Source organism: Iodidimonas gelatinilytica (assembly GCF_008579125.1).
Taxonomy (GTDB): Bacteria; Pseudomonadota; Alphaproteobacteria; order Sphingomonadales; family Rhodothalassiaceae; genus Iodidimonas; species Iodidimonas muriae.
Genome location: NZ_BKCL01000001.1, coordinates 461,372 through 519,042, shown reverse-complemented (window position 1 = coordinate 519,042; position 57,671 = coordinate 461,372). Strand labels below are relative to the sequence as shown.

At 53.6% G+C, this 57,671-nt stretch carries 50 protein-coding genes and 5 pseudogenes (2 of these 55 running past the window's edge); 27 read left to right on the top strand and 28 right to left on the bottom strand.

Features of this window, described 5'->3' with window-relative positions; translation table 11 throughout:
• Positions 1-413: the 5' portion of an SDR family NAD(P)-dependent oxidoreductase gene (locus JCM17844_RS16310; protein WP_210431198.1), read on the bottom strand. Its footprint begins 115 nt before the window's first position; 413 of the gene's 528 nt are visible here — the first part of the coding sequence; the start codon lies at positions 411-413; its stop codon lies off the left edge, out of view.
• Between the two features lie 157 nt (positions 414-570).
• Between JCM17844_RS16310 and JCM17844_RS02320 the strand changes: the two genes are divergently transcribed.
• Both JCM17844_RS02320 and gmk read left to right on the top strand, forming a co-directional pair.
• Entirely contained in the window at positions 571-1,458 is an 888-nt protein-coding gene (locus JCM17844_RS02320; RefSeq protein WP_149999457.1) for a YicC/YloC family endoribonuclease, read from the top strand.
• A 3-nt stretch (positions 1,459-1,461) separates the two neighbouring features.
• Complete coding sequence (gene gmk, locus JCM17844_RS02315) at positions 1,462-2,088, top strand: guanylate kinase (protein ID WP_149999456.1); 627 nt, start codon at positions 1,462-1,464, stop codon at positions 2,086-2,088.
• Positions 2,089-2,100: 12 nt separating this feature from the next.
• Here gmk and rsmA read toward each other — a convergent pair.
• From rsmA to JCM17844_RS02295, 4 genes and pseudogenes are all read right to left on the bottom strand, one after another.
• Positions 2,101-2,950 (bottom strand): annotated as a pseudogene (gene rsmA / locus JCM17844_RS17070) (16S rRNA (adenine(1518)-N(6)/adenine(1519)-N(6))-dimethyltransferase RsmA).
• Positions 2,947-3,935: pseudogene (gene pdxA, locus JCM17844_RS02305) on the bottom strand (4-hydroxythreonine-4-phosphate dehydrogenase PdxA). The pseudogenes rsmA and pdxA overlap by 4 nt, the downstream one beginning before the upstream one ends.
• Before the next feature lie 5 nt (positions 3,936-3,940).
• Positions 3,941-5,314 (bottom strand): peptidylprolyl isomerase, encoded by a 1,374-nt coding sequence (locus tag JCM17844_RS02300; RefSeq protein ID WP_235898889.1) that lies wholly within the window; start codon positions 5,312-5,314, stop codon positions 3,941-3,943.
• Positions 5,315-5,417: 103 nt separating this feature from the next.
• Complete coding sequence (locus JCM17844_RS02295) at positions 5,418-7,649, bottom strand: LPS-assembly protein LptD (protein ID WP_149999454.1); 2,232 nt, start codon at positions 7,647-7,649, stop codon at positions 5,418-5,420.
• Positions 7,650-7,835: 186 nt separating this feature from the next.
• On the opposite strand from JCM17844_RS02295, the gene JCM17844_RS02290 reads away from it, so the two are divergent.
• Both JCM17844_RS02290 and JCM17844_RS02285 read left to right on the top strand, forming a co-directional pair.
• Complete coding sequence (locus JCM17844_RS02290; protein WP_149999453.1) at positions 7,836-9,317, top strand: leucyl aminopeptidase; 1,482 nt, start codon at positions 7,836-7,838, stop codon at positions 9,315-9,317.
• A gap of 145 nt (positions 9,318-9,462) precedes the next feature.
• Entirely contained in the window at positions 9,463-9,642 is a 180-nt protein-coding gene (locus JCM17844_RS02285; RefSeq protein WP_149999452.1) for a hypothetical protein, read from the top strand.
• A 109-nt stretch (positions 9,643-9,751) separates the two neighbouring features.
• Here the strand turns inward: JCM17844_RS02285 and JCM17844_RS02280 are convergent, their stop codons facing one another.
• From JCM17844_RS02280 to JCM17844_RS02235, 10 genes are all read right to left on the bottom strand, one after another.
• Positions 9,752-9,997 carry a DUF4170 domain-containing protein gene (locus tag JCM17844_RS02280; protein WP_235898874.1) on the bottom strand — a complete coding sequence of 82 codons (246 nt, stop codon included), beginning with the start codon at positions 9,995-9,997 and terminating at the stop codon, positions 9,752-9,754.
• An 82-nt stretch (positions 9,998-10,079) separates the two neighbouring features.
• A complete protein-coding gene (locus tag JCM17844_RS02275; RefSeq protein ID WP_210431193.1) occupies positions 10,080-10,934 on the bottom strand; it encodes a dipeptide epimerase in 855 nt (284 codons plus the stop codon).
• 176 nt (positions 10,935-11,110) lie between these two features.
• Positions 11,111-11,758: an MlaC/ttg2D family ABC transporter substrate-binding protein gene (locus tag JCM17844_RS02270; protein WP_210431192.1), complete on the bottom strand. Its 648-nt coding sequence runs from the start codon at positions 11,756-11,758 to the stop codon at positions 11,111-11,113.
• 146 nt (positions 11,759-11,904) lie between these two features.
• A complete protein-coding gene (locus JCM17844_RS02265) occupies positions 11,905-12,339 on the bottom strand; it encodes a c-type cytochrome (RefSeq protein WP_149999450.1) in 435 nt (144 codons plus the stop codon).
• A gap of 109 nt (positions 12,340-12,448) precedes the next feature.
• Positions 12,449-14,371 (bottom strand): alanine/glycine:cation symporter family protein, encoded by a 1,923-nt coding sequence (locus JCM17844_RS02260; protein WP_210431191.1) that lies wholly within the window; start codon positions 14,369-14,371, stop codon positions 12,449-12,451.
• Positions 14,372-14,750: 379 nt separating this feature from the next.
• Positions 14,751-16,499 carry a peptidoglycan DD-metalloendopeptidase family protein gene (locus JCM17844_RS02255; RefSeq protein WP_268885028.1) on the bottom strand — a complete coding sequence of 583 codons (1,749 nt, stop codon included), beginning with the start codon at positions 16,497-16,499 and terminating at the stop codon, positions 14,751-14,753.
• A 153-nt stretch (positions 16,500-16,652) separates the two neighbouring features.
• Complete coding sequence (locus JCM17844_RS02250) at positions 16,653-17,492, bottom strand: ferritin-like domain-containing protein (RefSeq protein ID WP_149999448.1); 840 nt, start codon at positions 17,490-17,492, stop codon at positions 16,653-16,655.
• Positions 17,489-17,959, bottom strand: coding sequence for a thioredoxin-dependent thiol peroxidase (gene bcp / locus JCM17844_RS02245; protein WP_210431190.1), 471 nt, complete (start codon positions 17,957-17,959; stop codon positions 17,489-17,491). Before bcp ends, JCM17844_RS02250 begins: the two co-directional genes overlap by 4 nt.
• A gap of 58 nt (positions 17,960-18,017) precedes the next feature.
• On the bottom strand, positions 18,018-19,991 hold the full coding sequence (locus JCM17844_RS02240) for a [protein-PII] uridylyltransferase family protein (protein WP_149999447.1): 1,974 nt from the start codon (positions 19,989-19,991) through the stop codon (positions 18,018-18,020).
• Positions 19,918-20,901 (bottom strand): GlnE family protein, encoded by a 984-nt coding sequence (locus tag JCM17844_RS02235; RefSeq protein WP_210431189.1) that lies wholly within the window; start codon positions 20,899-20,901, stop codon positions 19,918-19,920. The genes JCM17844_RS02240 and JCM17844_RS02235 overlap by 74 nt, the downstream gene beginning before the upstream one ends.
• Before the next feature lie 164 nt (positions 20,902-21,065).
• Between JCM17844_RS02235 and JCM17844_RS02230 the strand changes: the two genes are divergently transcribed.
• Positions 21,066-24,320, top strand: coding sequence for a YhdP family protein (locus JCM17844_RS02230; RefSeq protein WP_210431188.1), 3,255 nt, complete (start codon positions 21,066-21,068; stop codon positions 24,318-24,320).
• Between the two features lie 26 nt (positions 24,321-24,346).
• On the opposite strand, the gene tyrS is transcribed toward JCM17844_RS02230, so the two are convergent.
• The gene (tyrS, locus tag JCM17844_RS02225) at positions 24,347-25,597 is read right to left on the bottom strand and encodes a tyrosine--tRNA ligase (RefSeq protein WP_149999444.1); all 1,251 of its coding nucleotides are present in this window, start codon (positions 25,595-25,597) and stop codon (positions 24,347-24,349) included.
• Between the two features lie 90 nt (positions 25,598-25,687).
• Here tyrS and JCM17844_RS02220 point away from each other — a divergent pair, with 90 nt between their 5' ends.
• The gene (locus tag JCM17844_RS02220; RefSeq protein WP_149999443.1) at positions 25,688-26,818 is read left to right on the top strand and encodes an anhydro-N-acetylmuramic acid kinase; all 1,131 of its coding nucleotides are present in this window, start codon (positions 25,688-25,690) and stop codon (positions 26,816-26,818) included.
• A gap of 29 nt (positions 26,819-26,847) precedes the next feature.
• On the opposite strand, the gene JCM17844_RS02215 is transcribed toward JCM17844_RS02220, so the two are convergent.
• Positions 26,848-27,510 (bottom strand): alpha/beta hydrolase, encoded by a 663-nt coding sequence (locus JCM17844_RS02215; protein ID WP_149999442.1) that lies wholly within the window; start codon positions 27,508-27,510, stop codon positions 26,848-26,850.
• 192 nt (positions 27,511-27,702) lie between these two features.
• On the opposite strand from JCM17844_RS02215, the gene JCM17844_RS02210 reads away from it, so the two are divergent.
• From JCM17844_RS02210 to JCM17844_RS02185, 6 genes are all read left to right on the top strand, one after another.
• Positions 27,703-28,854, top strand: coding sequence for a cysteine desulfurase family protein (locus JCM17844_RS02210; RefSeq protein ID WP_210431186.1), 1,152 nt, complete (start codon positions 27,703-27,705; stop codon positions 28,852-28,854).
• Between the two features lie 24 nt (positions 28,855-28,878).
• Positions 28,879-30,063 (top strand): cysteine desulfurase family protein, encoded by a 1,185-nt coding sequence (locus JCM17844_RS02205; RefSeq protein ID WP_149999441.1) that lies wholly within the window; start codon positions 28,879-28,881, stop codon positions 30,061-30,063.
• On the top strand, positions 30,057-30,374 hold the full coding sequence (locus tag JCM17844_RS02200; protein WP_149999440.1) for a 2Fe-2S iron-sulfur cluster-binding protein: 318 nt from the start codon (positions 30,057-30,059) through the stop codon (positions 30,372-30,374). Before JCM17844_RS02205 ends, JCM17844_RS02200 begins: the two co-directional genes overlap by 7 nt.
• Positions 30,375-30,389: 15 nt before the next feature.
• Positions 30,390-30,725, top strand: coding sequence for a TfoX/Sxy family protein (locus JCM17844_RS02195; protein ID WP_149999439.1), 336 nt, complete (start codon positions 30,390-30,392; stop codon positions 30,723-30,725).
• A 92-nt stretch (positions 30,726-30,817) separates the two neighbouring features.
• A complete protein-coding gene (locus tag JCM17844_RS02190; protein ID WP_149999438.1) occupies positions 30,818-31,438 on the top strand; it encodes a DUF6445 family protein in 621 nt (206 codons plus the stop codon).
• Positions 31,435-32,076 carry a glutathione S-transferase family protein gene (locus tag JCM17844_RS02185; protein ID WP_149999437.1) on the top strand — a complete coding sequence of 214 codons (642 nt, stop codon included), beginning with the start codon at positions 31,435-31,437 and terminating at the stop codon, positions 32,074-32,076. The genes JCM17844_RS02190 and JCM17844_RS02185 overlap by 4 nt, the downstream gene beginning before the upstream one ends.
• Here JCM17844_RS02185 and JCM17844_RS02180 read toward each other — a convergent pair.
• The 7 genes and pseudogenes from JCM17844_RS02180 to JCM17844_RS02150 all read right to left on the bottom strand — a co-directional run bounded on the left by JCM17844_RS02180 (position 32,073) and on the right by JCM17844_RS02150 (position 39,934).
• Complete coding sequence (locus tag JCM17844_RS02180; protein WP_210431185.1) at positions 32,073-32,801, bottom strand: SDR family NAD(P)-dependent oxidoreductase; 729 nt, start codon at positions 32,799-32,801, stop codon at positions 32,073-32,075. The two genes, JCM17844_RS02185 and JCM17844_RS02180, sit on opposite strands and share 4 nt — an antisense overlap.
• Positions 32,802-32,814: 13 nt before the next feature.
• Positions 32,815-34,305: pseudogene (purF, locus tag JCM17844_RS17065) on the bottom strand (amidophosphoribosyltransferase).
• Between the two features lie 97 nt (positions 34,306-34,402).
• The gene (locus JCM17844_RS02170; protein WP_210431182.1) at positions 34,403-35,080 is read right to left on the bottom strand and encodes a CvpA family protein; all 678 of its coding nucleotides are present in this window, start codon (positions 35,078-35,080) and stop codon (positions 34,403-34,405) included.
• Between the two features lie 111 nt (positions 35,081-35,191).
• Positions 35,192-36,565, bottom strand: coding sequence for a DNA repair protein RadA (gene radA, locus JCM17844_RS02165; protein WP_149999434.1), 1,374 nt, complete (start codon positions 36,563-36,565; stop codon positions 35,192-35,194).
• A 98-nt stretch (positions 36,566-36,663) separates the two neighbouring features.
• Positions 36,664-37,440 carry an ABC transporter ATP-binding protein gene (locus tag JCM17844_RS02160; protein ID WP_149999433.1) on the bottom strand — a complete coding sequence of 259 codons (777 nt, stop codon included), beginning with the start codon at positions 37,438-37,440 and terminating at the stop codon, positions 36,664-36,666.
• On the bottom strand, positions 37,437-38,210 hold the full coding sequence (locus JCM17844_RS02155; protein WP_149999432.1) for an MlaE family ABC transporter permease: 774 nt from the start codon (positions 38,208-38,210) through the stop codon (positions 37,437-37,439). Before JCM17844_RS02155 ends, JCM17844_RS02160 begins: the two co-directional genes overlap by 4 nt.
• Before the next feature lie 206 nt (positions 38,211-38,416).
• The gene (locus tag JCM17844_RS02150) at positions 38,417-39,934 is read right to left on the bottom strand and encodes a replicative DNA helicase (protein ID WP_210431181.1); all 1,518 of its coding nucleotides are present in this window, start codon (positions 39,932-39,934) and stop codon (positions 38,417-38,419) included.
• A 303-nt stretch (positions 39,935-40,237) separates the two neighbouring features.
• On the opposite strand from JCM17844_RS02150, the gene rpsB reads away from it, so the two are divergent.
• The 13 genes and pseudogenes from rpsB (at position 40,238) to fabZ (ending at position 50,903) form a co-directional block, all read left to right on the top strand.
• On the top strand, positions 40,238-41,038 hold the full coding sequence (gene rpsB, locus JCM17844_RS02145) for a 30S ribosomal protein S2 (protein WP_149999431.1): 801 nt from the start codon (positions 40,238-40,240) through the stop codon (positions 41,036-41,038).
• Between the two features lie 74 nt (positions 41,039-41,112).
• A complete protein-coding gene (tsf, locus tag JCM17844_RS02140) occupies positions 41,113-42,039 on the top strand; it encodes a translation elongation factor Ts (RefSeq protein WP_149999430.1) in 927 nt (308 codons plus the stop codon).
• Positions 42,040-42,219: 180 nt separating this feature from the next.
• Positions 42,220-42,954, top strand: a complete 735-nt coding sequence (pyrH, locus tag JCM17844_RS02135) for a UMP kinase (protein ID WP_149999429.1) — start codon at positions 42,220-42,222, stop codon at positions 42,952-42,954.
• On the top strand, positions 42,947-43,504 hold the full coding sequence (frr, locus tag JCM17844_RS02130; protein ID WP_149999428.1) for a ribosome recycling factor: 558 nt from the start codon (positions 42,947-42,949) through the stop codon (positions 43,502-43,504). Before pyrH ends, frr begins: the two co-directional genes overlap by 8 nt.
• Positions 43,504-44,238: an isoprenyl transferase gene (locus JCM17844_RS02125; RefSeq protein WP_149999427.1), complete on the top strand. Its 735-nt coding sequence runs from the start codon at positions 43,504-43,506 to the stop codon at positions 44,236-44,238. The genes frr and JCM17844_RS02125 overlap by 1 nt, the downstream gene beginning before the upstream one ends.
• Positions 44,228-45,076: a phosphatidate cytidylyltransferase gene (locus JCM17844_RS02120; RefSeq protein ID WP_210431180.1), complete on the top strand. Its 849-nt coding sequence runs from the start codon at positions 44,228-44,230 to the stop codon at positions 45,074-45,076. Before JCM17844_RS02125 ends, JCM17844_RS02120 begins: the two co-directional genes overlap by 11 nt.
• Positions 45,077-45,091: 15 nt before the next feature.
• Positions 45,092-46,254 (top strand): annotated as a pseudogene (locus JCM17844_RS02115) (1-deoxy-D-xylulose-5-phosphate reductoisomerase).
• An 11-nt stretch (positions 46,255-46,265) separates the two neighbouring features.
• Positions 46,266-47,375, top strand: coding sequence for an RIP metalloprotease RseP (rseP, locus tag JCM17844_RS02110; RefSeq protein WP_149999425.1), 1,110 nt, complete (start codon positions 46,266-46,268; stop codon positions 47,373-47,375).
• A 61-nt stretch (positions 47,376-47,436) separates the two neighbouring features.
• Entirely contained in the window at positions 47,437-47,928 is a 492-nt protein-coding gene (locus JCM17844_RS17060; protein ID WP_149999583.1) for a POTRA domain-containing protein, read from the top strand.
• Complete coding sequence (bamA, locus tag JCM17844_RS02100; protein ID WP_149999424.1) at positions 47,826-49,616, top strand: outer membrane protein assembly factor BamA; 1,791 nt, start codon at positions 47,826-47,828, stop codon at positions 49,614-49,616. Before JCM17844_RS17060 ends, bamA begins: the two co-directional genes overlap by 103 nt.
• Complete coding sequence (locus JCM17844_RS16290; RefSeq protein ID WP_149999423.1) at positions 49,532-49,804, top strand: BamA/TamA family outer membrane protein; 273 nt, start codon at positions 49,532-49,534, stop codon at positions 49,802-49,804. The genes bamA and JCM17844_RS16290 overlap by 85 nt, the downstream gene beginning before the upstream one ends.
• Positions 49,805-49,824: 20 nt before the next feature.
• Entirely contained in the window at positions 49,825-50,385 is a 561-nt protein-coding gene (locus JCM17844_RS02090) for an OmpH/Skp family outer membrane protein (protein ID WP_210431176.1), read from the top strand.
• Between the two features lie 56 nt (positions 50,386-50,441).
• On the top strand, positions 50,442-50,903 hold the full coding sequence (gene fabZ, locus JCM17844_RS02085; protein ID WP_149999421.1) for a 3-hydroxyacyl-ACP dehydratase FabZ: 462 nt from the start codon (positions 50,442-50,444) through the stop codon (positions 50,901-50,903).
• A gap of 131 nt (positions 50,904-51,034) precedes the next feature.
• On the opposite strand, the pseudogene JCM17844_RS15685 reads toward fabZ, so the two are convergent.
• The 3 genes and pseudogenes from JCM17844_RS15685 to gltX form a co-directional block, all read right to left on the bottom strand.
• Positions 51,035-51,495, bottom strand: a pseudogene (locus tag JCM17844_RS15685) (RDD family protein).
• 147 nt (positions 51,496-51,642) lie between these two features.
• Complete coding sequence (locus JCM17844_RS02075; RefSeq protein ID WP_149999420.1) at positions 51,643-52,953, bottom strand: citrate synthase; 1,311 nt, start codon at positions 52,951-52,953, stop codon at positions 51,643-51,645.
• Positions 52,954-53,038: 85 nt separating this feature from the next.
• Positions 53,039-54,457, bottom strand: a complete 1,419-nt coding sequence (gene gltX / locus JCM17844_RS02070) for a glutamate--tRNA ligase (protein ID WP_149999419.1) — start codon at positions 54,455-54,457, stop codon at positions 53,039-53,041.
• A gap of 129 nt (positions 54,458-54,586) precedes the next feature.
• Between gltX and JCM17844_RS02065 the strand changes: the two genes are divergently transcribed.
• On the top strand, positions 54,587-56,086 hold the full coding sequence (locus JCM17844_RS02065) for a ComEC/Rec2 family competence protein (RefSeq protein ID WP_149999418.1): 1,500 nt from the start codon (positions 54,587-54,589) through the stop codon (positions 56,084-56,086).
• Positions 56,083-56,718, top strand: coding sequence for a hypothetical protein (locus JCM17844_RS02060; RefSeq protein ID WP_149999417.1), 636 nt, complete (start codon positions 56,083-56,085; stop codon positions 56,716-56,718). The genes JCM17844_RS02065 and JCM17844_RS02060 overlap by 4 nt, the downstream gene beginning before the upstream one ends.
• A gap of 60 nt (positions 56,719-56,778) precedes the next feature.
• Here the strand turns inward: JCM17844_RS02060 and JCM17844_RS02055 are convergent, their stop codons facing one another.
• Positions 56,779-57,671, bottom strand: partial view of a DUF2971 domain-containing protein gene (locus JCM17844_RS02055; RefSeq protein WP_149999416.1) — the 3' portion only. The gene runs 94 nt beyond the window's last position; 893 of the gene's 987 nt are visible here — the last part of the coding sequence; its start codon lies off the right edge, out of view; it ends in the stop codon at positions 56,779-56,781.

Below are 57,671 nucleotides of genomic sequence, written 5' to 3'. Positions count from 1 at the left end.
ATGGCAATCTGGCCCTGTTTGCGCTCTTTCATCCGCTCTAATGCCGGGTGAATGGTGTTGAACACGCCGGTTACATTGACATCGAAGGTCTGTTTTGTGGTTTCGTGCAAAGAGCGCTCTTTGCTGGTGCTTAAGCCAACGCCTGCATTGGCAATGACCAGATCCAGCGCTTTGCGGTCGTCTAGGTCTTGAACCCATTGCATCATGGCAGCTTCATTGGCCACATTGATGACCTGCTCTTCAACCTCGGCCCCTTGGCTTCGGCAGGCTTCGGCTACGCTATGCAGCCTTTCCGCATTGCGGCCGGAAAGCGCCAAGAAGACACCCTTTGCCGCATAATGAAGGGCCAATGCCTCTCCTATACCGCTGGAAGCGCCAGTAATCAGGAGGGAGTTTGGCATTTTATCGGTCATGGGCTGGCTTTCGATTCATTGTTTCCACGCGCGGCGTTGATCGCGCCGTCTCTTGTCTTTATAGTCCGCGCCATCTTGAAAGCTTTGACCTTTCTTTGCCAGAGCATGAAAAAATAAGCAAAAAACAGGCATCGAACGGGAGGGGAGACGGGCGGCAATGACAGTTCTGAGTATGACCGGGTTTTCCCGTCTCGAAGAAGAAATCGGCAAGTTTCGCTGTGCTGTAGAGCTGAAAAGCGTCAATGGGCGCGGTCTTGATATCCGCGTGCGGGCACCGTCTTTTTTGGATGGCTTTGATCTTGTCTTGAAAAAGCAAATTTCGGCGGTGATCGATCGGGGATCGGTCGGGTTGTCCCTTATGGTCACGCCCATTGCCGACAAGTCCCAATTGGCCATCAATGAAGAAAAGCTGAACCAGCTTGTTGCCTTGGGCCGCCAATTCGTTGGGAATAATGGTGTTTCGGCCCCTCGGCTGGATGGGCTGTTGGCGCTGCCCGGTGTGATGGAAAGCCAAAGCCTTCGTCTTGAAGAGCAAGACCGCATACAATTGGAAGCGGGGCTTAGGCTGTTGGTGGAAAAAGCCCTTGCGGCCTTGAATACGGCCCGCAAAGCCGAAGGTGCGGCGCTGGCGACTTTATTGCATGTACAGATCGATCAAATCGAAGCGCTGGTCAAGGTGGCGCAAGACCATGACAGCACTCGCCTTTCTGCCATCAAAGATCGTTTATCCCAGCAGATCGACGCGTTATTGGGCGATAAAACCCATCTTTCGCCTGAGCGTTTGGAGCAAGAAATTGCCCTGTTGGCGGTGAAGCAGGATGTGCGCGAAGAAATTGACCGTTTGCACGCCCATGTGGCCCAAGCCCGCAGCCTATTGGCTGGCGGCAGCCCTGTGGGGCGGAAGCTGGATTTTCTGGCGCAGGAATTTAACCGGGAAGCCAATACCCTGTGTTCAAAATCCGCAAAAACAGATTTGACCCGGTTGGGGCTGGACATGAAGGCCGTGATCGATCAGTTCCGTGAACAATGTCAAAATGTGGAATAAACCGTGAAAAGACAAGGCCTTCTGCTCATCATCTCATCTCCTTCAGGTGCTGGAAAGTCCACACTTTGCAGCTATTTGCGCCGTGAAGAAGGGGATAAGATCTGGACATCCGTGTCCACGACAACGCGGGCCCGACGCAAGAATGAAGTGGAAGGGCAGGATTATAATTTTGTTTCCACAGAGAAATTCCAGCGCATGGTGAAGGGGGGAGACTTTCTGGAACATGCCGAAGTGTTCGGGAATTTTTATGGCACGCCGGGGGAGCCGGTAAAAACCCGTCTGCAGCAGGGCACCGATGTTCTGTTCGATATTGATTGGCAAGGGGCGCGGCAAATCAAAGCCAATGTACCGCCCGAGCAGGTGATTTCGATCTTTATTCTGCCGCCCACACTTGCGGCGCTGGAAGAACGGCTTTTGCACCGCGCACAAGATACCACCGAGACGGTAAAATACCGGATGTCCCGTGCCCGCGAGGAAATATCGCATTGGTCGGATTATGATTATGTGTTGGTCAATGATGATCTTGATGCGTGTTTCCAACGCTTGCGCGCGATCATCGAAGCCGAGCGGGTAAAGGCGGAAAAAGACTATTCCATCAAGGAATTGGCGGAAAATTTATTGGCGGAATAAGGCAAGAGAGCTTCAGGCTTTGTCATTCATTGCCTGCCATGCCAGCGCCAATTTGCAAAATCCGTCAATATTCACGGTTTCAGCCTTTGGGTGGGGGTGATGCCGGCCCGTTCCAGCAGTTCTTCCGTTTTGGGTGTCAAGGTTTTCAGGCTGGCGCGCAACATTTTCCGGCGTTGTCCGAAAGCTGCTTCTGTCACCCGTTCCATGGATTTTGGATCGATCCCTTCCATGCGGGGGGCGCGCGGAGTGACGTGAATGATGGCGCTGGCCACTTTCGGCGGCGGAGTAAAGGCCGAAGCTGGTACATTGAACAAAATGCGCGGGTCGGCGCGCCATTGCGAAAGCACCGATAACCGCCCATAGGCCTTGCTGTCTGGCTGGGCCACAATGCGTTCGGCCACTTCCCGTTGGAACATCAGGGTCAGGCTTTGCCACCATGGCTGCCAATCGGCGGTCATCCAGCGGACAAAGAGCGCCGTCCCTACATTATAGGGAAGATTGGAAACAATTTTCACCGGACGCCCGGCGAAAAGGGTTTTTTCATCCAAAGCCATGGCATCATCGGCGATCACTTCAAGGCGGTTTGGCCATGCGGCTTGATTTCTTCCAAGGCGGGCAGGGTCCGGCTATCGCGCTCCACCGCCACCAAACGGGTTGCCCCTTCCATCAGCAAGGCGCGGGTCAAGCCACCCGGACCGGGGCCAACTTCATAGACCGCACACGCATCGAACGGTGCCGCCGCTCTGGCAATGCGCCGTGTAAGATTGAGATCCAGAATAAAATTCTGCCCCAAGGCTTTGGAGGCCCGCAATCCGTGTCGGGCAATCACATCGCGCAAAGGGGGAAGGGGATCGTGGGTCATCGGGTCATCTCGGCGGCCATATGGATGGCGGCAATCAGGCTATCGGGGCGGGCCCTGTTTTGGCCTGCAATGTTTAAAGCGGTGCCATGGTCGGGCGATGTGCGCACAAAAGGCAGCCCGAGAGTGATATTGACACCACGGTGAAAATCTATTGTTTTTAATGGGATAAGGGCTTGATCATGATACATGCACAGCACCGCATCATAGTGCGTGCGGGCCTCTTCGTGAAACAATGTATCGGCGGGATATGGCCCACTTATCTCGATGCCTTCATCCTTCAAAGTGGCAAGGGCGGGGGCGATGATGCTTTGCTCTTCCTGCCCAATGCCGCCAGCTTCCCCTGCATGGGGATTCAGGCCCGCAACAGCCAAGCGCGGGCGGTCGATGCCGAAACGGTCCCGCAATTCTTGATGGGCGATCAAGGTTACATGGCGGATGGCTTGTTCGGTAATAAGGGCGGGAACCGCCTTTAAAGGCACATGAATGGTCAAGGGGATCACCCGCAAGCCCGGAACTGCCAGCATCATTACGGAATATGAGGGCGGTTTCCCAGCCAAACGCGCCAGAAACTCCGTATGGCCGGGATCTTGAAACCCTGCCGCATAAAGGGCGCTTTTCTGGATCGGGTTGGTAACAATGCCGCGCACCAATCCTTGCTGCGCCAAGGCCACCGCTTGTGTGATGGCCTCAATCACAAAGGGGGCCGTACTTGCAAGCGCTGTACCGGGGGTGACGTGTTCGGGAAATCCCGGCAGCTCCAGAACTGGCAGACCATGCTGGAATTGCGCGGTCGCTTCATGCGGCGCGGTGATGGGAATTAGCGGGCAGGCAATGGAATGTGCCTGAATGCTTGCACCGATCCCAGTAAAAAGAACGGTGGCAAGCCGGCGTCCTGCCGTGCAAGCCATGCCTTTGCCGTAATTTCCGGTGCGATACCCGCGGGCTCGCCCATGGTGATGCAGAGCGGAGCCGGAGGCTGTTCCATAAGGCTTACCGATAATCGACGATGGCATCACGGCGCAGATCGCGCAGATACCGCCGCGCCATCATGGCCAGTTTTTGTCGTTCCAGCTGATCGATGATCTGGTCAAATTCCGGCATGGCCACTTCCGGAACCGTGCGGTCACAAACAAAAAACACCCGATAGCCATCTTCCATTCGGGCCGGTTGGCTGGGGGTTTGCATGTCCAGCTCTTCCAAAATGGTACGCAGGCTGCCCGGCAGGTCACGCAGACGCAATTTACCCAGCGGCCCTGCATCGGGAACGCCCAGCTTGCTGGCATAAGTGGGGATGTCGTCGCAGGATGTCATTTCAGGACGCATGCTATCCAATGTGTCGAAAAATGCCAGTTGCTGCTCTTCCGTGGTTTCCGCTGTGACTGGCATGAAAATCTGCCGCACATCCAGTTCCATATCCAAAGGATCGGCCTCCAAGACGCGGCGGCGATCCTTTAAAAGCAGAATATAATATCCCCCCGCAAGGCGAATTGGGTCGCTTACCCCCTCGACAGAGAGATTGGCAACGGCTTCGGCCAGAACCGGGCTGAGCTGGTCCGGTGTGACCCAGCCCATATCGCCCCCGGCAGCCGCCGTAGAGGATTGCGAGAATTGTTGGGCAAATCCGGCGAAATTCGCCCCTTCGCGGATCTGTTCCACGATGCGTTCGGCCGATTGGCGAACATCCGCTTCACGGGACGGATTATCAACGATCAGATAAATTTCCGATAGATTATATTCCGGTTGTCCGGCGCTGGATTCGATGCGGGCAAGTTCTTGCTCCACTTCTTCCTGCGCCACATTGGCAAAGCGCCCCAGCCGGCCATTGACCAGTTCGCCCCAGGCAATTTCCGGCTTCATCTGATCCAGGTAGGCTTGTTTGGTAATGCCGAGCCTTGCCAGATAATCTTCAAATTGCTGTGGCGTCTGGTTGAAGCTGGCGGCTTGCCGGGCAAAGGCGGATTCCGCTTCCTCATCGGAAATAATCAGCTCAAATCCGGCGGCTTCTTGAAGCTTGAGCTTATCATCCACCATATTGCGCACCACCTGTTCTTGCAGACGGGCAAGCTGTTCTTCATCTTCGATGCCACCGATAGAGGCGATGGTCAGGCGTAATCTTTGCACCACATCATAGGCCGAGATCGGTTCGTCATTCACCAGAACGACGATCCTTTGCGGAACCACAAGATTGGATTCTTGCGTACTGATCTGCTGTGCTTGAAGGTTGGGAGAAACAAATCCGAGGCATAGTGCGGACAAGCATCCCAGGAAATATTCGGGCAGCCGAAAGCGGGTCCGCCCCATGGTGGCAGACCGCATGGCAAATGCCTTCAAAGAACCAGCGAAATCAAAATTATGAATGGTCATCGCACGCAAGCATCTACTCTTGAACATGTCTCTCGCTTCTTGCTCTGGGAGCAATGACTGGGTCAGCAATGAGGCAGCAATGGGGCAAACCTGTCGGCCTGCATTATCCCAAGCTACGCAATCTTATCCGGAGCCCAACAGATGTGCCGCTCTGGATGTCACGGTCTTCCGTGAATCGTTTGCGCACATTGATGCCGAGTTCCATACATTCGTTTTCGTAAAGCACTCCGGTTTCATATTCAATGGGCTGGGAGTCTTTTCCCAATCCGTGAATAAGCCCGCCAAAGATACGCCAATTTTCCGTTGCTTGAAAAGTGGCGTCGAAACGGATTTCTTCACGATTGGTCCGTTCTGCGATTTCCAGATCGCGATCAATCCGAAGATAGCCCAAATTGACGCGAAAAACATCCGTTCCGATGGTTGAGACGATTTCATGTCTACGCGGATCGAACGAAGATTTGTCCAACTGGAATTGATAGCTGAGATTGATCCAGTTTTGGATGCTAAGATCGACCGCGCCGACATAATCCGAACGCTTCGATCCCAGCCCCGTGCCTTCGGGCAAAATCTCGGTCAGATCGGTGCTGCGGTACGACTGCCCAGCCACTGCCGCAAGAGCAATATCCGACATATCGAGGCTATATTTCAAGCCATAGCTGGCGCGGCTGCCCCCTTCCCAAACATCGAATCCCGGTGCACGATTTAGCGAAAACAGATTATGCGCCGTCAATTCGATGGTGCGGCTGTCTTCATTGGGAATTGCTGTGGAACGGCCACTTTCAGGAATGGCGGCCAGTTGGATGATTGGCTCGATGGTTTGGCTCACGCCCCCTTGATGGCTGGCAAAGGGCCAGGACATGGTGGCAGAGACGCGCCCTAAAGCCCGGGTTTCTGTTCCCGATTCCCCGGCAAACAGCGGATCATCGGTGCGCGATGCCTGAGAGGTGTCATAAAGATCGGTTCGGGCAAAGGCATCGAATGTGATTTTCTGTCCCATAGGGGTGATGACGGGGGCTTGCCATTGCAAGGATGTGGAGGCGCGTGCTGTATCTGCCCCATCGAAGCGGACCAATTGAATCGAATTAAATTGCGCTTCAACCGTTCCGCCTAAAAAACCGGGGGGAGACACATAGTGCATATCGATCCATGGCAAGGCCTGTGCCGTTAGGCCGCCTTCATCTTCCAGCCGCAGGCCACGAAAGCCGATCAGTTCTCCGCTTATATAGCTGCGATCGAAAAAGCCTTCCAACTGATAGTTACTGGTCAGCGTATCGGCATCGGAGAAATCATAAAGCCGCAAAAATGTATCATCGCTAACGATCTGGGCATTATAGGTGGATTGCCAGTGATCATTGTGAACAAAGCGGCCTTTTGAAAAGAAATGCCCTCGAAAACCATTATCATCTATGCCTGTTACGGCTTCCGATGGCTGGTCCCCGTGGCTGATAGAGCCATCCATGTCAAAATAACCGCTGCCGAAATGCTGACGGTATTTTACCCCAAGCACCGGCGATTCTTTTGTGGTCAGAATCGGTGTGATGGTCAGGTCGCGGCTGGGGCTTAAAGCGATGTGATAGGGAAGCTCTACCACTACGCCTAATTCCTGTCGGCTTTTGATTTCCGGGACCAGTAACCCGCTGTCGCGCTCTACTGTGGGGTCGGGGTGCGACAAATAGGGCAGCCAGAATACGGGCACCCCAAGAATTTCAAAAAAGGCGCTTTCATAATAAAGGCGGCGTTCTTTTTTATTATGAACAACCTTGAGCGCCTTGATCTGCCACAATGGCTGTTTGTCTGGATCGGTATCGCATACCGGGCAGGGGGAAAACACCGCATCGCGCAATTCGCTATTGCCATCTTCAAAGCGTTCGCCACGATTGGCCGCAACGCGCGATCCATCGGTCAGGATAAGGCGGGCATTTTCAATCACCCCAGCCCGCAAAGCCCCGCTCAAGCGCACCGAACTGGCCTTCAGGATCATCCCGTCGGGATTGGTGATCCGTACCCCCCCTTCGGCCTGAGCAATGCCCGTTTTATCATTATAGCGCAGCAAACCCGCTTCCAGCCGATAGCCATCATGGATCACCACTACATTACCGCGTGCGATGATTTCACTGGTTTCAGGATCGATGGAGCTTTGATCGGCTGAAAATACCACGTCGCGTTCATTTAAGATGGGGGCGGCAGTGGTTTGTTTTTGCTCTGGCCGGTCGGCAAGCGGTGTTTCAACCAAGCCCTGCGTGTCGGGCACAGTTTGGGAAAGGGCCTGCGGGGCGGCAGAGCACAAAAGCGCGGCATAAAGGGTGGTACGCATAAAAGGCACGGGGCGGGGCAACTTTCGATCTTCAGGCGAACAGAATAGCCAGGTTCGTCTTGATACAGCCTGTTTCTTTTTGCCGCAATGAACGAGATGATGTCCACTGCGGCTTTTCACCGGCCCCGATGGGGCCTATGTATGCATCAATATCACCGGCAGACTTGTCTGCCAGCCGGTCTTGGTGACGTCTCAGGAGTATAATGCATGAAAATCAGCTTTTCCGCACCCAAAGTCCCGACATCTGATGCCCTTGTGGTTTTTTCAGAAAAATCCAGCGCCTTCAAAGGCCAAACGGCGCAGATAGATGCTGCGATGAGCGGCGCCTTGTCCAAGGCCGCAAAGACCGGACGGTTTGAAGGCGAAACAGGCGATTTGGTCGAGGTTCTGGCCCCTGCAGGGCTGGAGGTCAGCCGGGTTGTATTGATGGGCGTGGGCGACGCTGCCAAGCTGACTGCCACGGATTATGAAGGCTTGGGCGGCAAGATCGTGAAACATTTGCAGGCCAGTGGCGAAGCCCATGTCACTATTGCGCTCGATTCCATGGAAGGTCTGGCGCAAGAAGACGCCGCTGCGCATCTGGCCGCCGGTATGATGTTGCGCTCTTATCGTTTTGATAAATACCGCACCAAAGAATCGGAGAAAAAGAAGCCAACGCTTCATGACGCCACCATTGCTTGTGACGCTCATAAGGCGGCCGCCGAGCAATTCAAACGCCACGAAGCTGTCATCTCCGGCGTATTCTTGACCCGTGATCTGGTGTCTGAACCGGCCAATATCATCTACCCGGAAAGTTTTGCAGCTATTGCCAAGTCCTTGGAGGAATTGGGCGTCGAGGTGGATATTCTCACCGAAGATGACATGCAAAAGTTGGGTATGAATGCCTTGCTTGGCGTGGGCCAAGGCAGCGCGCGCGACTCCCGTTTGGTGGTGATGCGCTGGAATGGCGGCGAGGCGTCTCAAAAGCCTTTGGCCTTTGTGGGCAAGGGCGTCACCTTCGATACCGGCGGCATTTCTTTGAAGCCGGGCGAAGGCATGGAGCAGATGAAGTGGGATATGGGCGGTGCCGGTATCGTTACGGGCCTCATGAAGGCGCTGGCCGCACGAAAAGCCAAAGCCAATATTGTGGGCGTGATCGGGCTGGTTGAAAATATGCCGTCAGGAAAGGCGCAACGGCCCGGCGATGTGGTGACATCCATGTCCGGTCAAACCATCGAAGTGATCAACACCGATGCGGAAGGCCGCCTGGTTTTGGCCGATGCGCTCTGGTACACGCAAGCCACCTTCAATCCACAGCAGATCATTGATCTGGCCACCTTGACCGGTGCCATCATCATTTCTTTGGGCCATGAATATGCCGGTTGCTTCACCGATAGCGATGATATCGCTGCGGGCCTGTCCAAAGCCGGGGCGGAAACCGGTGATAAAGTGTGGCGCCTGCCGATCAACGATGCCTATGACAAGCTGATCAATTGCGATGTGGCTGATATGAAGAATGTGGGCGGCCGGGCTGCTGGCTCTATCACAGCGGCGCAGTTCTTGAAGCGCTTCACCAATAATGTGCCTTGGGCCCATATTGATGTGGCGGGCATGGTTTGGTCGGAAAAAGATGCAGATCTTTATGAAAAAGGGGCCACTGGCTATGGCGTTCGGCTGCTGGATACCTATGTATCATCCGTGATGGAATAATAACCGACGGTTTTTTCGGTGGCAGGCGGTTCCAAAAATACTTTTGGAGCGTCTGTCGTTAGATTTTCACAGTTCATCATCAGCATGAAACAGACGGGGAAGGAAATACCCGCAAAAGACAACGATAAAACAAGGCAGCACGATAATGACAAACTTTACAGATGAATGCGGCATTGCGCGATTAGCCGCTCTAAAACTCGCCGCCGACCGCCCTCATTCCGCGCAAGATGCAATGAAGCAGCTTAAAGGCTGGCTGGGTGTTTATGTGCGCGATGGTGAAACACTGGCATCTGCCGTAGAACACCATTTCAAGTCGGCCAGATAATCCACAAAGCTGAAAGACCGGACGGCGTATTGCCTGAAAAGGGCGGCCCCTTTTCTGTACGCAGATGCCGTCCACTTGGCTGCCTTATGCCCAAAAAGGGCATGGAACCTTATTTCAGATTCGGTTCCAGCAAGCGGTGCAAATGCACAATCACATATTTTTTCATGGCATCATCCACATTGGCTTGGCTCACACCGCGCCATGCTTTTTCTGCTTCCCGATAGCTGGGGAAAATGCCAACCACTTCCACTTTGTCCAGATCTTCAAAGTCTAATCCCTGAGGGTCCGTAACGCGGCCACCAAAGACCAGGTGCAAGAGCGGTTTTTCAGAGCCCATGTCGGAGCTGTTGGTCATTTTTATTTTCCTGTGCGTGAAAAGGACGGAGCGAATCAATCGTGCCGCTCGGATAGCATGGCTCGGCCTGTGATTGAAGGCGTTATGGAAAGCCCCACAAGCCAGATCGAGAGACTTTGATCACGCCATCCTTGATCGTGAGGCCATTGGCGCGATCTTTGGCCAGTAAAAGCGGGCCATCCAGATCAACCCAACGGGCCAAAGGTGCCAAGTGAAGCGCCGGCATCATGGCCAGCGATGATCCGACCATGCAGCCGATAAAGATATCCATCCCGGCCGATTGCACGGCGCGGCACTGGCGAATCGCGGCACTTAATCCACCGATTTTGTCCAACTTGATATTTACGGCGCTATAGCGCTTGGCCAATGTGGCAATGGATATCGTTCCGTGGAAAGATTCGTCGGCACAAAGCGGAACCGGTGCGTAATAGCTTTCCAGAATTCCATCTTCACCAGCCCGCAATGGCTGTTCGATCAGTTCCACCCCGCAGGCTGCGGCAGTGGGCGCTAATTCCTGCAGGGTGTCAAAGGTCCATCCTTCATTGGCATCAACGATCAGGCGGGCCTTCGGGGCCGCTTCATGGATTGCCCGCATGCGTTCGGCATCATGGGGCGCATCCCCCAATTTGATCTTGAGCAATGGCATATGAGCGGCCTTGGCTGCCTGTTGAGCCATGATGTCCGAGCGATCAAGACTGATGGTAAAGGCGGTGATCACATCAGCTAATGGCGGCAAGCTAGCCAAACTTGATACTGATTGGCCGAATTTTTTCGCTTTCCAATCCCATAAGGCACAATCCAGCGCATTGCGGGCCGCACCGGCGGGCATCAGTTGTTCAAGATCGGAGTGCCGCATTGGCTGTGCGAATGTGCGAGCCGCCTTACGAACCTCCTCTACGGACTGTGCGATGGTTTCACCATAGCGGGGATAAGGCACCGCCTCGCCAAGACCTTGATGGCCTTCGCCTGAACCGTTGCGACAATTACATCCGCTTTTGTCTTGCTGCCCCTTGAAATGCGAAAGGGACGGAGAAGCGCGAAGCTCTCCATCCCTATATCGACGGTCAAAGGGGGCAGGGCATCATGATCAAAATGCACTGGCCTGATCCATTATTAGCCTTCTGTTGAAAGGAGCGCCCCTTTGCGCAAGGTATCGAGCAAGCCATCAAAGCCTTTGCGTTCGATAATCGAAGAAAACTCGTCACGCTGGGTTACGGCCAGAGAAATGCCTTCAACCTTGATATCGACGATTTGCAGCTTGCCGTTTACAGAGCGCATGCGCCAATCGGCTGAAATCGGCTCACCGCCGGGGCGAACGATTTTCGAACGCACAAACAGATCGCGCGATCCGGCAGGAGTTGTGCCTTCAACTTCAAGCTTTTCATCGCCATAATTGCCGATGCGACGGGCAAAATTGTTGACGATATAAGCGGGGAACAACTTTTGATATTCGCGCAACTGCTCTTTGGAGGCTGTGCGCATATGCCGACCGAGAACCAGCTTGGCAATGAAATCTACATCGAAGCCTTCATATAAAAGGTCGCGGAATGCTTCTTCGCGCTCCGCTTCCGTACGCGAGGCATCGCTCCAGACGGCGACAGCGTCATTTGAAAGCTTGTTGATGAATTCTTTCGCTGCTTCCGGGTTTTGAGCTGCTTGATCTTGCGCAAATGTGGATGTGGAAACCAACCCCATAAGAAAGACAAGACCGGAAAGCAGCAGGTTCCGATAAGTTACAAGCGTTGAATAACGTCGTGGCATGATGGGCGGTATCCTCATTTGTTATCGTGTTCTGGCCAGTCTTTTGCCCGATATATATAAAAAAATCAGGCTGTTTAAAGTCATATCACCGGAAATTCATCGCAGCGCGAGCCGGTGAGAAACAAAGGGTCACTTGCCGCAAGGCATTATTTTTGCCGCAAATAGGCCAAAAGGTCGTAACGGTCTTGTTCTTTTCTGATGCCGGAAAAGGCCATTTTATTCCCTACAAGCATGCTGTTAGGGGATTTTATCCATTGATCGAGGCGTTTTTCTGTCCAGATGAAATCCGCATCCTTCAAAGCGGCGGAATAGGATGGAAAGTCAGGCAATCCGCCGGCCTTGCGGCCAAATAAATTGGAAAGATTCGGGGCAATCTCTGGATTGGCTGTGCTGGATGTTTTGTTCTTCTCCAGAGAATGGCACGCCTTGCATTTGAAAAAGACCCGGCGCCCACGGTCCGCATCGCCTTTTGCGGACAGGCTTGTGTCCGCAGCATCGTCCTCTTGCTCTGCAAGAACTGCGGAGCCGGTCATCTGGCCCAAAAGCAATATGGCTAAAAATGCCAATCCTACCGGTTTCATGTTCTGTCCCATGGTTTCGTGCAAACGGGCTGCCGTAAGGTCCGACAGCCCGTTTTACAATGTATTTCAGTCAAGCTGAATGCCGACTGAATCCTTATATGCTTTTGCTTTATTCCGCAGGCTGGGTCTGCTCACGGTCTGCACTGGTCTGGATCGCGCCAGAGCGAATCCGTGCCAGATAATCATCCAGCATCCGCTTCACCTCGCCAGAAAGCAGATACAGACCGATCATATTGGGCAGAGCCATGCCCAAGATCATGGCATCGGCAAAATCCATCACGCTGGTCAGCTTCATGGAAGACCCGATAATCAGCACACCAAGGAAAGAGACTTTGAACACCGTCAATGGCATTTGCTTGTCGCCGCCCAGCAAATAAACGAAGGCGCGTTCGCCATAATAATACCACGTAATGGAGGTGGAAAAGGCGAACAACAACACCGCAAGGGACAGCACATAAGGGAACCAGTTGAAGGCCGAGGCAAAGGCCGCCGAGGTGAGGGCGATGCCATCGGAAATTTCCGCTTCCAGATGCATATCGGTGATGATGATCACCAAAGCGGTCATGGTGCACACCACAACCGTATCGACGAATGGCTCCAACAAGGCCACCAGACCTTCGGAAACAGGCTCTTTGGTTTTAGCCGCGGAATGGGCAATCGCCGCAGAGCCGACACCCGCTTCATTTGAAAAGGCAGCGCGGCGCAGCCCTTGAACCAGAACGCCGATAAAGCCACCGGCAATCCCCATGGGGGCAAAGGCGCCTTGCATGATTGCGTTAAAGGCCGCCGGAATATGCCCGGCATTCATGCCCAGAATAACAAGGGCCGCCGAAACATATAAAATCCCCATCATCGGGACCAATCGTTCGGTAACGCGGGTAATGGAGCGGATGCCTCCGATAATCACCATGCCAACGGCGACTGCATATAAGCCGCCGATAATCCACGGCTTGCCGCTGAGAAAGCTGTTTTCTCCGAACAGGGCAGGAACCATCACATCCATAAATTGCTGGGTGGATTGGTTCACTTGGAACATATTGCCCGCCCCAAAGGCGCCGCCAATGCACAAAACAGCAAAAACAATCGCCAGAATACGGCCCAATCCGCCCAGTCCGCGTTGTTTTAGCCCTTGTGACAAATAATACATCGGACCACCGGAGACGACGCCATTTTCATCAATCTGGCGGTATTTCAGACCCAGCGTACATTCGGTGAATTTCGAGGCCATGCCAAACAGCCCGGCCATGATCATCCAGAAGGTGGCTCCGGGGCCGCCAATAGAAATGGCGATGGCCACGCCGGCAATATTGCCAAGCCCGACAGTTCCCGACAGAGCGGCTGTCAGGGCCTGAAAATGGGTCACTTCGCCGGGATCTTTGGGATTGTCATATTTGCCGCTGACAATGCGTAAGGATTGGGCGAACCCGCGAAAATTGATGAAGCGCATTTTCAGGGTGAAATAAATCGCACCGATCAAAAGCCACAAAACGATGAAGGGCAAGCCGAGGGCCCCGTCATCAAGTGCCTTGATAAAAATGCCGGAAGCTTTGGGGGTGAAATCCGCATCGGTCTTGCTGCTGACAGCGACCTTTATCACATTGTCTTCGCGGCTGGTCTGAAGGGCTGTTGCGCCGAAATCCCGCTGCATATGGGCATCGAGAGTGGCTGCGGTTTCTGTTCCATCCACGCCCATTTGCACCGGCGTATGGCTGGGGCAGACAACGCCGTCACGATCCATTTCATAAATGATGGATGTGCCGTTGATGGAAACGGAAAGAACATCCCCTTCAACAAGGCGGGTATCGCTGACGCGGATGGCTCCGCGGGCAATGTCGCTGCCGCCTTTGAGGGGAATGGGATAGAAAATGAAATCTGAAACGGCATCTGTGACCGGGCTGACAAACCGGTTGATTTTTTCAGCAACGGTGTAGGTTGTTGGCCCACATTGTGCTGTGCTTTGCGCTTTGGCCGCAATGGAGCCGCCCATAAGCAGCATTGGAACGGCAAGGGCGGAGATAAGTCGTTTCAGCATGTACTTCTCACATTTTTCCGGGTTCGGCGAATTGGACACAAACCGCGTTTCACAATGATTTGGTCCAAAAGATGGATGCAGTCCCAAGCCGCAGCATCATCGCTCAAATCCATTGCTTTGGTTGCGGGCATGCTAGTCTTAAGCCTAAGCCAGCACAACAAGCCCTCCACAAAATTGCCATATTATGGCAAGCTTGGCTTGGTTTTTGAAAGATTGCAGCAAATATACAGACATATCCGTATGATCCGGTAAAAAATCATTTGGCTCATCCCAGAAAAATTGCTCTTTATCATGAAAATGCCACCGCATCCCTTTATCGGGGCGGTGGCATTTTCGAGGCGTTTCCATTTGAAAGCCAAAAAGCGTCTAACACGGATCGTCATGATGTGCCGGACAAGGCTTTTTCGGTGCGTGTGGTTGCAGGGGCTTCTTTCGTTTCGGCTTCTTTCTCGAAGCCGGATTTGGCGGAAGATAGCGGGTTTTCAGCATGAATGATATTGCCCGACAAACGCGCACCGGCTTCGACCGATAGGGTTTGATGCATGATATCGCCGCTAATACGGGCCGTTTTTTCAAGACGAACCACTGCGCCGATCACTTCGCCTTCCACCTGCCCACGAAGAGTGATGGAATTGGCAACCACCTTGCCAAGAATGCTGCCGGTTTCTCCGAGCGTTAATGAGGTACAATGGACATTGCCTTTGATATCCCCGTCCAGTTGAATTTCGCCGGGACTTTCAATATCGCCGGTTATTAAGACCGATGCACTGATAATCGACGGCGCATCCGATGCGGAATCGCGCTTTCCAATTGGTGCCTGTTCAGCTTTTTTCATGTCTGCCTTGCTGGAGCTTTTGAACATCCTGAGACGCTTGATAAAGGGGAGGGGATCGACCAGTTCGTCATTGAACCAGACCTCCCAATGTAAATGGGTGCTTGTTGAGCGGCCAGTGGACCCCATTTCGCCAATCTGGTCGCCAGAAGTCACCGTCTGTCCGGCTTTCACCAGTAATTTGCGCATATGGCCATATCGTGTCCGCAAACCATTTCCATGATCGATTTCCACCATCAGGCCGTAAGCGGGCCTGCGGCCAGCAGCAATCACCTTACCCGGCGCCGAAGCCAGAATTGCCTCGCCGGGCCAGCCGGCAAGATCGACCCCGGAATGGGTGGCCCAGCTTTTGCGAAAGGGATCGCGCCGAGGGCCAAAATGGCTTGAAACATAATAATTCTTGGCAGGGATATGGCTGGGAATGTGGGCCAAGGACTGATCCAGCAAATCCCGTTGCTGGGCGATCTCGCTCAATTCCTGAAAGGGTTCCGACAAAAAAGCAGGCGGCGACTCCAATAAAGGGCCGCCAGTGCCGCTTTCGGTCTGAACAGACGCAATCAAAAGATCGACAGGCAGCCCCAAACGTTCAATCATGGTGCGGCGTTCGGTCAGCTTTTGTTGTTCGCTTTTTGCCAACAGACGAGCCATGACGTCTTGCCTATCGGATACCCGTTCCAGAATTTCGAAGACGGTATCAACGCCTGTGGAAAGCGCATAAACGGAGACATCACGGGACGTAAGGGCCGAAGCGGGCTTGATGCCCAAAAGCGAAAACAGAACGCCCGTATCTTGCAGATGGGCTTCTTCGCCTAAGGCTGTGTCCGAAACAGGGGCAGCAGAGGAATCTCCGTCCAGAGCCGTGGGCAATTCATTACCATCAGTGCCAGAATCGTTTTCTACGGCAGAGGGCTGCTGGCTGTCCGCGTGAAGCGCGCCCATCGTGCCGCTGACACGCTCAAGCAATTTCTGCCGCGCTTCAAGGCGCTGGGTGCGGATCAGGGCATCGCTTTGCAAGCGTTCCAGTTCCGATACCAAAGAATCCAGCTCGCCTGATACATAGTCCAGTTCATGCTGTTTGGCCGCCACGCGGCTGTCTTCGCTCACATAAGCAATGGAGGCCGAAAGGGTCCATCCCACAATGCCAAGGGCAAGGCTGGCGGTGAAAGCCTGTGATCGAGGCGACAAACGCACAAAACGGACTTCCCCCCGAGAGCGGAAGAAGATCTGGCGTTCGGGAAACAATCTGTGAAAAAGATGTGTCACTTGTCGCCGAATATGATGCCTGTGAAACCTCAAAAGTCTGACTTTTCCTGCGTGCTGAACTGCGTGGTGGTGGCTCCAATCCTAACACCAAGGCTTTTCCAATATCTTAATAACAATTAAGAATAAAGCGAGCTTGATGAACGGCTTTGCTAAGAAACTGGGAATGCACGCGAAAATCAAGGATTTTTAAGGACATTTTTGGGCCAAAGGCTCATAAAAATCACGGGGCAGGCCCGCTTTTGATCGGGCCTCTGTGTTGAAAGGCGGCTTCAAGGCCCCGCGGAAATAATTGGTTACCTGTGTTTGGAAATGGCGTTGTGGATCTTTTCCATCCCGCGCGCACAGCCATTGAAACCATTTTTGTCCGGCCGCCACATGCCCCACTTCATCAGCATAAATCACCGATAAAGCATCGGCGCTTTGCGAATCGCCCATGGCCTTTAGCCGGTTTATCATGGACGGTGTGACATCAAGGCCCCGTGCTTCCAAAACCATGGGAACCACCGCCAGACGCGCCCCTAAATCCTTGGCAGTGGCTTGGGAGGCTTCCCACAAGCCATCATGGGCGGGCAGATCGCCATAATGTGCTCCCAGATCGGTCAGGCGGTCGGCAATCATCATGAAATGGCGCGCTTCATCATCGGCCACTTGCACCCAATCATCCAGAAAATCGCGCGGCATTCCGACCCCGAAGCGTGCCACCAGATCCCATGCCAAATCAATGGCATTCAGTTCGATATGCGCAACGGCATGCAATAAGGCGATACGGGTTTGTACACTGCCGCCCTTGCGTCGGCGCGGCATTTGGCCGGGCGAAAGCAATTGGGGCGCTGCGGGCCGGGCGGGCCGGTCCGGCGGGCAGTTTTCGATCGCCCCCTCAAGTGCGCCCGACTGCCAAAGCCGGGCAGCCGTGCGGCTATTCTCGGCCTTTTTCTTGGCATCCGACGTGATTAAAACCCACAGAGCTGCAGCGCCCAATGAGGAAAGATTCTCTCCGGCGGATGCGGTGACCTTTGATCCGGTCATGCCAGCGCCTGTGCCGCGGCCAGCACGTCATCCGCATGGCCTTTCACCCGCACTTTGGGCCAGATATGGGCAATGCGCCCCTCCCGATCGATCAAAAAGGTGGCGCGAACAATGCCCATATAGCGCCGCCCATACATATTTTTTTCCTGCCACACCCCATAGCGCTCGCATAGATCGCCATTTTCATCGGAAACCAGCGTTACTTCAAGATCCTGCTTGGCGATGAAATTCTCATGCTTGCGGACGGAATCTTTCGATACCCCCACAATCACGGTATCGCTGTTTCTGAAGGCCTCTATCTGTGCGCTGAAATCCTTGGCTTCGGTGGTGCAGCCGGGGGTGTTGTCTTTGGGATAAAAATATAAAACGACCTTTTTACCCTTCAGGTCATCAAGGCGAAAATCCACGCCGCCATTGGCAGGCTGAGCAATTTCCGGGGCCATATCTCCAATGGCGGGCATGGTCATAGCGATCTCCTTCATGTCCTACCCCAATGATCTACCGCGGGGCATCTATATCTAGGTTTTATGCGATACTTCTCTCAACTATCTTATGATAGATAGAGAAAACGCAGGCCTGCATATCCAGCATGGATTGCCGCATATCCTCAAATCGTTCAAAAGCCGTTGCCCGCGCCAAGGCCGCCCGCAATTCCGGTACGAAGCCGTCTTCATCAGGATTATCGCCCAAGGTCAAGCGTAACAGGCTTTGCACCGCGTGATACAGACTATGGGCCTGCTTGAGAACCCGTCCATCATCTGGATCAAGGGCCTTTGCCGTGACCAATCGATCAAGGCAATCATCCAGACGAGGTGTGAAGATTTGTGGATGGCGCGCCCCTTCGCGCAAGAGTAAATATTGCACGATGAACTCCAGATCCATCAGTCCGCCCCGCACATGTTTCAGGCTCCATGGATTGGTAACAGGAAATTCTTGCGCCAATCGGTGCCGCATTTCTGCAACGGCAGGCCGCAGGGCTTTTTGATCGCGTTCAGAGGTCAGCGTTCGGGTAATGGCCTGCTGAACCTTTTGGGCAAGATCGTCGGGTGTTGCGGTTACACGGGCGCGGGTGAGCGCCATATGTTCCCATGTCCAGGCGGCTTCGCGGTAATAATCGACGAAGGTTTGCAAGGTCACCACCAATGGCCCCGCAGATCCAGAGGGTCGCAAGCGGGTATCCACCTCCCATAAGCGCCCTTCCAAAGTGAGAACCGTAATGGCGGTGACCAAAGCCTGCCCAAGCCCACTATAATAGCGCGACGGACTGACGGCCTTGGGGCCGCTCGAAAGGGTGGCTCCTTCCTCGACGGAATAAAGAAAAACGAGATCAAGATCCGATCCGAATGATAATTCCCGGCTGCCGAATTTTCCCATAGAAACAATGCATAAGGCACCTTCTTTGAAAGTTCCGTGGCGCTTTTGATAATCAGCTTCGACCAAGGGCAACAGTTCGGCAAGAACTGCATCGGCAAGATCGGTCATGGACAGGCTGGTTTCGCGTACATCGGAGATGGCTTCCAACGCCTGCACACCAAGCTGGAATTTACGCTCGTCCGTCCAGCGGCGCACCATATCCAGAATATCCTGATAATCCCGCGCCCGCTTTAATGTTCGGCGCAAATCGTCGCGCAGTTCTTCGCGGGATGGAAGCGGCGCGAAAAAGGTGGGGTCCAATAAGGCATCGACCAATTGTGGGCGTTTGGCCAGATTTTCCGCCAGCACCGGAGCGATCCCCATGATACGGGCAATCAAACGAAATAATGATGGATTGGAATGAAATAATGAAAAAAGCTGAATACCAGCAGGGAGTTGCGATAAGAAGCTATCAAATCGGGTGAGTGCGCGATCCGGCTGTGCGGTTTTGGAAAAAGCCTCCAATAAGGGTTTGAGTGTTTTTTCCAAGAGCCCGCGTGCCCGTGCTGTACGCAAAGAGCGATAACGGCCCCGCCGCCAGCCTTCAATCAACGCGGCCATCGTGGCTGGTGCTTCAAAGCCAAGCTGTTCCAGCAAGGCGATAAGCTGCGCTTCATTGAGGGCCGCATTCCCGTCCGGGCTATCGGGGAGGAGTTGGTCATAATGGGCGCTCACCCGATCAAGATGCGCCTTCAAGCTGCGTGTCAATGCCTCGACATTGTCGAAACCGGAAAAACAGGCAATGCGCTTTTGTCCGTCTTCCTGTTCGGGCAGGGTATGGGTTTGGGCATCGTCAACCATTTGCAAGCGATGCTCAAGCTGACGCAAAAAGCGGTAAGCAGCCGTCAGATCATTACGGACTGGCTCAGAGATGCGCCCCATCTCCAAAAGCGCATCCAAAGCCCCCAATGTTTGGGGAATGCGGAGAAAAGGCTCACGACCCGCTGCGATCAATTGGTGGATTTGCGTGTAAAATTCCACCTCCCGGATGCCACCATGTCCCAACTTCACATCAAACCCCGCCAGCTTGAAGTCCATGGTGATGATGGCGGTGGATTTGATTCTTGATACCGTGAATATCTTCAATGGCCGTAAAATCCATCGATCTACGCCAGATGAAAGGGCGCAAGCGCTCCAGATAGGCGGTGCCGGCGCGATGATCTCCGGCGCAGACCCGCGCTTTGATCATGGCGGCGCGTTCCCAGCTTTGGGCGGTGCTTTGATAATAAGATTCGGCGGCCCCCACCGACAAAGCCAGCGGCGTTGCACCGGGATCCGGGCGCAAGCGCAAATCCGTGCGGAAAACATAGCCATCGGCGGTGCGGCGTTCCAGAATGGTCACCAGATCCCGCGTCATTTTGATCATACAATCGGAAAGCGTGCGCTTGCCTTTATATTGCACCACGTCTTCATCATAGAGAACGATCAGGTCGATATCGCTGGAATAATTCAGCTCATAAGCCCCCAATTTCCCCATAGCGAGCACGAAATACCCTGAATTGTTCGTCTGGTCTTGCGCCTCTTCCTTTTCCCATGATGCTAGATCACCTTGTACAACCCGTTGAGACAAAAGATGCTCTACCGCCAGATTGATACAGCAGTCTGCAAAGCGCGAAAGGGCATAGGTAACCCTTTCAAGATCCCAGTATTTTCCGATATCTGCTGCCGCAATCAAAAGCGAAACACGAATTTTGGACTTACGTAAATAAGTCATGAGATGATCCATAGATATGGATATGTCACAGGTTTTCAGAGCCTCCATTTCCTGTTCGAACAGGGCATCGGCAGATTTCAGCATCAGATCGGCCGCTATATCCGGCGCAAGATGTAAAGATCGCGCAAGATAGGGGCTGTTTCCGGCCAGTGCATAGACCAAGGATTTGGCTTTGGGCGTGCGCAGGGCGTCCAACTGTACTTCGGTCAGTTGGGCGTTCAAAAGTGCGTCATATTCGTCTGCCGCTTTGCCCACATCAAAAGGCAGTGCTATGCCTGACATTGCGTATCCTGTTTTTTGAAGACTATTCATGTGTGATGCCCAATCCTCGTCATAATCCACACGCAAAGCCATGGGCGAGAGCGAGTAGAATGCGCGGTCCCCTCTCTTGAGGTCAAGACATGTGCAGGATGGGGAAACTCTGTGCGGGCGATAAGGACAAAATCGTGCGACGTTGGCTGAAACGCTGTGCCTATCTGATATGTATCGTGGCAGCCCTGATGGTGTTGGCAACGGGCCTGTTGCTTGCCCGCTTGGCCATGAAGCCCCTGTCTTTAGAGCTTTTTGCGGGCAGCCTCTCTCAATATACCGACGATCTGATGCCCGGAATCGGCTTCGATTTTGCAAAAATCAGTCTTTATTGGGATAGATCAACCAATCGGCTCGAGATCGTTTTGAACGATGTGGCGCTGGATATGGATGGTGCCGCGGACAAAACGGGGCTGAAGGAAGAGTTCAAGGGCAATGGAGCCCGTCTTCCACGGGTCTATCTGGTGTTGCAGGCAAAGGCCCTGTTAAAGCGGCAAGTGCGCCTGACCCAAATCGTGATCACCCGGCCTGATGTGCGTGTTCGCTGGTCGGCCAAAGCGATTGAAGCGCTGCTGGAAGGGCCATCGGGCAATAGCACCCTTGATCTTGAACTGGATGCGCCGGGTTTGCTTACCGAGATTATCAATGCGCTTTTGGCCCCCGATGCACTGGCCTCAACCTTTTCGACCCTCGATCATGTGGCGGTGGATGGTGCTCATGTCACTTTGGTAGAAGACGCATCGGGGACCACTTGGCTGATGCCGGAAACGCAGCTGCAATTCCGCCGCGCCCAAGCCCAGGCCCTGCATGTTTCCGGGCGCGGCACCTTGATGACGCAAGGGGATTCTCAAGCAGGCCAGCTCGATTTTGATGCAACGGTGTTTGGGCAGAAAGGCCGGCGACAACTTGACGTCAAGCTGTCGGACTTGCGATTGCCCTTGCTGGTTGACGGGCTGGATATCTTGCCTGTTCTGGCTGGCATAGATATGCCGCTTGATGGCGATATGCGCATTGATCTATCGGCAAAACCGGACCGATCTTTGGTATTTCTTCTGGATGCCCATGCCAAAAAAGGGCAGGTGACATTGGCCCCTTGGTATCCGGACCCCCGGCCTTTTGATGAAATTTCCACATCGGTCTTGTTCGATAGCACGCAAAGAGCGCTTGAAATAACCGGCCTGTCTGCCCGGTTTGCCGATACGGAAATGTTCGTTTCCGGCACCATCATCCCACAGCAGGACCGGCTGTCCTTCATTGCCCTTAAAGGCGGGTTTTCTGCTCTTGGTGTGGATGATTTGAGCCATTATTGGCCCCGCACGGTTTCAAATGGCGGGCGCGAATGGATCGAACGCAATTTGGAAAGCGGCCGGATTTCTAATGGGGAATTGACGTTTCTCCATGATGAAGAGGCACATGCCGACGAGAAAGACGGGCTGCAACTGGATTTTCAATTCGATCAATTGGTCGCCCATGTGTTGCGCCCCATGCCGCCCATCCTGGGGGCCAAAGGGCGCGGCCATCTGACGGATCGGGGGCTGACCCTGCATATCGAAGGGGGAGAAGCCGATGGCTTGCCGGTGGCGGGATCGCAAGTGGTGCTCTCAGGCTTTGGAAAATCCGAGCCCACTGCCGCCGATATTCAACTAAAGATGTCGGGGGCGCTTCCCCAGATCTTGCGGCTGATCGATTATGAACCATTGGGGTACACCACGGCCTTTGGGCTTGACCCCGATAGTTTGAGCGGCAGAGGGGATCTTGTTGCCTATTTGGCATTCCCACTGGTGAAAAGTCTCTCACTGAATGATGTGGGCATTGCCATTGATGCCACTGTGAACGACTTGATGTTGCCCGATATTTTTGCCGCTACCCCTTTGACCGAGGGGCAACTTGCCCTCAAAATCGACCGTGAGGGACTGCAGGCATCCGGTACGGGTACTTTGGGTCCGGCATCCCTGCATATCGATTGGGATGAACGCTTTTCCCCGCCGCCGGGTGACTTATCCTCGCGCTTTGATATTTCCACGGTGCTAACGCCCGAAAGCCTGAAAGCTCTGCTGTTCGATCCCGATCCGTATCTTGAAGGCCCGGTTCCCGCCAGCATCCAGCTATTGGGCCGTGGACCGGATATTCAGCGGGGGCATATTGATCTGGCATTGGATAAGGCACGCCTTTCCCTTGCGCTGATGGATTGGGAAAAACTGCCCGATAACAAAGCCACGATGGGATTTGATCTGGATCTGTCCCAAGATGGTAAGGTTCTGATCAACCAGATGAAAATTCAGGCTGCCAACGACCATTTGTTCGGGGCCATGCAATTTGATGAAGAGGGGGTTTTTCAATCGGCGCGTTTTGACGAGATTGTACTGGGTGAAAATCGCCTTTCTGCCGATCTGAAGGCGCAAAATGGTGGGTTTGACGCCCGGATCAAAGGGCCTGTGTTTGATCTGCGCCCCGCCTTGTCCACTTTGGGAGAAAAGCTGGAAGCGAGCGGTGCTCCGGCGATGGATGGTCGCCCGTCCATCGTCTTTACTGCAGACTTCGAGAGCGTCTTGTCCTTATCGGATATCACGTTCTCCAATGTACGGATTGATGCCCGACATACAGGGATGAACTGGGCCAAATTCCATCTGGATGCGGAATTGGGGGCGGATGACGCCGTAAAATTACGGCTCGACAGCGCGGGCGAAGGAAAAGAACGCAGCTTTGGGCTGGAAGCGCAAAATGCGGGGCATGTCTTGGCGGGCATGGGGCTGTTTGACAATGCCGAGGGTGGGGCCTTTACACTGGATGCCACATTGACGGCAGCGGGTACCCCACTTGCCGCAACAGGCAGGGCGGATCTCCGGGATTTCCGAATTGTGCGAGGGGAAACCTCGGATGTCACAATTGAAGAGGGCGCTGCAAGCCAGCTTGACCAATATATCGGCAAGAATGGCTTGTTGTTCAATCAGATGCGCGTGCCTTTTACCCTAAGCAACGGCATTGTGGATATCGAAGGTGCACGCGCCAGTGGTCCAAGCCTTGGGCTGACGCTTGAAGGCCAGATCGATGAAAAACTGGAGCGGGTGAATATGAACGGTATTATCGTTCCCGCTTATCGTTTGAACGCGTTGCTTGGAAATATTCCGCTCTTGGGGGGATTGTTTACCGGCGGCAAGGGGGGCGGCATGTTTGCGCTCTCATACCGGATCAAGGGGAAGGTGGCCGACCCTACAATTTCTGTGAATGCGCTCACGGCCATTATTCCGGGTATTTTAAGGAAGCCCTTTGAAGGCAGCAAAGGCACTCTGGATAAGGTAGAGCCAGATGAAGAAGAGCCTTCACCAGAACCCGATAGTGAGTCTGATGAAGGCCTTGATGCAGATTCGAAAGAACCGCCCTTATTCCATTGATAATATGGGTGCTTTATACGCTTATGTCAGGACTTCATCACCAAAGCATGGCGCTTTTTTCCTGCCGATAATTTCACCACATCGCCATCGAAATCCGATGCCGTGACCTGATAGGCTTCGTCGGAAATCGGCACATCATTGAGGCGCGCCCCATTTTGTGCAATCAAGCGCCGTACTTCTTTGCGGGATGCCGCAAGACCCGCATCCACAAACAGCTCAAGCACCCCCATGCCCGCATCAAAGCGTGCCCCATCAATATGTACGGTTGGCAATCCTTGCGAGCTTGCCCCTTGTTCAAAGGTTTCTGTCGCTGTTTTGCCAGCCTGCTTTGCGGCCTCTTCCCCACGCGCCAAGCGGGTTGCTTCAAAGGCGAGGATTTTCTTGGCCTCGTTGATTTCTGCGCCGCCCAAGGCTTCCAATTTGGCAATTTCACCAAGATCCAATTCGGTGAACAGGCGCAAAAATCGTCCCACATCCGCATCCGGCGTGTTGCGCCAGAATTGATAATAATCATAGGCGGGCAGGGCTTCTTCATTCAGCCACACAGCACCAGAGGCCGTTTTGCCCATTTTCGAGCCATCGGATTTGGTGATCAGCGGGCTGGTAAGGCCCAGCAATTCCCGGCCTTCCATGCGGCGGCCAAGCTCGATCCCATTGATGATATTGCCCCATTGATCGGAGCCGCCAAGCTGCACACGACAGCCATATCGGCGGGCCAATTCAACGAAATCATAGGCTTGCAAGATCATATAATTGAATTCGAGGAACGTCATGGGGGTTTCACGTTCCAGCCGCAGCTTTACCGAATCGAAAGTCAGCATACGGTTGATGGTGAAATGGCGACCCACATCGCGCAGGAAGGGCACATATTCCAAGCCATCCAGCCAATCGGCATTGTTCACCATGATGCCGCCGGTTTCACTGTCGTTGAAATCAATCAACCGGGAGAAGATGGTTTTGATCCCCGCCATATTTTGGGCGATGTCATCATCTGTTAGCAATTTCCGGGCATCGTCGCGGCCTGTGGGATCGCCGATACGGGTGGTGCCACCGCCCATCAAAGCGATGGGCTTATGCCCGGTTTTCTGCACCCAGCGCAACATCATGATCTGCACCAGCGACCCAACATGCAAAGAAGGGGCGGTGCAATCAAAGCCGATATAACACGGCAGTATTTGTTTTTGCGCCAAGGCATCAAGGGCTTCGGCATCGGTTGCCTGAAACAAGAAACCACGTTCATCAAGAACGCGCATGAGATCTGATTTAAAACTCGCCATCGGGTGTCGATCTTGCCAAATATTGTGGGGGTAAAAAACGTGCAGCCATCTAACATGGTCTGCAGCCCCGAGGCAATGAAAGGACATCACATGGCAGACAGAGCAGGCAGGGCGAAGCCTTATCTGGCTCTTGGATTAATGAGCGGCACCTCCCGCGACGGGATCGATGCGGCTCTTGTCCGGACCGATGGCCGCCATTTTGTCGAGCCGGGGGAAACGCTTTTCTTGCCCTATGATGCTGCCTTTCGTGCGCAATTGGCACAGGCCGTGGAACAAGCCCGCCTTTATGGAATAAAAACCGCAGAAGATCTGCGTGATGTTGAAAAATCTCTTACGGATTTTCATGTCAAAGCCGTTCATAAATTGATAGAAAAAGCGGTTCTAAACCCTGAAGCCATCGACCTTATCGGCTTTCACGGGCATACAGTTTATCATGCCCCCCAGCAGCGATTGACATGGCAATTGGGTGATGGCCAAGCTCTTTGCGACACCACAGGAATTGCGGTGGTGGGTGATTTCAGGAGCAATGATGTGGCCCAAGGCGGAGAGGGTGCGCCTTTGGCGCCCGCTTATCATAAAGCCCGGCTGAGCAATGATGACCGCTGCTGTCCGGCTGTGGTGCTCAATATCGGTGGGGTATCCAATGTCACATGGATCGGCGCAGATGAAGAACCGCTTTTGTCTTTTGATTGCGGCCCCGGAAATGCCTTGATCGATGACTGGATTCTTGCCGAAACAGGATACGCCTTTGATCAAGGTGGGAGGATCGCCGGAGCCGGAGATGTGGATGAAAATATCGTCCTGCAATTGATGTCGGATTCGTTTTTCATGCAAACTCCGCCAAAATCTTTGGATCGGGATGCCTTCGCATCGGAAGGGGTGCGCGGATTATCCACAGAAGACGGAGCCGCAACATTGACCGCCTTCACTCTTGAGGCCATCAAGGCGGCGCAAGAGCATTTTCCCAGACCGCCGCAATGCTGGTATGTCACCGGCGGAGGACGCTTTAATGAAACGCTGATGGATGGCTTGCGCCAGCAGCTTCATGGGCATGTGACGACAGTGGAAAGCCTTGGCTGGAATGGTGATTTTTTAGAGGCCGAAGCCTTTGCCTATCTGGCAGTGCGCAGCGTTGAAAATCTGCCTCTAAGTTGGCCCGGCACCACTGGCGTTTCAAAACCCGTGACTGGCGGGCAGCTTTTCAAACCGCGTCTGAAATGAAGGAATGAAAGGCCATCCGGGGGCATTGGCTATCCCCCGGATGATAATGCTTCATTCAGCAGGCGCTTGTCGAGATAGGCATTCACCTCGCCGATCATTTCTTCCAGTTTTCCTTCGAAGAAATGGTCGCCACCTTCGATGATGGATTGATCGATGGTGATGGCTTTTTGCTGTTTCAGTTTTTCAATCAGCTTTTGTACCGAAGCCGGTGCGACGATATCATCTGCCGTGCCCTGAACCATAAGGCCCGAAGACGGGCAAGGGGCCAGGAACGTGAAATCATATTTATCCGCGGGGGGAGCCACAGAAATAAAGCCCTGAATTTCAGGACGGCGCATTAGCAATTGCATGGAAATCCATGCCCCGAAGGAAAAACCGGCAACCCAGGTGGCGGGGGCATCGGTGTTGAAGGTTTGCAGCCAATCCAGCGCGGCGGCGGCATCGGATAGTTCGCCAATGCCATTGTCGAATTCGCCTTGCGACCGGCCAACACCTCGGAAATTGAAGCGCAGCGTTGCAAAACCGCGTTGGGCAAAGGCATGGAACAGGTGGTACACCACTTTATTGTTCATGGTGCCGCCAAATTGCGGATGAGGATGCAAAATCAGCGCAACCGGGGCATTGGGGGTTTTACCGGGCTGGTAACGGCCTTCAAGACGGCCTTCGGGGCCGTTAAAAATCACGTCAGGCATAAGGGGGTGGACTCTCTCAGTAAGGGCCAATTCAAGGAATCGCCCCAAAATTCCGGGCAAAAGGGCAAATCTGCCCCTGATCAGGTCTTTATATAGCCCCAAACAGCCCCTGCGCAAGTTATCGGCGTGTTTTGGCTCTGAAACTGGATATTTGCCTTTGAAATATGGCGGTGGGCGTGCCATTTCAAACCTATGATGAAAGATCGCCTCTATCTCGATTATAATGCCACTGCCCCTGTCACGCCTGCAGCGCGGGCCGCTGCTGTGGATGCCATGATGCTTTTGGGCAATCCGTCATCCGTGCATCAAGAAGGGCGGGCGGCGAAGGCGTTGGTTGAAAAAGCCCGTGCAGAGGTGGCAAGCCTTCTGGCGGCCCGACCGCGCGATATTGTTTTCACATCTGGCGGCACGGAAGCCAATGGCCTTGCGCTCAAGGGGCTCTATGCCGGGTCGAAAACATATCGGCGGCTGATTGTTTCCGCCATCGAGCATGACAGCGTTCTGGCTTCGGCGCGTGCCATAAGCTCAAATGTGCAGATATGTCCGGTGCATGCCAATGGGATGGTGGATCTTGCGGCCTTTGAGGAGCTTTTGGCGCAATCGTCTGAACCGGCCATCGTTTCGATCATGCTGGCCAATAATGAAACCGGCGTCATTCAACCTATCGCCGATATTGCCGAAAAAGTGCAGGCTTCTGGTGGGGTACTGCATTGTGATGCGGTGCAGGCAGCAGGGCGTATTGCCCTTGATTGCACGGCCTTGGGTGCGGATTGTATCAGCCTTTCGGGGCATAAACTTGGTGCCATGAAAGGCGTGGGAGCCTTATGGGTGCGACCCGGCCTTGCGATTGCGGCGCAAGCGGTTGGCGGCGGGCAGGAATTGGGGCGGCGGTCCGGCACGGAAAACCTTCCCGGCATTGCCAGCTTTGGCGCAGCGGCCCGTGAAGCCTTGGCGCATCTTGAAACAAATGGCGCCATTGAAAAACGCCGCAATGATCTGGAAGCGGCCATCATCGAAAATGCACCGGATGCCCGTGTTTTCGGGCAATCGGTGCCGCGGATTGCCAATACCAGCGCCATATATATGCCCGGCATGTCGGCCGAAACGCAGGTGATGACCTTTGATCTTGAAGGGATCGCCATCAGTTCCGGCTCTGCTTGTTCATCGGGGAAGGTGCGTGCAAGCCATGTGCTCAAGGCGATGGGCTGTGATGATACGCTTTCCAGTCAAGTCATCCGCGTTAGTCTTGGCCGCAACACCAGCGATGCAGATGTGGCGCGTTTTGTATCTTGCTGGTGCAGGCTTTACCAACGCAGCCAACGCCGGTTGGGGACATTGGTTTAATCTTTCACGCAAAGAACTGGTATCATGGCACCCAAAACCCCCATCTATATGGACTATCAGGCCACCACGCCTCTGGATCCCAAGGTGTTCACAGTCATGCAACGCTGGTTTGTCGAAGGCTTTGGCAATCCTCATTCCAGTACCCACCGCTATGGGTGGGAGGCAGAGGCCGCGGTTGAAGAAGCGCGCAAATCTGTAGCCGGGCTTATCAATGCAGATGCAAAATCGGTTTTCTTCACATCGGGAGCAACGGAATCCAATAATCTGGCCATCAAAGGCGTGATGGAAGCGTTAAGTGCGCAAAAACCTCATCTGATCATACCGGTGACAGAGCATAAATGCGTGGTGGAATCCGCGCAGGCGGTCACCCGCCACGGAGCGCGGGTTACCTGGTTGCCGGTGAAACCCGATGGGCTTATCGATCTGGATCTTTTGGCTCAGGCATTAAGCGACGATACGGCGCTTGTGTCTGTGATGGCGGTCAATAATGAAATTGGCGTGATCCAACCGGTGGCCGAGATCGGGGCGCTGTGCCGAAAGGCCGGGGTCTATTTCCATTGTGATGCGGCGCAGGCATTTGGAAAGATCCCGTTGGATGTGGATGGAATGAATATCGATTTGATGAGCATTTCGGGCCATAAAATTTACGGCCCCAAGGGCATCGGGGCCATTTATCTGCGTCGGGCGCGGCCACGGGTGCGCTTTGTGCCGCAAATGGCGGGTGGTGGGCAGGAAGGGGGTGTGCGCTCCGGAACCTTGTCACCGGCTTTATGTGTGGGACTGGGGCAGGCTGCCAGCATAGCCAAAACCCGGATGCAGTCCGATCAAGCGCATATTAATGATTTGGCCAAACGCTTTCTTCATCCCATTGAACAGGCGTTCCCGCAGGTGATTTTGAACGGTGATCGCCACGCGCGTTTTTGGGGTAATATCAATCTCAGCTTTCCCGGGGTGGATGGGGACCTTTTGTTATCCTCGTTACGCGATCTGGCAGTGTCGTCGGGGGCGGCCTGTGCCTCGGCCACTTCTGGCCCGTCTTATGTATTGGAAGCCATTGGCCGCAGCCGCAAAGATGCCTTGTCCTCGATCCGTTTCGGAATCGGGCGCTTCACCACGCCGGAAGAAATTGATTTCGCCGCTCGAACGGTTATCACAGCCCTTACGGAACTGGGTTGGGACAAGAAGGAACATGGGGTAGGCGCATGGTAACACTCACCTTCGTTTCCAGCGATGGCAAGGAAAGCCGGACAGTGAAGGCCCCCATCGGCATATCGCTGATGAAGCTGGCGCATTTTGAAGGCATTGATGTGGAAGGCGCATGCGGCGGCAATCTGGCCTGTTCCACCTGTCATATGATTTTTTCCGAAGCGGATTTTGCCCGCCTGCCACAAATGGGCACCGATGAAGATGATCTGCTGGATCTTGCCCCCAATGTCACCGCAACATCACGCTTGGGATGCCAGATCACTGTCAGCCCCGAGCTTGATGGTTTGACCATTCATTTACCCCCGGCACCCTAGAATGACAGGCGCATAATGGCCGTTTCATCGGAGTTTTTAGAGCTGTTGAAAGAGCGGATGGAGCCTTTGGGCATCATTCGCAGCAAGCGCATGTTTGGCGGCGTTGGCTTTTATTGCGATGATCTGTTCTTTGCCATCGCCATTGATGATGCGCTCTATTTGAAAGTGGATGATGAAAACCGCGCCCGGTTTGAAGCCGAAGATCTAAAGGCATTTCACTATCCCAAGAAGGACGGCACCTTTGCAACCATGTCTTATTATCAGGCACCGGAAAGTGTTCTGGATGATGCGGATGATATGGATGAGTGGGGCCGCTTGGCGCTGAATGCCGCCTTGCGAGCGCGTGCGTGATGTCAGTTTTAAATATATAATTTGTTCTAGATTAAAAAAGAACAGATTGTAGGAAGTTCTTGGTTCCGATACTTTTGGAGGGATGAAATATTATGCCTAAATCATTCGTGATCGTGGATGATTTTCTTGCGAATGCTGATGAGGTGCGTAATTCTGCCTTGTCCTTAGATTATCCATTTCCTGAATCTAAAACTTATTTTCCCGGCCGCAATTCTGAGAAGCGTCTGCTGATAGACGGCCTTGACCAAGAAGTATCGAGTCACGTTGGTGAGCCTTTACGGCCCGTCCAGGGGACCGGTCATGGGAAGTTCAGGCTTTCTCTGGAAGGAGATCAAGGTGAGGGCAATATACACATAGATCCACAGTGTCATTGGTCCGGTATTTTGTATTTGAGCCGTCCAGAAGACTGCCAAGGGGGAACCGATTTTTTTCGACATAAACCAACAAATACAGATTGCGCTCCCATTACGCCTGATCAGCTAAAAGCCGCTAACCTTCAATCATTCCAGGATATATATAATGAAATTGTGATTCCTCATTCTAATGATAGTAGTAAATGGGAAAGAACTATGCGGATTCCCATGCGCTATAATCGATTAATATTATTACGCCCTTGGTTCTGGCATGCAGCAGGCCCCGGGTTTGGTCATGATTTGACAACAGGGCGTCTCGTTTATCTCATGTTCTACGTTAATGGGACACAACTGATATGATTACGCTTCATCATTTAAGCGATTCCCGCTCGCAACGTATTTTGTGGCTGCTGGAAGAACTGGGCGTTCCTTATGAAGTGGTGCGCTATGAACGTGATGCGCAAACCCGCTTTGCACCAATTGAACTGGCCGCCATTCATCCGCTGGGGAAATCGCCGGTTATTGTGGATAATGGCACGGTGATCGCGGAATCCGGTGCCATTGTGGACTATTTGGCGCAGCTTTATGGTAAGGGCGTTCTGACCCCGCCTCAAAACAGCGCGGCCTATTGGGAGCATCAGCAATGGATGCATTTTGCCGAAGGCTCGGCCATGCTGCCATTTTTGCTAGGGCTTTATTGTGGAAAACTGGGTGAGGCTGTGGCCCCTTTGCAGCCGCGTATTGCGGGCGAGATGGACAAGATGCTGGGCTATTTGAACCAGGCTCTTGAGGGGAAAGACTGGATCATGGGCGACAGGCTCAGCGCCGCTGATTTCATGCTCAGCTTTATTGGGGAAATCGCCGCCAGCAGCACAGGCCTTGGCAGCTATCCCCATATTGCCGCTTATTTGAAACGTATTCATGCCCGCCCAGCCTTCAAACGCGCCTTAAAAGCTGGGGGGCCGTATATATTCGCTGCCAGCAGCACCGACGCTTAAGAGGCTTTGGCCCAATCCTTATAATGAACGATTGTGCCGTTTTTCGTATAATCCGGGCAGGCCATTTCCACGAAAAGCGGTGCAATATCGGCGGGCTTTGCCAAAAGATCCGGATCTTCTCCGGGGAAGGCTTTGGCGCGCATGCCGGTGCGGATGGGGCCGGGATTGATCAGGTTCACCCGAACATTGGTTTTTGCACATTCTGCCGCATAAATTTCGGCCATTTTTTCCAAAGCGGCTTTGCTGGTGGCATAAAGCCCCCAATAAGGAACCGCTTTATGGGCTGCCCCAGAGGTTACAAACAGGGCCCGTCCGGCATCGGATTGGCGCAATAGCGGATCAAGGCTGCGGATCAGCCGCCAATTGGCTGTCACATTCACCGCCATCACCTTGTCCCATTCCTTGATATCCAAATGCCCAAGGGGGGAAAGCGATCCCAGCAAGCCTGCATTGCCCACCAGAATATCCAATTTGCCCCAACGTTCATAAATGGCGGCACCCAGCCGGTCGATGGCGTCATAATCGGTCAGGTCTACTGGCGTCAGGGTGGTTTCCCCGCCCAAAGCGCGGATGTCATCATCCAGTTCTTCCAAAGCGCCAACGCTGCGGGGGCGGGCAATGGCAATAATATGCGCCCCTTCCGATGCCAGCGCCTTGGCCACGGCATATCCAATACCCCGCGATGCGCCAGTGACTACGGCAAGGCGGCCTGTCAATCGTCCCATAAAGATATTCCCGTTAGTTTAAAGCGGTGATTTCTGCCCTTTGTTTTAAATCGGGCTCTTGATCTTGATCGGTCAAATGCGTCGGATAATCGCCCGTAAAGCAGGCGTCACAATAGCTTGGCCGGTCCATTTGCCGGCCATTTTCGTGCTGACAGGCCCGGTAAAGCCCATCAATGGAGACAAAGGCCAAACTGTCCGCATGGATATAGCGGCACATCTCTCGATATCCATACGGGCCGCCAACAGCTTTGACCGTTCCGGCGTATCGACACCATAAAAGCAGCTATGTCGGGTTGGGGGGCTGGCGATGCGCATATGCACTTCGCGCGCGCCCGCTTGCCGCATCATATCGACAATCTTTAAGGATGTGGTGCCGCGCACGATGGAATCGTCCACCAAAATGATGCGCTTTCCATCAATCTGCCAGCGATTGGCATTGTGTTTGAGACGTACGCCAGATGGCGGATTTGGTCCGACGGTTCGATGAAGGTACGACCCACATAGTGATTGCGAATAATCCCCAGTTCAAAGGGAATCCCGGATTCGGCTGCATAGCCGATGGCTCCGGGGACGCCTGAATCGGGGACGGGGATCACCACATCCGCATCAACGGCTGCTTCACGGGCCAGTTCCGCGCCAATGCGTTTGCGCACATCATAAACGGACAGGCCGTCCACAAGGCTGTCGGGACGGGAAAAATAAACATGCTCGAAGATACAAGGGCGCGGATTGCATTGCTCGAACGGTTTGATGGAGCGGATTGTCGGCACCCCGGCATTATTATTGATGATGACAATTTCGCCCGGCTCCACATCGCGTTCATAGCGGGCGCCCAAAATATCCAGCGCACAGGTTTCCGAGCACAGGATGTAGCATCGCCCAGTTTCCCCAGCACCAAAGGCCGTACACCCAATGGATCGCGCACCCCCATAAGTCCTTCGCGGGTAAGGGTGACAAGAGAATAAGCCCCTTCAATCTTGTGGAGGGCATCGATCAATTTGTCCAATAAGGTATGACAGCCCGAGGTGGCCACAAGATGAATGATGACTTCGCTATCGGATGTGGATTGGAAAATAGAGCCATGCTTTACGAGCTGGCGGCGCAAATGCCACGCATTGGTGAGATTGCCATTATGGGAAACGGCAAAGCCGCCCGTTGCCAGATCCGCGAACAAGGGTTGCACATTGCGTATGGAACTGCCGCCCGCCGTGGAATAGCGCACATGGCCAATGGCCGCGTCGCCCTTCAAGGTTCCGATCAGCTTTTCACTGGTGAAATTATCGGCCACAAGGCCCAATTGTCGCTGGGTGACAAATTGCTTGCCGTCGAATGCGGTGATACCGGCGGCCTCTTGCCCGCGATGCTGCAAGGCGTGCAGCCCTAAAACGGAATGGGCAGCGGCATCTTCTGTGCCATAAATTCCGAAAACACCACATTCTTCATGGAGCTTATCATCATCGAAAGGATGCGTAGAAAGCGGACGACATTGCGATTGGTGGCTCATGTCCGGTGCGGCCCCTGATTTGGTTGGAGGGTCCAAAGTCTGCCTTCATATAGCTTTTGAGTGCGCCTGTGGAAAGGTGTTTTCCCCATATGGTCGATCAGTCGCCGCCATCTTCCTCATTTTGTTCTTTTGTTTTCAAAAGTTCTTCGAATTTTTGATTCATCAAACGCCGTTGCGCCTCTTCATAGGCGGGCTCGGCTGCATCGCGCAGACGGTCTTTTGACTGATCATAGCTTTCCCGCATCTGATCCAGCAGCGCATCGCCGGTTGGATCGTCTTTCACCGCGCGGAATATATCCGGTCCGGTTTTGGCAAGCATGCTTGCCCCGTAGGCCACTAAAGGTTTCAAACGCGCCTCTTGCACCCACTGGGGATAGCGCTTTTCCCCCACCACGGACGAAAAGAACAAATATGTGGCAGACACCAGAACAGCCCCCAAAAACAGCCCCAAAGCCGCGCCCAGGGATCGATCGAGAAAACCGGCGGGCCCTGAGCGCACTTTTGATCCGATAAATCCGGCGATCAGTTTTAAAAGCACCAGACTGACGATAAACAATAAGGGGAGGGCGATGAAATCCGCCAATGTGGCCGGTGTGATCCAATCGCGGGCGAAACCGGACGCATAGGGCATGCCATAAAGCGTGATCAGCACTGCGCCGAACCATGCGGCAACTGTCAATAACATGGTGGTAAAGCCACGAAACACCGCATAGAGCACCGTACCGCCCACGAACAGCAGCACAATCACATCAAAGGCAGTCAAACTTTCGCTCATGGTCTTCCCTGCGGTATCAATCAACATGCCGGACCGGCCGGTCCCGATGGCCCAGATTAACCCATCATTCTGTTCTGGCACTCGTTTAGCAGTCGATGCCAGTTCATAAGCTTACACCATTTCACCGTCTGCAAACACCGACACCAGATCTTGTAAGCGCCCACAGCTATTCAGCTTTAAATTATTGCCACCGGCTTTGGTGTTGGCTGGCACCAAAGCGCGGGAAAAGCCAAGCTTGGCGGCTTCTTTCAATCGAGCTTCCGCTTGTGTAACGGGGCGCACATCGCCCGATAGGCTGATTTCTCCGAAAATAACGGTTTCAGCAGGGACAGGAACACCGGAAAGTGACGATACAAGGGCAGCGGCAACGGCCAAATCCGCCGCAGGTTCCCCCACTTTTAAGCCGCCCGCCACATTGAGATAAATATCCGAAGAGGACAGCCCAAGGCCGCATCGGGCATCCAGAACCGCCAAGACCATGGCCAAGCGACCGGAATCCCAGCCCACAACGGCGCGGCGCGGATTGGCCGCCGAACTGGACGCCACCAGCGCCTGGATTTCCACCAGAACGGGGCGCGATCCTTCAATTCCCGCAAACACTGCCGACCCCGCCACCTCGGCCGAACGGTCCGATAAGAACAGTTGGGAAGGGTTGGATACTTCGGCCAAGCCCATGCCGGTCATTTCAAAAACGCCAATTTCATCGGTGCCGCCAAAGCGGTTTTTGACACTTCTTAAAATGCGATATTGGTGACCGCGTTCACCTTCAAAATAGAGCACCGTATCCACCATATGCTCCAAAACGCGGGGGCCGGCGATCTGGCCGTCTTTGGTTACATGGCCGACAATCAATATGATGGTGCCGCGGGATTTGGCAAAGGAGATCAATTCCGCAGCACATGCCCGCACTTGCGCCACGGTGCCGGGGGCTGAATCGAGGCTGTCCACAAATACGGTCTGGATGGAATCGACCACCAGCACCGCGGGCGGTTTGGCCCCATCCACCGTGGTAAGAATATCCCGCAAATTGGTGGCCGCGCCCAAAGCCAATGGCGCTTTGCTCAGCCCCAAACGATCGGCGCGCATCTGCACCTGTGCCGTGGCTTCTTCGCCAGAAATATAGACGCAAGAATGTCCGGCATTGGAAAGCGCCGCCATGGCTTGCAGCAATAATGTGGATTTGCCGATACCCGGATCTCCGCCGATCAGCAGCGCCGAGCCGGGCACAAGACCACCGCCCGTAGCGCGATCGAATTCCGCCAGCCCGCTTTGCAGGCGGGGCGGATTGTCCGCCGGTTGGCCAAGATCCACCAGATCCACTTTGCGGCCTCGATTGCCGCCCAGGCCTTTGGGCCGCCCGGATGCACCAAGGCTGACTTCTTCCGTGATGGAGTTCCATTCGCCGCAATCGTCGCAGCGGCCTTGCCATTTGCGATAAACCGCCCCGCAAGATTGGCAGATAAATTGTGTCTGTGTTTTCGCCATAATCTAAATGTTAGCGTTTTGTTCTTGTATCGCAAGTGTATTTTCGCCAATCGCAGCACTTTATCCGGCAAGAAGGGAAATCAGTTGGCGCTGCCGCCCTAGGCCGACCGAACGGCCATCTTAATCGGCCCGTCAGCGCGCCCGTGGATGAATTGATCCACATAGGCGTTGTTGCTGTTATCCACCTGCTCCTTGGCACCTTGCCAGATGATCTTGCCCTGATAAAGCATGGCCACCTGATCGGCGATTTTCCGCGCACTGGCCATATCATGGGTAATGGTGACGGTGGTGGCCCCCAGATCCCGTACACATTCGACAATCAGATCGTTAATCACATCGGCCATGATGGGATCAAGCCCGGTGGTTGGCTCGTCAAAAAAGATAATGTCCGGTTCGGTGGCAATGGCCCGCGCCAATCCCACCCGCTTTTTCATGCCGCCGGACAGTTCATCGGGGTGCAAATTGGCCACATCCGCAGCAAGGCCAACCCGTTGCAACTTTTCAATGGCGATCTCTTTGGCCTCATTGCGCTTCATGCCGCGTGCCTTCATCAAGCCGAAGGACACATTTTCCCAAACGGGCAGGGAATCGAACAGCGCCGCCCCTTGGAACAGCATCCCGAATTTGGCCATTTGGGCTTTGCGTTCCTTATGGGACTGGCGAAGCACATCTTTGCCATCGATACGGATCATGCCGCTTTCCGGGCGCAAAAGCCCCAGAATACATTTTAGCAAAACGGATTTTCCGGTGCCCGATCCGCCAATGACCACAAGGCTTTCGCCTTTGAGGACCGTCAGATCGACACCATCCAGAACCACTTTGGAGCCAAAGCGCTTTTTGACACCAGCTAATTCAATTTTGGGAGTTTGCGTCATGATTGAAACACCGTGATGGTGATGATGAGATTGGCCAGCAAAATCAGGATAAAGGCCGACACAACCGCATTGGTGGTGGCCCGTCCCACGCCTTGTGCGCCACCGGAAGAATGATAGCCGTGATAACAGCCCATCAGCGAAATGATCAGCCCGAAAACCCCGGCTTTTACCAAGGACGATACAATATCGGTGGTTTCCAGAAAATTCATGGTGGCCACCAGATAATTACCCGGATTAAAGCCAAGCCGTTGAGTTGCCACCAGAAAACCGCCAAACACGCCGATGGTATTGGCAACGATCACCAGAAGGGGCAGGGTGACGAGTCCGGCCAGAAGGCGCGGCACCACCAGATATTTATAGGGATCGGTGGAGAGTGTCACCAAAGCGTCGATCTGTTCTGTCACCCGCATGGTGCCGATTTCGGCGGCCATGGCAGACGAGACCCGCCCCGCGACCATTAAGCCCCCCAACACGGGCCCAAGCTCGCGCACAATGGCGATCACTACAACAGCCGCCATGGTGCTTTCGGCATTGAATCGCTCGGAGCCAACATAGATTTGCTGGGCCAAAGCGGCGCCAGTGAATAAGGCGGTCAGCCCCACCACAGGTAAGGAATAATATCCGATGACCATCATCTGTTGGCCGATATTCTTCAAAAAGAACGGCGGTTGCAGCACATGACGGACCGAATTGGCGGCGAAAATGGCAAGACGGCCCAATGCCGCCAGCGCTTCAAGGGTGAAGCGACCAACAGTGGCAAAAAAGTTCACAGCACATCCTTTTCATGAAGTGTGCGGTGCAAGCCATTGAATGAAAGGCCAGACCTGGCAACAGAGATAAGATACATAAGCCGTAAAAATCCGAGGATAGGGCCGACATGCGGACAGAATTCGATCATAAGTGCGCGCGACCTTAGAGGACCGCTTGGCATGGGTCAATTCACGCGACTGTGCCTTTTTTGTACAGCCTCCCGTCCTTATTCAAATCTGTCGGCGGTATATTCGGGAACCGCTTCATCGGTGAAGCGGGTGGTTTCCTTGGCAAAGCGCAGGCGCACGGTGCCGGTGGGGCCATGTCTTTGCTTGCCCACGATCACCTCGGCCAATCCTCGTGACCGCTCCATCATGTCCACCCATTCGGCGAATTTTTTTTCATCACCTTCATCGGGCTTTTGCTGCTCTTTATAATATTCATCACGATAGACGAACATCACGATATCGGCATCTTGCTCAATAGAGCCGGATTCACGCAAATCCGAAAGTTGTGGGCGTTTGTTTTCACGGCTTTCCACCGTACGGCTAAGCTGGGACAGCGCCATCACCGGCACCTCCAGCTTTTTCGCCAAGGCTTTCAGGCCACGGGTGATCTCCGAGATTTCCTGTACCCGGCTTTCCGAGCGCGTCGAGCCGCTTAGAAGTTGCAGATAATCGACGATCACCAGACCGATATTGTGCAGCCGCTTCAATCGCCGTGCCCGGGTGTAAACCCCGGCAATGGAAAGGGCGGCGGTATCATCTACATAAAGCGGTAAATTTTCGATATCCCGCACGGCGCGGGCCAGATCTTCAAATTGGGAATCGGTCAAGCGGCCCCGGCGCATTTCTTCGGATTTGATATTGGCGCGGTCCGCCACCACACGGGCTGCAAGCTGATCCGCCGACATTTCCAACGAGAAAAAGGCCACCGCCGCGCCGCGTGTGCGTTTCATATCCACCCCGGCGTCCCGGTCATCAAGCCAGCGCTTGGCGGCATTGAAGGCGATATTGGTTGCCAACGAGGTTTTCCCCATGGCCGGGCGCCCGGCCAGGATCAGCAAGTCGGTGGGATGCAGGCCGCCAATTTGCGCATCCAGAGCTTTCAGCCCCGTGGATACGCCGGAAATTTTATCCGGGTCTTTATATGCGGCTTCTGCCGCTTCCAAGGCTTTATAGACGGCGGTCCGAAAAGGCGTGAAAGAGGTGCCGGCACTTCCTGTTTGCGCCAGATCGAACAGTTTCGATTCCGCCGCTTCCAATTGTCCCTCGCCCGAATCCGCAGGGTCGGCGTCATAGGCGCTGATCACCATTTCATTGCCGACAGAAATCAGCGAGCGGCGGAGCGCCAGATCGCGCAAGGTTCGGCCATAATCCACCGCATTGATGATGGTTGCGGCAGATGCGGCCAAGCGCGCCAGATACGCACCGCCGCCCATGTCGGCAAGGGCTTCATCTTTATCGAAAAATGGCCGCAGCTTGATGGGGTCTGCCGTATGATCGCGGTCAATGAGCCGCAGGATCATCTCATAGATGCGCCCATGTACCGGTTCAAAAAAATGTTCCGGGTGCAGATATTCACGCACCTGTTCGGCGGCTTCATTGTTTACCAGCATGGCGCCGAGCAGCGCTTGCTCGACCTCCAGATTGCTGGGAGGCTGGCGATAATCCAATGTGTCATCAGCGGCGCTGTCTCGTGCGTCGCTGTGGGTCATGTTTTGAGTATATTCGGTCATAGCCATGACAGATGCCATGAAGCATCGAAACAGTGAAGATAAATTGAGCCCTTTTGCGCTTTGTCCCCGTTATTCTTATCCACAGCTGTGAACTCTGGGGATAACTTATCGGTATCGGATTATGACAGAACGGCCCTTCATTGGTGCGATTTCCCTTGCAATCCGAGGCGGACCGATATAGGCCACGCTTATTCCACACATGGGCCGCAAGGCAGGGTGACCCGCAGGTCATTTCCCGCCATCCGGTGTTTCTGAATGTTCAGAGATATTTTGGCCCATGGAGGACGAACCGGTAAAGGAGAGAGACCTATGGCGCTGCCAGAATTCAGCATGCGTCAGCTTTTGGAAGCTGGCGTTCATTTCGGCCATCAAACCCATCGTTGGAATCCCAAGATGGGGCCGTATATTTTCGGTGATCGTAACGGCATTCATGTCGTTGATTTGTCGAAAACCGTTCCCCTGCTTGCACGTGCAATGAAAGAAGTTCGCGATGTTGTCGCCGGTGGTGGCCGCGTGCTTTTCGTTGGCACCAAACGTCAGGCATCCCCGATCGTGGCCGATGCGGCTCGTCGGTCCGGGCAATATTATGTGAACCATCGTTGGCTTGGCGGCATGCTGACCAACTGGCGGACCATTTCCCAGTCGATCAAGCGTTTGAAACAACTTGATGAGCGTTTGGCCGATACGGCAACTGGCTTCACCAAGAAAGAGCGCCTGCAATTGACCCGCCAGCGCGATAAGCTTGAACTGTCTTTGGGCGGTATTCGCGATATGGGTGGTCTGCCTGATCTCATCTTCATCATTGATACCAATCGTGAAGAAATTGCCATTCAAGAAGCCAATCGCCTTGGCATCCCCGTGGTGGCCGTGGTTGATACCAATTCCAATCCGGATGGCGTGTCTTTCCCTGTGCCGGGGAATGATGATGCCACCCGCGCCATCAAACTTTATTGTGACCTGATGGCGCTTTCCATTCTTGATGGGATCTCCGAGCAGCTCGGTGCCAGCGGTGCCGATATCGGTGCCATGGAAGAAGCGCCGGTTGAAGAAGCCCTTGTCGAAAGCGCGCAGCCTTCTGAAGAAAATGCCGCTCCGGCAAGTGCCGAATAAGGCTCCATACGGGGCGCGCATGAAAACCGTGCCGCCCCTTCGACCCTATCAGGATAAGACTCGAGGAAGAGAACATGGCTGGAATTACAGCTGCAATGGTGAAAGAGCTTCGCACAAAAACCGGTGCGGGCATGATGGATTGCAAAAAAGCGCTGGGTGAAAATGACGGCGATGTAGAAGCCGCCATCGATTGGCTGCGCAAAAAAGGTCTGGCAGCTGCTGCCAAGAAATCCGGTCGCGTGGCCTCTGAAGGTCTGATCGGCGTTGTTGCAAACGGTACGCGCGGCGCAATGGTTGAAGTGAATTCGGAAACCGATTTCGTCGCCCGTAACGACCAGTTCCAGGGCTTTGTGGGCGAAGTTGCCAAAATTACGCTTGCTGCGGGTTCCGATGTGGATGCCATCAAAGCCAGCGACTTTCCGGGCGCAGGCCGCACAGTGGAAGAGCAGGTCACGCATCTGATCGCCACGATTGGCGAGAATATGTCCTTGCGTCGCGCTGTTGCGCTTGAAGTCTCCGAAGGCTATGTGGGCAGCTATGTCCATGGCGCGGTTTCCGATGGCATTGGCAAGATCGGCGTTCTTGTGGCGCTGCAATCGAGTGCTTCGGAGGATGTTTTGGCGCCCTTGGCCAAGCATATTGCCATGCATGTGGCGGCAACGGCTCCGCAATCCCTGACGGTGGAAGACCTTGATCCCCAGTTGATCGAACGTGAAAAAACCATTTTCAGCGATCAGGCGCGCGCTTCTGGCAAGCCGGACAATATCATCGAAAAGATGATCGAAGGCCGTATGCGCAAATACTATGAAGAAGTGGTGTTGCTGCGTCAGGTTTCTGTTGTGGATGGTGAAAACCGTATTGAACAGGTTGTGGAAGCGGCGGCCAAAGCGGCTGGAACCCCCATTACACTGACCGCATTCAGCCGTTTTGCGCTGGGTGAAGGCGTGGAAAAAGAAGAAACCGATTTCGCTGCAGAAGTGAAAGCGGCCGCCGGCGTCTGATTTTTAGGCGACGGGCATGAAACAATCCAGCCCGGTGGCATATTTGCCTCCGGGTTTTTTTTGGAAAAAATCACCAGGATTGCTGTTTTCGTTGGTGGCAAGACACCGAAACTACGGTTAAGCTGCCGATCCGATCGTCAGCCGATCCACATATCCCTCTGGCAGATGGAAGTGCGTATTATGGCCTCTCCCAAATATAAGCGTATATTGCTTAAACTGTCCGGCGAGGCACTGATGGGTGATAATGCATATGGCATTGACCCTTCGGTGATCGACCGTGTGGCAGAAGATATCAGCGAAGCGCGCGATTTGGGTGCTGAAATTTGTTTGGTGGTGGGCGGCGGGAATATTTTTCGTGGGCTTTCCGCTGCAGCCAGTGGATTTGACCGTGCCTCGGCCGATTATATGGGCATGCTGGCGACGGTGATGAATGCTCTGGCTGTACAAAACGGCCTTGAAAAGCAAGGCATTCACACCCGCGTTTTGTCCGCCATTCCCATGTCCAGCGTGTGCGAACCTTATATTCGCCGTCGCGCCATCCGGCATATGGAAAAGGGCCGGGTGGTTATTTTCGCGGCCGGCACCGGCAATCCGTTTTTCACCACAGACACAGCCGCCGCCTTGCGGGCTGCTGAAATGTCGTGCGATGCCTTGTTGAAGGGCACGCAGGTGGATGGTGTTTATACGGCGGATCCGAAAAAAGACCCCACGGCAGAGCGATATGAAAGCCTGAGCTTTATGGATGTCTTGCGGCAGGATTTGCAGGTCATGGATGCTTCGGCTGTCAGCTTGTGTCGTGAGAACAAGATTCCTATTTTGGTTTTTTCAATTCAAAGCAAGGGGGAGCTGGCGCGCGTTTTAGGCGGGTCTGGCACTTGCACGATTGTTGGTGAGGAGGACGGAACCAATGGCTGAGCCCGATATCAAGGATCTCGAACGTCGGATGAATGGCGCAGTTGAAACCTTGCGCCAGGACTTTGCAGGATTGCGCACCGGGCGCGCCAATACGGCCATGCTGGACCCTGTTATGGTGGATGTTTATGGCGCGGCCATGCCCATCAATCAGGTTGCGACCATATCAACACCGGAAGCGCGGTTGCTTAGCGTACAGGTGTGGGACCGCAGCAATGTGAGCGCTGTAGAAAAGGCGATTCGCAATTCCGGTCTTGGCCTCAATCCCATGACCGAAGGCTCGACCTTGCGCATTCCCGTTCCTGAATTGAATGAAGAACGTCGGCGGGAAATGTCGAAAGTAGCCTCGAAATATGCCGAGCAATCCAAAGTTGCCATTCGCAATGTGCGCCGCGATGGTATGGATGGTGTGAAAAAGAGCGAAAAGAACGGCGATTTGGCGCAAGATGATGCCAAGAAATGGTCTGAGCGCATCCAGAAGCTGACAGACGATCATATCGCGCAGGTGGATGAGATTCTCAGCCATAAGGAAAAGGAGATCATGCAGGTCTGATGGCCTCTGTTCAGCCGACAATAGACAGTGCCAGTGCGGTCATTCCGCGCCATGTCGCCATTATCATGGACGGCAATGGCCGATGGGCGTCTGCGCACCATCTTCCCCGCGCCATGGGGCATCGGCGCGGCGCCGAAGCTGTGCGCCGGGCCGTGAAGGGCTGCATTTCGGAAGGCGTGTCCGTTCTTACGCTTTATGCGTTTTCTTCGGAAAACTGGAAACGGCCCGCCGATGAGGTGGAAGACCTTATGGGGCTTTTGCGCCTTTATTTGCGGCGCGAAATTGATGATCTGCATAAAAACGATGTGCGTCTGCGGTTTATGGGGGATGTGTCCAAACTCTCTCCGGACTTGCAAAAAATGATCTCTAGAGCAGAGACCCTAACAGCCCAGAACCAGACCCTGACCCTTGTGATTGCATTGAATTACGGATCGCAGTCGGAAATCGTTGCGGCCTGCCAGACTTTGGCAGCGAAAGTGGCAAAGGGCGAATTGGCCCCTGATGACATAACCGATGATCTTTTGGCGTCGCATCTACAATTGTCCGATCTGCCGCATCCTGATCTGGTTATCCGCACCAGCGGCGAGCGACGCTTGAGCAATTTTTTGCTTTGGCAATCGGCTTATGCGGAATTGCTGTTTCTCGATGTGCTCTGGCCCGATTTTAACGAGCAGACCCTCAAGGGTGCCATTGCGGATTATCAAAGACGGGAGCGACGTTTTGGTGGACGGTAGCAGCGACGAGCAAAGCCTTGAGGGGCGGGCCATCCCTGTACAAAGTGCCCCATCGCATTTGATGACGCGTGTGGCTTCTGCCTTGATTTTGATCCCCTTGGCGTTGACGGCGGTGTGGCTTGGCGGAGACTGGTTCGCAGGGCTTTTAAGCCTTGTGGGGATTTTGATGATCCTGGAATGGGGGCAGATCATTGGATTGCCAAAACGGGATCTGGGGCTTTTTCTTGCGCTTAATCTGATGCTAGTTACGGGCTTTATCTTGCTGCCTGTTGATATGTTGTTGCCACATTGGGCAGGGGTAACTGTCGGATTGTCCCTGTATTTTCTGTTGTTCGGTGCCTTTTTCAAATCAGCGCGTCCGGTTATCTGGCTGGGGCTGGCGACCCTTTATTGCTGGACACCGCTTTATGCCCTTTATTGGTTGCGCGGGGCGGAAAACGGCTTGTGGCTGGTGGCGTGGGTGCTTTTGGTGGTGTGGGGCACGGATATCGGCGGCTATTTTGTTGGCCGATCCGTGGGGGGTGCCAAACTCGTGCCACAAATTAGCCCCAACAAGACATGGTCTGGCCTTATTGGTGGCATGGCGCTTGCCGCATTGGCTGGGTTGATCGGGGCCATATGGTTCGACCTTGGTTCAATCATGCTTTTGGCCAGTCTGGGAGCCTTGTTGGCCATTGTGGGGCAGGCTGGCGATATTGTGGAAAGCGCGTTGAAACGGCGATTTGGGGTAAAAGATTCTGGCCGAATCATCCCCGGGCACGGGGGTGTGCTTGATCGGGTTGATGGTTTGGTTTTCGTGGCTCCAGTGGTGGCGCTGGCTGTCGCGCTTTATAATTAAAAGATGGGCACTTTGATGAACGAAACGCGCAGTATTACAATTTTGGGGTCCACCGGATCGATCGGGTGCAATACCCTTGATCTGATTGAAGCGAACCCCGATCAGTGGCGCGTTGTGGCGCTTACAGCCAACAGGAATGTGGCCAAACTGGCCGAACAGGCGCGGCGCGTTGGTGCCGAGCATGCAGTGATCGCTGATCCGGATCACTATACGGCACTCAAAGAGGCATTGGCAGGCAGCGGCATCAAGGTGTCCGCTGGGCCGCAGGCTTTGGTGGATGCCGCACAAGAGCCCGCCGATTGGGTGATGGCCGGGATTGTCGGTGCAGCGGGCCTTGCCCCCACATTGGCAGCGGTCAAACGCGGGGCGATGGTTGGCCTTGCCAATAAGGAATGTCTGGTTTGTGCCGGTGATCTGGTGATGAAAGCCGTGAAAGAATGCGGCGCAACCATTTTACCCGTCGATTCCGAACATAATGCGATTTTTCAGGTCTTTGATTTTGTCCGTTCAGAAGGCGTTTCCAAAATTATCCTCACCGCTTCCGGAGGGCCATTCCGCACCCGCCCACGCCACAGCCTGGCAACGGTCACGCCGGAAGAGGCGGTGAAGCATCCCAATTGGGCCATGGGCGCGAAAATCTCTATCGATTCTGCCACGATGATGAACAAAGGGCTGGAACTGATTGAAGCCTATCATCTTTTCCCTCTTCCCGAAGATAAGATAGAAATTCTTGTCCACCCGCAATCGGTGATCCATTCCATGGTGGAATATGTTGATGGATCGGTTTTGGCACAGCTTGGCAGCCGGATATGCGCACGCCCATCGCTTATTCATTGGCATGGCCAGCGCGGATGCCAGCCCCTGTGAAGCGGCTTGATCTGGCGCAAATTTCGCGGCTGGATTTCGAGGCTCCCGATGACACGCAATTCCCGGCCTTGCGCATGGCTCGTGAGGCTTTGCGTCAGGGGGGATTCGCACCGACAATCCTGAATGCCGCCAACGAAATTGCCGTTGCGGCTTTTCTGGATCGGCGCATCGGCTTTTTGGATATCACATCTGTGGTCGAGAATTGTTTAGCCGCGTTTCCGCATAGCGAACCGGACAGCTTGGAAAGCATCTATGATATGGATGCCCGCGTCCGCGCCCAAGCGGATATATGCATCAAAGCGTTGGCATAGGGACATAGACTATGGAAACCGATGGCCCCGGCCTGATTTTTACGATTCTCAGCTTTCTGTTGGCGCTCACCATATTGGTTTTCGTACATGAATGGGGCCATTATATCGTCGCGCGCTTTTTCAAAGTGCGGGTCGAGGTGTTTTCCATTGGATTTGGACGGGAAATTTACGGCTGGACGGCGAAAAGCGGGACCCGCTGGAAAATCAGCCTTCTCCCTTTGGGCGGCTATGTGCGGTTTTTCGGTGATGCCGATGCGGCCAGCAAGGGAGCAGCCAATCTGGACAGCACCCTAAGCGCGGAAGAGCGTGCCGTGTGTTTTCACTTCAAGCCTGTGGGGCAACGGGCGGCGATCGTTGCCGCTGGTCCGCTGATCAATTTTCTGTTTGCCATTCTCATCTATTTCGGCCTGTTCATGAGCTATGGACAGCCGGTGCAACCCCCCATTGTTGCCGGGCTTGCACCGGATATGCCTGCGCAAGCTGCGGGCCTGCAGGAAGGGGACCGCATCCTTTCCGTTGCCGGGCATAAAATCGAAGATGTGCGTGATCTGGTGCGCACAGTGTCGCTTTATCCAAAAATGGCCGTGGATATCACATTTCAACGGGACGGGCAGCGCATGGATAGCCGCGTGACCCTCGCGGAAGATCTGCAAGTCGACCGTTTCGGGAATGAATATCGGCGCGGATTGCTGGGGGTGCAGCTGGATGCGCCGACAGAGATTCGCACTGTCGGGCCTATCGAAGCCTTTGGTGATTCCGTTTCGGAAACCCTGACCATGGCCCGAATGATGCTGACGGCGACCGGGCAGGTGATTATGGGGATTCGCTCTCTTGACGATCTTGGCGGCCCGGTGAAAATTGCTAAAGTGACGGGTGAGCAAGCGTCATTGGGATGGTTGGCCTTTATCGAGTTTGTGGCGCTGATTTCCATCAATTTGGGGCTTGTGAACCTGTTTCCCATTCCTATGCTGGATGGGGGACATCTGTTGTTTCATCTGTTCGAGGCCATCAAAGGATCGCCGGTTAATGCCCGAATTCAGGAGATGGGATATATGGTCGGCTTCGCCCTTATTATCGGGCTAATGCTTTTTCTGACCTTGAACGACTTGCAATCTTTGTAGCCTTACGACAGTGTGCGCACGCATCCGTTATGAATTTCAATTATTATAAAAGGTCTGTGAAATTGCGTTCGATCTTGCTTGTCCGGGTGCTTGCGTTTCTGTTTGTGATTGGCTGCATAGGGCTTTTGACTGTGCCAGCTCCGTCAAAGCGCAAGGGTCTGCTCCTTTTCCTTCGGGGGAAGGGCGGATTGAAGGAATCGCGGTTTCCGGGATTCAGCGTATTGAGCCAGCCACGGTTGTCTCATATCTTTCGGTTCGGGTCGGTGACCCATTTGATCCCGAAAGATTGGATGACAGCTTGAAACGGCTGTTTGCAACGGGGCTGTTCGCGGACGTTTCCTTCGACCGCAACGGCAATACGTTGGTGATTCAGGTCACGGAAAATCCCATTATCAACCGCATTATTTTCGACGGAAATAAGCGGCTGGATAATGAAGAGCTGAGCGCGAGGTGCAATTGCGCCCGCGTATTGTTTTCACCCGTGCCAAAGTGCAGGCCGACGTACAGCGCATGCTGGACCTTTACCAACGGTCCGGGCGCTTTGCTGCTGTGATTGAACCAAAGGTGGTGCAGCTTCCGCAAAACCGCGTCGATTTGATCTTCGAGATTTCGGAAGGGCCGAAAAGTAAGATCCGGCGGATCAATTTTATCGGGAATACGGCCTTTTCCGACAAGGATTTGCGCGAACAGCTTGCCACCACGGAAGCGCGTTGGTGGCGGCTTTTTGGATCGAACGATACCTATGATCCCGATCGTCAGGCCTTTGACCGCGAACAGCTTCGCCGGTTTTATTTCAATAACGGTTATGCGGATTTCCGGGTGATTTCTGCTACGGCCGAGCTGACCCCGGACAGGGAAGATTTTATCGTCACCTTCGTTGTGGAAGAAGGCGAGATTTATCATTTCGGCACCGTCGATGTGGAAAGTGAAATCCGCGACATCGATGAAGGGCTGTTTCGTGTTTTTCTCGGGATGCGTGAAGGCCAGCTTTATAATCTGGACAGAATCACTGACACGGTGGATCGGCTGACCAATGCGGCCGGTGTGTTGGGTTACGCCTTTGTCAATGTGCGGCCCATGCCGCGCAAAAACCGGGAAACCAGAACGCTGGATATCACATTCAGGGTGCTGGACGCGCCGCGCGTTTATGTGGAGCGTATTGCCGTGCATGGCAATGTGCGTACCCGTGATGAAGTGGTTCGCCGTGAATTCCGACTTGTGGAAGGCGATGCGTTCAATCTTTCAAAGATGGAACGCTCTCGCCAGCGCATCCAGTCTTTGGGCTTCTTCCGTGAGTCAGAGGTGGAACAGCTTCCCGGGAGCCGTCAAGACCGATTGGTCCTTGATGTGAGCTTGCAAGAAGATGCAACCGGTGAATTGTCCCTTGGGGCTGCTTTTTCCAGTCTGGAAAACTTCATTTTCGAGTTCAGCATCCGGGAACGAAATCTTTTGGGACGGGCGCAGGAATTGCGGTTGAATTTCTCGCTGTCCAGCTTGCGTCAGCAGATTGATGTCGGTTTCACGGAACCGCGCTTCTTGGGGCGCAATATTTCGGCAGGGATCGATCTGTTCCGGATCAATCTTGAACAGAGCCAATTCAGTAGCTTCCAGACCACCACCACCGGTATTTCCTTCCGCCTTGGTCTGCCCATTGCAGAACGTGCGGTCTTGGCCTTGCGTTATTCCATCCGGCGCGATTTGGTGGATATTGGCAATATCGATCCGAACAGAACGTCCCGTTTCATTCGTGATCAGCTTGGCGATAATATTACGTCATTGTTCGGCTATAGCCTGATCTATGACAGCCTCAACCATCCCTTGCGGCCCACCCGTGGCCAACGGGCCGTATTCAGCCAGGATCTTGCCGGTTTGGGCGGCGATATCTTTTATCTTCGGACCCGCCTGGATTATGATAAATTCATTCCGCTGATCTGGGGCTTCTATGGGCGCCTGGGTGCAGAGGGTGGTTATATCCGGGGGCTCGGTCAGGATATTCGCATCAATGACCGTTTCTTCCTTGGTGGCCCCAAAGTGCGTGGCTTTGATACGGCCGGCCTTGGCCCTGCGGCTGTTCTTCTGGATGATGATGCAACCCGATCACCGGCCTTCGCCCCGATTTCATCGGGGGCGAGGCTTTCTATCAGGGAACGGCCGAATTGTTCCTTCCTTTGGGTGAAGCCGCGCGTGAAATGGGCGTTCAGGCCAGCCTGTATCTGGATGCCGCATCTTTGTTCGAATTGAGCAATGATTTCGACTTCGAGGGTGAGGCAGTGTTTGGTGACACTGCGGAACCACGCGTTTCGGTTGGTGTTGGTGTTGCGTGGGAATCGCCTTTCGGGCCGTTCCGTATCGATTTTGCCAAGATTTTGAAGAGCCAACCGTTTGATGACACAAAATCGTTTCAATTTAATGTTGGAACCAGCTTCTAAAGTATAAGGGAGGACCTATCGTGCTTCGTAATCTGTTTCTTACCATCGGCCTGCTGTTTCTTGTGGGATCGGCCCACGCGCAATCCGTTCCCAATTCGAAGATCATTGTGGTTGATTTCGACCGGGTGTCGCGGGAATCGCTCGTAGGCAAGGACATTGCTGCTCAAACGCAATCTTTCCGCGTTGATCTGGAAGGCCGGGCCCGTGCGGTTCAGCAAGAATTGTCAACGGAAGAGGAAGAGCTGGCAAAACAGCGGTCTATCATCAGTCAGGATGCCTTTAACGAGCGCGTTCGTGCATTCCAGCAAAAAGCGCAACAGCGCCAGGCTGAATTGCAGCAGATTGACCGCCAAAGCGGCCAGGCCATGCAACAGGCCAATCTGGAAGTTCAACGCTCTTTACGTCCCATCGTGCGTGAAATCATGGAAGCCAAAGGGGCCAATATGGTTCTGGATAAAGCCTTGGTTTCGCATCATGCATCGGGCCTTGATGTGACGACAGAAGTGATCGAGAAGCTGGACGAAACCATGCCGAGCTTTGATGTTTCTCTTCCAAAAACCGGGTCCGCTACGTCGAACTGACCGGCGAAGACCCTCGTTTTTTATGCTGTCTCTCACGAATAAGGTAAGAGCTTAGGATGGATATGCTTGATACGCTTGAGATCGGTGACATCGTTCGCAAGATTCCACACCGGTTCCCCTTCCTGCTGGTGGATCGTGTGCGCGATATTGAACCGGGTGAGCGTGCAACTGGCATCAAAAATGTCACCATCAACGAACCGTTTTTCCCCGGTCACTTTCCCGAACGCCCGGTTATGCCCGGTGTTTTGATCATTGAGGCCATGGCGCAAACCTGCGGCATCCTTGTGGTTCATACCATGGGAGAGGAAGGGGAAGGGCGCCTTGTTTATTTCATGAGCATCGACAATGCCCGCTTCCGTAAACCGGTGGTTCCCGGGGATGTTTTGCATCTGGAGGTGAGCAAAGACCGTGCACGCGGCAATGTCTGGCGCTTTAATTGCGTGGCAAAGGTAGAAGGCGCGGTTGTCGCGCAGGCTACAGTTGCGGCGATGCTTTTGGAAAAAGAGAAAGAAAACTGAACAACCGTTCTTGTTTTTGGCCTAAAAAATAAGCCGTCGATCAACAGGATCGGCGGCTTTTTTATGCGATGTGTTTTGAAAGAACAATCAATGGCGAAACCAATATTCCGGCTTCGCCAGGATCTTCGGAATTATTTGCGTTCCTTTAAGACAAGACAGCCGGCGATCATGTCGTGAAGGCCCTGTTTGCGCTTTGTGAACAAGATCATCACATAACCGATCAGCAATATAATCGTGCTGAGTATTTTTCCGAAATGCCGCCCTGTGGCGCGTAGGAATGAAATTCGCTGGCCATTCATATCGGTCACTTTAATGCCGATGGCCGCCTTGCCCAGCGTTGCCTGCTTTTCCGAGCTTTCCATGAGGCAAAATAAAGCCAGCCAACAACGCCCCCGACAATATTCGAATATAGCTCAATGGTTTCTTGCTCGCTTCCCAAGATACTCAAAACGACACCAAAAACGAGGCCAATGAGAAAACTGATGAAAAACAAAATAATAAAATCGATGACTGCAGCCAGAATGCGCCATCCACTGGCATAGATGTATCCTGCTGGAGGTTGAAATGTACGATCTTGATGTATCTCTTCCATAAGTATTTCCCCGATTTCTGTTGTAAGATGAAGCGTTTACCTAAGCTCTAACGTAGATCATCTAAATTTCCGGTGCTCTGTCCATAAAAAAACACCGGCCATCCATGACAGCCGGTGTTTTCATTATTGCAATAAACGCAGAACGCTTCAGCGTTTGTCCATGGGGATATAATCCCGCCGCGTTGCGCCTGTATAAAGCTGGCGTGGACGGCCAATGCGCTGAACCGGGTCCGAAATCATTTCGTTCCACTGCGCCACCCAGCCTACGGTGCGGGCTACGGCGAACAAGACCGTGAACATAGAGGTCGGGAAGCCCATGGCCGATAGAATGATGCCTGAATAGAAATCCACATTGGGGTAGAGTTTCTTTTCGACGAAATATTCGTCTTCCAGAGCAATTTTCTCAAGCTCTCGCGCCACATCAAAAAGCGGGTTCTTGATGTTGAGTTCATTGAGAACCTCATGGGCGGTTTTACGCAGCACCGTCGCCCGCGGATCGTAATTCTTATAAACCCGATGGCCAAAGCCCATCAGGCGGAAGGGATCGTTTTTGTCTTTGGCGCGTTCGATATATTCCGGGATCCGGTCTGGCGTACCAATTTCTTCCAGCATTTTCAGAGCAGCTTCATTGGCGCCACCATGGGCAGGGCCCCAAAGGCACGCGCAACCGGCAGAAATACAGGCAAAGGGATTGGCGCCAGAAGAACCGGCCAACCGGACCGTGGATGTGGAGGCATTTTGTTCATGGTCCGCATGCAGCGTGAAGATCATGTCCATCGCCCGTTCCAAAGTCGGGCTGACTTTGTATGTTTCACATGGCACGGAGAACATCATGTGCAGGAAATTGCCCGCATAAGACAAATCGTTCCGGGGGTAGCTAAAGGGTTGGCCCACGGAATATTTATAGGCCATGGCGGCAATGGTCGGAATTTTTGCGATCATGCGATAGCTGGCAATAATCCGCTGACGCTCGTCGGAAATGTCTGTGCTGTCATGATAGAAAGCCGCCAACGCGCCAACCACGCCCACCATGATGGCCATCGGATGGGCATCGCGGCGGAAGCCACTGAAGAAGTGGTTCAACTGCTCATGCACCATCGTATGATAGGTGATGTCGTGCATGAATTTGTCTTTTTGCTCTTTCGTGGGCAATTCGCCATTCAAAAGCAGATAAGACACTTCCATGAAATCGCTGTTCTGGGCCAACTGCTCGATCGGATATCCACGATAGAGCAATTCACCTTTGTCACCGTCGATATAGGTGATCTTTGATTCGCAGCTCGCCGTTGAGGTGAAGGCCGGATCATAGGTGAACTTCCCGGTTTTGGCGTACAGCTTCCTGATATCAATGACCTCTGGGCCGACTGTTCCGGACTTGAGCGGCAGTTCGATGCCCACACCTTCACCATTCAGCGAAAGAGAGGGGCCTTGTGTGCCTTGAGCGGAATTTTTGCTCATAGGGAATTTCTCCTTAACCCTAGACTGCTACCGATTTGGAGCGTTGCGATTTTGGCAGAATTGCCAATCGACACATGGTCGTCTCTTAAAGAGACGACTGGTCGTGCAAACGCCCCAAACTTTCATCACGCCCAAGCACTTCCAGAACGTCGAAAATGCCGGGCGAAACATTGCTTCCCGTAAGCGCTGCGCGCATGGGCTGCGCAACCTTACCCAATTTTATATCTGCGGATTGTGCGAAGTCTTGAACGGCACTTTCCAGACTGGATGCCGTCCAATCCTCTACAGCTTCCAATCGTTGAGCGACAGATGCGAGAACGGCCCGTGAGGCGTCATCCAGAATTTTTGTCGCCTTGTCATTCATTTCAAGCGGACGGGACTTGAAAAGAAAGTGAGCGCTTTCACCCAGCTCGACGAGTGTTTTGGCCCGCTCTTTCAATCCCGGCATGGCTTTGGTCAGCACAGCCTTGTCCGCATCATCAAATGCGCGGTTAAAATGCGCGGCAAGCAATGGCTCTGTCAATTCAACAAGATGTTCATTGTTTGCTTCACGGATATAGTGTCCATTGAAGTTTGCCAACTTCTTGAAATCGAAGCGCGCTGCCCCTTTGCCGATGCCTTCAAGGGAAAACAGGCGAATGGCTTCTTCGGTGGACAAAAGCTCCGTGTCCCCATGGCCCCAGCCAAGGCGCAGCAGATAATTTCTCAAGGCTTCGGGCAGATATCCCATATCGCGGTACGCGTCGACGCCCAAGGCTCCATGACGTTTGGACAGCTTTTTACCGTCCGCGCCATGAATCAACGGAATATGTGCATAAATCGGTGGCTCCCAGCCCATGGCACGAACAAGCTGAACCTGTCGGAAAGCATTGGTGAGATGGTCGTCGCCGCGAATGACATGGGTAACACCCATATCGAAATCATCCACAACCACCGACAACATATAGGTGGGCGAGCCGTCGGAGCGCAAAAGCACCATGTCGTCCAATTCATCATTGGAAACACGCACGCGCCCTTGGACTTGATCTTCAATCACCGTTTCGCCATCGCGCGGGGCCTTGAAGCGCACCACAAAGCTGCCATCTTGCGGAACATCGTCCGGTTGTTTGTCCCGCCACGGGCTGTCAAAGCGCAAAGACTTGCCCGCAGCTCGGGCGGCTTCGCGGGCGGCTTGCACCTCTTCTTGGCTGGCAAAGCAGCGATAGGCATGGCCGGATTCCAGCAAGCTTTCGGCGACCTCGCGGTGGCGGTCGGCCCGTGAGGCCTGAGATACCGCATCCCCATCCCAATCAAGGCCCAGCCATTTCATGCCATCAAGGATTGCTTCTATGGCTTCATCGGTGGAGCGTTTGCGGTCGGTATCTTCGATTCGCAACAAGAATTTGCCCTGATGATGGCGGGCAAATAACCAGTTAAACAATGCGGTTCTGGCACCACCAATATGCAAAAAGCCGGTGGGAGACGGCGCAAAACGAGTCACAACAGGCGTGGAGGGGGAACCCATGCTCTTCAAAATCTCTCATATTTGGTTAGACTAACAGACAGATACGTTGCAGGCTGCACAGATCCGCATCCACCCCAAGGCTGAACGCTGACATGTGACCGCGTGGCCTTCTAGCACATTGATTGCAAAGTGACAAAGAGCCCTGTCCATATCGCTGTGTCGCGCGCCGTCGATCACGTGGCAGGCTTCTATCATCCACTTGAAATTAAAAGAATTTTAGAAGAATCCATCCTTTCGGAGCGAGAGCATTGGCTGTTATGGACGCCGGTGTTTTTGGCTTTGGGAATCGGCGGATATTTCCTTTTGCCCATTGAACCGCCTGGTTTGGTGGTCATTTTGGGCCTGTGCGTGGCATTTGCCGCTGTGGTTTTAAGCCAACCCGGCATCAGGCTCGCCTTTATTGCCCTTATGATCTTTATGAGCGGCCTTGGCCTTGCCCAATGGCGCAATGACAGGGTTGCTGCCCCGCAAATCATTGATGGATCACATAGTTTCTCGGTGGAAGGCACCGTGGAAGCCGTGGAGCCACAAGACAATGGCCATGTGCGGATTTTGCTGGACGCCTTAAAGATAAAAACACTGGCTCTTGAGGACACGCCGCAGCGCGTGCGCATTACGGTTCGCACCGATAGCCATGATGTGACCGCAGGGGACCGTGTTTCCCTGCGGGCGATCTTGTCCCCTCCGCCCGATCCCGTTGCCCCTTATGCCTTCGATTTTGCCCGCGATTCGTGGTTCAAGCGCATTGGTGGCGTGGGGTTTGCCGTTACGGATCTTGCGATTCTGGAAAGGCCCACCACGCGCAGCCTCACCAATCGGGTGAATGGATTGCGTCAATATATCGCCCATCGGACCACGATGCGGCTGGACAATCGGGCAGGGGGAATTGCGGCAGCTTTGCTTACCGGCTTGCGCGGTTATATGGCGGAAGATGATGTGGAAGCCATGCGTATTGCGGGATTGGCTCATCTTTTGGCCATTTCCGGCTTGCATCTTGGGCTTGTGGCCAGCACGGCCTTTTTTCTGATTCGTCTGGGGGCCGCCGCCATTCCGGCCATCGCCCTGCGCTTTGATACAAGGAAGGCCGCCGCCATCATGGCGTGGCTGGTGGCTTTTGCGTATTTCTGGCTGGCCGGGGCCACCATTCCCACCCAACGCGCGTTCTTGATGATCAGCATTGTTTTGCTGGCTTTGCTGATAGGACGGCAGCCCATTTCTTTGCGTGTGGTGGCGCTATCGGCCTTGCTGATTTTAATCGCTACGCCAGAGGCATTGCTATCGGTCAGTTTTCAAATGTCTTTTGCTGCCGTCACCGCCCTTGTGGCTGCATATGAGGTGCTGGCTCCCAAACTTGCCCCATGGCGGCGGCGTGCCGGTTTCGGCAAACGGACGGCTTTATATTTTCTTGGGGTGGTTTTAACGACCCTGATTGCCGAAGCCGCCATTGCTCCTTTTTCCGCATATCATTTCAACCAGTTGACCAGCTATGGCCTGATTGCCAATCTGGTTGCTGTTCCGTTGATGGCCTTTGTGGTTATGCCTTTGGGGTTATTGGCTTTGTTGCTGATGCCTTTTGGGGGGGATGGTCCGGTATTGGACCTTATGGCTTTGCCATTTCCGGGATTTTGAGCACCGCTCATCAGGTTTCGGGCTTTCCCGGCGCGGAAATCGTCGTGCGCAGCGTTCCAGCCTTTGTCCCGGTGCTTTTCACCCTTGGCGTCTTATGCCTCGCATTATGGAAGACACGGCCTCTTCGGCTGATGGCCGTGCCGTTTTTTTGTGTCGCGGTGGCCATTCTGGCCGCCAGCAAGCCCCCCGATCTGTTGATCAGCCGCGATGCGGATTTGTTTGCCGCCCGTACATCTGATGGTCTGGCGGTTTCAACCATGAGCAAAGCCCGATATAGCCGCGAGCAATGGACGGCGATGATTGGTGCCTCATCGGTTTATTTGTGGAGCACCAGCACCACGAACAAGCCCCCGCCGGTTCGTTGCGATCGATTTGGGTGTAGCCTTGGGGAGACGCCACACAGAATCAGCTTTGCATTTACCCCTGAAGCACTGCGCGAAGACTGCCAAACCGCAACGCTTTTGATTGCGGCCATTCCGGTGCGCCAGAACTGCCCCGCACCATCCAAAATCATCGACCGTTTCGATGTGTGGCGCGATGGAGCTTATGCCCTGTGGATCGATGGCGATGAAATCAAAAGCCGGTCCGTTCGCCAAGTGCGCGGCCAACGCCCTTGGGTGCGAAGCCGATGATCTCCATGGCCCATAGGCCAAGTCCGTGTGGCGGGAAGGGGCTGTAAAATGTCACCTAAATCAGGTGCGAAGGGGGATGCCTGTAATAATGACCTTTTCTTCAGGATTAGGTACCTTGAGGCGTGTAAGTTCAGCAATAAAGGCCTGCGCAATAACATGACTATGCTGGGAAGGCCCAATTAACAGACGATCCAATAAATGCGGCAAGGTTACCCCTACAAGAGTTTCTTCAGGGTAATCCCGAAACGGAATAGCATAAACTCTTTGTGGCACCCCTCCGATCTCTAAAATCTCAGTCGGAACACGACGCAATTGCTCTTCTTTTTCATCTGTTTGTAAAAGAGTTGGAGAGTGAATCACACGCCATTCTTTTTCTTCTTGAAAAGCTGGGTGTTTTGTTGATTGCACTATTGAACGAAAAACAAGATTAAGAATATGAAATACACCTTTACAATTAAAATTATTTTCTAAAAAATTAATATTCTTCTCAATTTCTGTAGCAATTTCTTGAAAGAAATCCAAAAATTTATCTGGAGTAGTGTATAATACTGGAAATGAAAAGGCATTAAGAGCATTATTTTCATTAAGAAAAGGGCCATTATTCATAATCAATGCTACTCCATCCTTTGGAGCATAAGCACGCCACATTGATAGGCGTCCAAATTCGTCTTCATGGCCTTCATCATGCTCGGAGACTGACATCAGGTAGGTTTCGTCCAAAATATCCTTATATTGGCTGTTAAGACTATCCTCTAATTGTTGAGGAAGATCATTTTGAATTTTTCTTAACGTCGTTTTTAATCGTTCACCCGAAGGCCCGTTATAGGCCCGCGATAGACATTCCCAACCATAATGACCTTCAGAAAAATCATTCATCACCTTGGAATTGCGCAGAAGCATCTTATTAGATTGAATGATTTTCAATCCTGCTTCAGCAGATGTGTAGTGTGAAA

What these genes read in the sequence shown, in the direction of transcription:
- JCM17844_RS02320 (WP_149999457.1), top strand. Translation starts at nt 571, where the DNA reads ATGACAGTTCTGAGTATGACCGGGTTTTCCCGTCTCGAAGAAGAAATC.
- JCM17844_RS02300 (WP_235898889.1), bottom strand. Translation starts at nt 5,314, where the DNA reads ATGACCATTCATAATTTTGATTTCGCTGGTTCTTTGAAGGCATTTGCC.
- JCM17844_RS02290 (WP_149999453.1), top strand. Translation starts at nt 7,836, where the DNA reads ATGAAAATCAGCTTTTCCGCACCCAAAGTCCCGACATCTGATGCCCTT.
- JCM17844_RS02285 (WP_149999452.1), top strand. Translation starts at nt 9,463, where the DNA reads ATGACAAACTTTACAGATGAATGCGGCATTGCGCGATTAGCCGCTCTA.
- JCM17844_RS02280 (WP_235898874.1), bottom strand. Translation starts at nt 9,997, where the DNA reads ATGACCAACAGCTCCGACATGGGCTCTGAAAAACCGCTCTTGCACCTG.
- JCM17844_RS02270 (WP_210431192.1), bottom strand. Translation starts at nt 11,758, where the DNA reads ATGCCACGACGTTATTCAACGCTTGTAACTTATCGGAACCTGCTGCTT.
- JCM17844_RS02265 (WP_149999450.1), bottom strand. Translation starts at nt 12,339, where the DNA reads ATGAAACCGGTAGGATTGGCATTTTTAGCCATATTGCTTTTGGGCCAG.
- JCM17844_RS02260 (WP_210431191.1), bottom strand. Translation starts at nt 14,371, where the DNA reads ATGCTGAAACGACTTATCTCCGCCCTTGCCGTTCCAATGCTGCTTATG.
- JCM17844_RS02250 (WP_149999448.1), bottom strand. Translation starts at nt 17,492, where the DNA reads ATGACCGGATCAAAGGTCACCGCATCCGCCGGAGAGAATCTTTCCTCA.
- bcp (WP_210431190.1), bottom strand. Translation starts at nt 17,959, where the DNA reads ATGACCATGCCCGCCATTGGAGATATGGCCCCGGAAATTGCTCAGCCT.
- JCM17844_RS02235 (WP_210431189.1), bottom strand. Translation starts at nt 20,901, where the DNA reads ATGTCAGGCATAGCACTGCCTTTTGATGTGGGCAAAGCGGCAGACGAA.
- tyrS (WP_149999444.1), bottom strand. Translation starts at nt 25,597, where the DNA reads ATGGCGAGTTTTAAATCAGATCTCATGCGCGTTCTTGATGAACGTGGT.
- JCM17844_RS02220 (WP_149999443.1), top strand. Translation starts at nt 25,688, where the DNA reads ATGGCAGACAGAGCAGGCAGGGCGAAGCCTTATCTGGCTCTTGGATTA.
- JCM17844_RS02215 (WP_149999442.1), bottom strand. Translation starts at nt 27,510, where the DNA reads ATGCCTGACGTGATTTTTAACGGCCCCGAAGGCCGTCTTGAAGGCCGT.
- JCM17844_RS02210 (WP_210431186.1), top strand. Translation starts at nt 27,703, where the DNA reads ATGATGAAAGATCGCCTCTATCTCGATTATAATGCCACTGCCCCTGTC.
- JCM17844_RS02205 (WP_149999441.1), top strand. Translation starts at nt 28,879, where the DNA reads ATGGCACCCAAAACCCCCATCTATATGGACTATCAGGCCACCACGCCT.
- JCM17844_RS02200 (WP_149999440.1), top strand. Translation starts at nt 30,057, where the DNA reads ATGGTAACACTCACCTTCGTTTCCAGCGATGGCAAGGAAAGCCGGACA.
- JCM17844_RS02195 (WP_149999439.1), top strand. Translation starts at nt 30,390, where the DNA reads ATGGCCGTTTCATCGGAGTTTTTAGAGCTGTTGAAAGAGCGGATGGAG.
- JCM17844_RS02190 (WP_149999438.1), top strand. Translation starts at nt 30,818, where the DNA reads ATGCCTAAATCATTCGTGATCGTGGATGATTTTCTTGCGAATGCTGAT.
- JCM17844_RS02185 (WP_149999437.1), top strand. Translation starts at nt 31,435, where the DNA reads ATGATTACGCTTCATCATTTAAGCGATTCCCGCTCGCAACGTATTTTG.
- JCM17844_RS02180 (WP_210431185.1), bottom strand. Translation starts at nt 32,801, where the DNA reads ATGGGACGATTGACAGGCCGCCTTGCCGTAGTCACTGGCGCATCGCGG.
- JCM17844_RS02170 (WP_210431182.1), bottom strand. Translation starts at nt 35,080, where the DNA reads ATGAGCGAAAGTTTGACTGCCTTTGATGTGATTGTGCTGCTGTTCGTG.
- radA (WP_149999434.1), bottom strand. Translation starts at nt 36,565, where the DNA reads ATGGCGAAAACACAGACACAATTTATCTGCCAATCTTGCGGGGCGGTT.
- JCM17844_RS02160 (WP_149999433.1), bottom strand. Translation starts at nt 37,440, where the DNA reads ATGACGCAAACTCCCAAAATTGAATTAGCTGGTGTCAAAAAGCGCTTT.
- JCM17844_RS02150 (WP_210431181.1), bottom strand. Translation starts at nt 39,934, where the DNA reads ATGGCTATGACCGAATATACTCAAAACATGACCCACAGCGACGCACGA.
- rpsB (WP_149999431.1), top strand. Translation starts at nt 40,238, where the DNA reads ATGGCGCTGCCAGAATTCAGCATGCGTCAGCTTTTGGAAGCTGGCGTT.
- tsf (WP_149999430.1), top strand. Translation starts at nt 41,113, where the DNA reads ATGGCTGGAATTACAGCTGCAATGGTGAAAGAGCTTCGCACAAAAACC.
- pyrH (WP_149999429.1), top strand. Translation starts at nt 42,220, where the DNA reads ATGGCCTCTCCCAAATATAAGCGTATATTGCTTAAACTGTCCGGCGAG.
- frr (WP_149999428.1), top strand. Translation starts at nt 42,947, where the DNA reads ATGGCTGAGCCCGATATCAAGGATCTCGAACGTCGGATGAATGGCGCA.
- JCM17844_RS02125 (WP_149999427.1), top strand. Translation starts at nt 43,504, where the DNA reads ATGGCCTCTGTTCAGCCGACAATAGACAGTGCCAGTGCGGTCATTCCG.
- rseP (WP_149999425.1), top strand. Translation starts at nt 46,266, where the DNA reads ATGGAAACCGATGGCCCCGGCCTGATTTTTACGATTCTCAGCTTTCTG.
- fabZ (WP_149999421.1), top strand. Translation starts at nt 50,442, where the DNA reads ATGGATATGCTTGATACGCTTGAGATCGGTGACATCGTTCGCAAGATT.
- JCM17844_RS02075 (WP_149999420.1), bottom strand. Translation starts at nt 52,953, where the DNA reads ATGAGCAAAAATTCCGCTCAAGGCACACAAGGCCCCTCTCTTTCGCTG.
- gltX (WP_149999419.1), bottom strand. Translation starts at nt 54,457, where the DNA reads ATGGGTTCCCCCTCCACGCCTGTTGTGACTCGTTTTGCGCCGTCTCCC.